The organism is Pseudomonas sp. GM33, assembly GCF_000282295.1.
In the GTDB taxonomy this organism is placed as follows: domain Bacteria; phylum Pseudomonadota; class Gammaproteobacteria; order Pseudomonadales; family Pseudomonadaceae; genus Aquipseudomonas; species Aquipseudomonas laurylsulfatiphila.
In genome coordinates this window covers 1-50,317 of the sequence record NZ_AKJO01000183.1, presented here as the reverse complement: position 1 = coordinate 50,317, position 50,317 = coordinate 1, and the positions used below count along the sequence as shown (strand labels likewise).

The window sequence follows — 50,317 nt, the reverse complement described above, 5'->3', positions numbered from 1 at the left end:
TAGCCGCTCAATGCAGCGAGCATCTGGCCCGTCTGGTTGTTGTCGCTGTCGATGGCTTGTTTGCCAAGGATCACCAGCTGAGGCTGTTCCTTGTCGACAACAGCCTTCAGCAGCTTGGCAACAGCCAGGGACGTCAGGTCTTCGGTGGATTCGACGAGGATGGCACGGTCGGCACCCAGAGCCAGCGCGGTGCGCAGTTGCTCCTGAGCGGTGGACGGGCCGACGGAGACGACGACGATTTCAGTCGCAACGCGCCCTTCTTTTATAGAGAGTTCTTTCAGGCGTACGGCTTCTTCCACTGCGATTTCGCAGAACGGGTTCATCGACATCTTGACGTTGGCAAGATCGACGCCGGAATTGTCCGCCTTGGCGCGGACTTTCACGTTGTAGTCGACCACGCGCTTTATGGCTACAAGGACTTTCATGACAGGCTCCAATGGTAAAATTGCCCCGGCAGCTCAGGTGGCGTGCGAGGTCATGCATATCAGCGTTCGCCCAGTTGTTCGATGACGCCGCGTGCCTTCAACTCGATCAGGCGTTCATCGTCCAGTCCCAACTGACGCTTGAGGACTTCATCGGTATGTTCACCCAACATCGGTGCCGGGCGCAGATACTCCACCGGCGTCCCCGATAGCTTGATGGGGCTGCCCACGGTCACGAAATCCGCCTTTAGCGGATGGGGGATGTTCACCAGCATGTTGCGCGCCTTCACCTGCGGCTCATCCAGCGCCTGGGCAATGCTGTTGATCACGCCTATTGGCACGCCTTGCGGGTGAATACGTCGCACCCACTCATCGGCGGTAGCCGCGAGAAAGTGTTGCGCAAGCATCTCGATGAGCGCCTCCCGATTCGTCACTCTGTCCGCATTGCGCGAAAAGCGAGGGTCTGAAGAAAGGTCCGCCAAACCGATAGATTCGCACAGTGCAACGAACTGGGAGTCGTTGCCGCAGGCGATCACGAAATCCTGGTCACTGGCGCGAAACACCTGGTACGGCACTATGTTGGCGTGGGCGTTGCCATACCGACCTGGAGATTTACCGGAAGCCAGGAAGTTCTGGCTCTGGTTGCACAGCGTAGCGACCTGAACGTCGAGCAGCGCCATATCGACGTGCTGTCCGACGCCGGTTTTTTCGCGACTGAGCAATGCAGCCTGAATAGCGACCGTCGAGTAAAGCCCTGTCATCAGGTCAGAGAACGCCACGCCAACTTTCTGCGGCCCGCCACCGGGTAGGTCATCACGCTCCCCGGTGATACTCATCAGCCCGCCGATCCCCTGGATGATGAAATCATAACCAGGCTCTGCAGCCCGAGGCCCGGTCTGTCCGAAGCCGGTCACCGAGCAGTACACCAGGCGCGGATTGAGCCGGGACAAAGAGGCATAATCCAGCCCGTATTTGGCCAGCGAGCCGGCTTTATAGTTTTCGATCAGCACATCGCAGGAAGTAGCCAGCGCACGCACCAGTTCCTGGCCTTCGGCGCTCGCCAGGTTCAGCGCCACCGACAACTTGCCACGGTTGGTCGATTGGTAATAGGAGGCTTCGTTTGTAGTCTTACCGTTCTGGCCCTTCATCCATGGTGGCCCCCAACCACGAGTGTCGTCACCCGCACCCGGTCGTTCAATCTTGATGACTTCGGCTCCCAGGTCGGCCAGGGTCTGGCCACACCAGGGACCGGCCAACACACGGCTCAAATCGAGCACGCGGTATCCAGTCAAAGCACCCATTTCACACCACCTTTATTTGTAGACATTCGCCATGGCACAGCGACAGGCCGAGGGTCGCGCGTCGGCGCAGCCAGGGGCCCGGCCGGTAACGCGGATCCCCGGTCAATTCGGTCATGCGCTGCAGGATGGTCAGCAAGCGCTTGCTGCCGATGCTGTCGCCCCATGCCAACGGTCCCTGCGGATAGCCCAGCCCCCGTCGAACACCTTCATCGAGGTCTTCCACGCTGGCGATTCGCTGTTGGACGATATCGCCAGCCAGATTGACGATCATTGCCAGCACGCGTTGGGCGACGAAGCCGACGCTGTCATTGATCACGCTGACGCCGACGCCATCGCGAGCGAGTAATGCATGTGCGGCATTTCGCATGTCGACTCGGGTCGCCGGGTTCAGCATCAACGTGCGGTAGCGAGCGCTGTCGAGCAACGGGTCGATGCAGACCGTACGCGTCGGGTCGGTGTCAAAGCGTTCCGCTGCACCGGTAGCATCCAAACCATAGGGCGCCAGCAGGCAGAGTGCTTTGCTGGACGGTGTGGCGCCCTGCTCTACCTCCGCGCCTAACTTCTCAAGCAAAGCAGTCAGATTGGCACGATCGACCTCGTTCTCGGTACCCAACCACACCGGCGGTAGAGTCTCCACGACTGGCACTGACTGCGCCGGGGGGGCATCAACCATTTGCCCGTTGGCGTATCGGTAAAAACCACGCCCAACCTTGCGACCGACATAACCAGCCTCAAGCATCTGACGCGTCAGCGCTGCCGGGCGATATCGAGGCTCCTGGTAAAACTGGTTGTAGATAGACTCGATCACCGGATGCGAGACATCCAGGGCCGTAAGGTCGAACAACTCCAACGGCCCCATGCGAAAACCCAGTCCTTCGCGTAGGATACGGTCGATTTCGGCGGGCTCAGTCACGCCCTCCTTGAGGATTTGCAACGCCTCGGTGCTGTAGGCTCGTCCCGCGTGGTTGATGATGAAACCAGGCGTGTCCTTGGCACGAATTCCACGATGGCCCATGCGCGATGCCAACGCCTGCAGGCGATCACCCACTTGCGGATCACTGGCCAGACCGTCGATGACCTCAACGACTTTCATCAGTGGCACCGGGTTAAAGAAATGAAACCCGGCGACACGCTCAGGGCGCCGACATTTCCGCGCAATGCTAGTCACGGACAGCGAAGAGGTATTGGTTGCCAGTATGCAATCGTCACCGACGACCGCTTCAAGTTGTGCAAGCAAACCCTGCTTGGCATCAAGGCGTTCGATAATCGCTTCGACGACCAGGTCGACATCCTTGAGCTCGGTCAGAGCGGTCGCTACCCGCAGGCGGTCGAGTGTGGCCTGTGCATCCGCGGCAAGGACCTTGCCCTTGGCCACCAGCTTTTTCAGCGTCTGTTCAAGGTTATCGCGAGCTGACTGGGCAGCGCCTTCGCGGTTATCAAACAGCAGGACCTCAATACCGGCCTGAGCTGCAATCTGGGCAATGCCGGTGCCCATGATGCCAGCCCCCACAACCGCCATATGGTTGATCTCGCGTGTCATGAATCACTCTCCCGAGAAGGTTGCTTTACGTTTTTCAAGGAAGGCACTGGCACCTTCTTTCTGATCCTTGGAATCGAACAGCAACTGAAACGCCTTGCGCTCCAATGCCAGCGCGCTGTCCAGGGGCAAGTCGGCACCCAGCAACATCACCTCCTTGATCTGTGCGACAGCCAGCGGCGGCAAGGCGGCAATTTCAGCAGCCAGCTCAAGTGCTCGCGGTACTGTGCGTTCGTCACTCACCACTTCGCTGACCATGCCTATGGCAAGCGCTTCGGGGGCTGGGACCAGACAGCCCGTCAGCGTGATACGCATCGCCTGGAATTTGCCGACTGCACGAATCAGGCGCTGGGTGCCACCCGCTCCCGGCATGAGGCCAAGCTTGACCTCCGGTTGACCGAAGCGCGCCGATTGTCCGGCAACGATGATGTCGCAGTGCATCGCCAATTCGCAGCCGCCTCCCAGGGCGAAACCATTCACCGCTGCGATCACAGGTTTAGGGCAACGAGCGATGGCCTCCCACAAGTACTCCGTGTGGCGGCGATACATCTCGATAGGGCTGGCCTCGGCGAACTCGCGGATGTCGGCCCCGGCGACAAAGCACTGTTCACCACCGGAGAGGACGATCGCGCGCACCTGCTCATTGCTGGTCAAAGAGCGAAAGATTGCTGCCAGCTGTTCGCGAACTGCGCTGTTGAGCGCGTTCCTGGCCTCGGGCCGCTGGATCTGTACGACAGCGACGGCATCATCGCGAATGTGCAGATCCACTACAGCGTTGAGTCGGGAGTCCATAGCTACCTCTTGTTTGTATTTCGCTATACGAAACTGAATACCGTAATTACGATCAATCATAGATACGCTTCTAAATCGCTGTAAACAGGAAAACCAATAAATCTGGTTTAGTCCTTTGTTTACAGGTATTTACGCCTGAATAATAAATAGATTGGTTTTTTTTAAGACAGCAAATATAATTTCGCCTAGCGAAACTATATTTTATTTTCTTGCATTTCTTGAAAGCGAGGTTCTACCATGGGTCGCAACAAGGCAGATCACCAGGTCATGGGCCATTCCAAAGGAGCAGATGAAATAGGCTTGTTGAAGATGGGCCTGCTCGATCCCGCCAGCGCGCTGAGCGAAGACGAAAGCGGTGGCCAGTTCGTAACGGCGTTAGCTCGCGGGCTTGAATTGATGAGGTGTTTCACCCCGCGCGAAAACGTACTCGGCAATCAGGATCTGGCGCTAATGACCGGGCTGCCGAAACCGACCGTGACGCGTCTGACCAATACGCTGATGCGGTTGGGCTGCCTCAAACGTGAAGTGCATTCAGGCAAGTATCAGTTGGACGTGGGTGTATTGGGTTTCGGTTACGCCATGTTGTCGAATCTGGCGATCCGCACGGTGGCTCATCCCTTAATGGAAGAGTTGGCCAACCACGCTCAGGCGGCCGTTGCCATGGCCGCCCGCGACCGACTGCAGATGGTGTACCTGGATGTAGTCCAGGGCCAGGGCAACATGACCATGCGTCGTCAGATCGGCAGTTATTTGCCGCTGGCACAGAGTTCGGTGGGTCGCGCCTGCCTTGCTGCAATGCCGGAAACCGAGCGGGAGTTTCTGCTCGATCACATTCGCCAACGCGAATCGGAGCAGTGGCCAGCCATTCGTAAGGGCCTGGACAAAGCTTTCAGGGATTTCGCCGATTACGGCTTCTGCCTGTCGATCGGTGAGTGGCACCGCGACGTCAACTCCGTTGCAGTGCCATTGCTGCACCCGCAGTACGGGTTACTGACCTTCAACTGCGGTGGACCGAGCTTTCAGCTTCCCCGTGAACAGCTCATGGACGATATCGGGCCTCGCCTGATCAATATGGTCAATAACATTGGCGCCGCTGCTCGCTGACGCAACGGAGTAACGGCGCTCTAACAAAACGGCTCGCTTGCGAGCCTCAGGAGCGCACATGATCCGTGATACCGAAACCCTGCAGATTCTGTTGGATTCTCTTCGTCAGTTCGTCAGCGAAGTGCTGATCCCCCGGGAAAATGAGGTAGCTGACACCGACGCAATCCCCCAGGACATCGTCGGGCAGATGCGGGAAATGGGCTTGTTTGGCCTGACGCTTCCGGAAGAGTTTGGTGGCTTGGGTGTCACGATGGAGGAAGAGGTCAATATTGCCTTCGAACTGGGCCGCACTTCGCCGGCGTTTCGCTCCTATATCGGGACCAATAACGGTATCGGCTCCATCGGTATCCTCCTGGACGGCACTGACGAGCAGAAGCATCACTACCTGCCAAAACTGGCCAGCGGCGAGTTGCTCAGTTCCTTCTGCCTGACTGAGCCAGATGCTGGCTCAGACGCCGCGTCACTCAAAACCACCGCCATGCGCGACGGCAAAAGCTACATTCTCAATGGCACCAAGCGCTTCATCACCAATGCCCCGCACGCCGGGATCTATACGGTGATGGCGCGAACCAACCCTGAGATCAAGGGCGCCGCCGGCATCAGCGCGTTTATTGTCGAGCGCGGCACACCCGGTGTTTCCCTGGGCAAGCCTGACCACAAAATGGGTCACAAGGGGGCACACACCTGCGACGTCATATTCGAGAATGCACGTGTCCCGGCCAGCCAACTGATTGGAGGTGTCGAAGGCGTAGGTTTCAAGACCGCCATGAAAGTGCTCGACAAGGGGCGCCTGCATATTGCAGCCCTGAGTATTGGTGCTGCTGAGCGAATGCTCGACGATGCCTTGCGCTACGCAATGGAGCGCAAACAGTTCGGCAAACCGATCGCCGAGTTTCAACTGATCCAGGCCATGCTCGCTGACAGCAAGGCTGAAATCTATGCAAGTCGTTGCATGGTGCTGGATGCTGCACGCAAGCGTGACGATGGACGTAACGTCAGCACTGAAGCCTCCTGCGCCAAGATGTTCTCCACTGAAATGTGCGGTCGGGTCGCCGACCGCTGCGTGCAGATTCATGGTGGCGCCGGCTATGTGAGTGAATACGCCATTGAGCGCTTCTATCGGGATGTTCGTCTATTCCGCATTTACGAAGGCACGACCCAGATCCAGCAAATCGTTATCGCGCGCAACATGATTCGCGACGCTCAAAGCTGAGGTCACGGGCTTTCAATTTCCGGTTCAAGTGCCCTCCTCCAATAAATACAAAAAGGTATCACCATGGACGCTGCAGCTCAGGCGAACGTGACTTCGCACGCCAAAACCAGTACCTGGGTGCTGGTATTCATCTTCTGTTTTCTTGGATTGCTGATCGACGGTGCCGATCTGATGCTGCTTTCCTACAGCCTCAGCAGTCTGAAGGCCGAGTTCGGCCTGAGCAACGTTGAGGCCGGCAGTCTGGGAAGTTTCACCTTAACCGGGATGGCCATTGGTGGAATCTACGGTGGCTGGGCCTGCGATCGTTTCGGTCGGGTGAAAACGGTGGTCTGGAGTATCACGCTGTTTTCCGTAGGCACGGCGGTACTGGGCCTGACGCATAGTTATTGGCAATTCGCGATCACCCGTTTCGTGGCCTCCCTGGGGATCGGGGCACTGTATGTGGCTTGCAATACGCTGATGTCGGAATACGTGCCCACCCGCTACCGCACAACTGTACTCGGCACGCTACAGGCAGGGTGGTCGGTGGGGTATATCGTTGCGACGCTGCTGGCGGGCTGGATACTGCCTAGCCACGGTTGGCGCTGGCTTTTCTACATCGCGATTATCCCGGTGATCCTGGCTGTGGTGATGCAGCATTTCGTGCCTGAACCACAGGCCTGGATCAACGCTCAGTCCGAACGCGCCAGGAACAAACTCACCGGTACCCAAAGCCTGCTCTCCAAAAAGCGCGAAAGCATGTACAAGCTGATTTTCAGTGATCCACAAGCTAGCAGGATGTTTATTTTCTGGGCTCTGACGGCCGGCTTTTTGCAGTTCGGCTACTACGGTGTGAACAACTGGATGCCGACGTACCTGGAAAGCGAATTGGGCCTGAATCTCAAATCCATGACCGGCTATATGGTCGGCACCTACACCGCCATGATCCTCGGCAAAGTTCTAGCTGGCCTGGCCGCTGATCGTATCGGACGTCGTACCGTATTTGCCTTTGGCGCCCTGGGGACTGCGGTATTCCTGCCGGTGATCGTGGTCTTGCAAAGCCCGGAAAACATCTTGTGGATGCTGGTGGTGTTCGGCTTTTTGTATGGCATTCCTTACGGTGTGAATGCCACGTACATGACCGAAAGCTTCGAGGCCAAGTTTCGCGGGTCCGCCGTCGGCGGTGCGTACAATATCGGGCGCCTGGGCGCAGCGATTGCGCCGGCTGCAATCGGGTTCCTCGCCTCCCACGGTTCAATCGGCGTGGGTTTCCTGGTCATGGGCGCGGCCTACTTTATCTGTGGCGTGATTCCGGCGCTGTTTATCAGGGACAAGCAGTTTGACCCGCAAAAGCAGTAACGCTTTGTAATCCCAGCAGGATTGCTATTGCTCGGCATCGGAGGGGTAAAAAATCCGGCGCATTACGCGCCGGTTTCAAACTTAGAAAGGGTACGGCTGGTTGGAAGGTTCAACCGTGACCCACTTGACCTCGGTAAACTCTTCAATGACTGCACTGCCGTCGAAGCGTCCGTAGCCGCTTTTCTTCATTCCGCCGTAAGGGGCCTGCGGCTCGTTTTGCACGGTGGCGCCATTGATGTGTACGCAGCCAGCATCCAGTCGGCCAGCCAACTCCAATGCCCGTGTCACATCGCGACTGAAGATTGAAGAGGAGAGTCCGTAGGCGGTGTCGTTGGCGACCTCCAGTGCTTGCTCAGCACCCTTCACCCGTACGATCGTTGTAACGGGCCCAAAGGTCTCTTCGTCGTAAATCGACATCTCACGGGTAACCCGATCGACCAGCGTCGGGCCCATCAAGGCATTTTCCGCCAGGCCGCCAGCCACGATGACAGCGCCCTTGCCGATGGCGTCGTCGAGTAAATGATTGATCCGTTGTACCGAGCCCTGGCCGATCATCGGGCCTATCACGCAACTTGGCGACGTCGATGGAACGCCCGTTTCCAGCGACTTTACGCGTTCTGCAAAACGAGAAACGAATTGCTCGGCAACCGCTTCATCGACCACGAAACGCTCGGTCGACATGCAGATTTGACCCTGATAAAGGAAGGCTCCGAAAACGGCCGCGTTGACTGCTCCGTCGATATCCGCATCGTCCAGAACAACAAAAGGTGCTTTACCACCCAGTTCCAGGAGGCAGCGCTTGAGATGACTGGCGCACGTCTGGGCGATCATGCGGCCGACCTTGGTCGAACCGGTGAAATTCACTCGACGCACAACGTCATGAGCGACCAGTGCTTCAGTCACCGCAGACGCGTCTTCTGGCGCGCTGATCAGAAAGTTCAATACACCCGCCGGCAAACCGGCATCGTAAAAGGCTTCGGCCAGCAACGCATGCGTACGTGGACTGCTTTCAGAACCCTTGAAGATCACCGTATTGCCACACGCCAGTGGGTAGGCAATAGCCCGTGCGCCAAGAATGACCGGCCCGTTCCAAGGCACGATACTCAGTACGGCGCCCACCGGTTGGCGCAACGTCATCGACAGTGCGCCGGGCTTGTCGGTAGGTATGGTTTCGCCTTTGATTTGTGTGGTCAGGGCTGCAGCTTCACGCAGCAGGTTGGCCGATGCTCCCACGTTGAATTGTGCCCAGAGTTGCGAAGCGCCAATCTCCTCGGCCATGACCGAGCAGAACTGCGCCATTTTCGATTCCAGGGCATCGGCTGCCGCTAGCAGTATACGGCGGCGTTCGGTTGGCCCGGTTTTTGACCATGTTTGAAAAGCGCTCTGGGAAGACTCGGCAGCACGGATGGCGTCCTCGACGCTGCAGGCTGCACCTACACTCACGGTCGCGGCACTGAGCGGATCGATGCGCTGGAATGTCTTGCCATTGGAGGCATCGAGCTTTTGATTGTCTATTACGATTTGAACGGTCATTGCTGGTTCCTTGGCAGATCGAAAAAGTTAGACCGAAGCAGGGACTGGCATACGCAGAATCGGTTTGATGGTGACACCGCGCTCGCTATCGGCCATCGCCTGGTTCACCTCATCGAATTCGTAAAATTTGCATAGCTTGTCGAAGGGGAATCGGCCCTGGAGGAACAGATCAACCAGCTTCGGAATAAAAGCATTGGCAACGACATCGCCTTGCACGATGCCCATGATGCGTTTGCCGGGAATCATCACGTCGTTGATATTGAAGGCGACCTCGGTACCCATTTTGGTAGCACCGACGATGCCACAGGTACCCAGCGTGGTGACTGAATCGATCGCCTGGCGCAACACCTCGGAGCGACCGGAGCATTCAAGGCTGTAATTGACACCGCCCTGAGTGATGGCCTGGATGCGTTGAACCGGATCCTCTTCGCGACTATTGATGACATGGGTCGCTCCCAGTTCTAGCGCCAGTTCCAGCCGACTCGCAGTGACGTCCACAGCAATGATGGTCGTAGCGCCAGCGACCTTCGCCGCCATGACCGCCGCCAGCCCGACCGCCCCTGCACCAAAGGCGGCGAAGCTCGATCCGGCCTCGACCTTGAGTGCATTGAGCACTGATCCTGCGCCCGTCTGAATGCCACAACCCAGCGGTCCCAAGAGTTCCAATGGTGCCTGCTTGGGGACTTTGACGACGTTGCGCTCATTGGCGATCGTGTATGTGGAAAACGAGGATTGACCAAAGAAATGGTCGTGGATGGCGTGGTCGCTGCCACATGCGCAAGCGGAGGTGCTGCCATCAAGCCGGCCACCACCAAAGTTCAACGGGTGCATGTGTGTGCAGTGTGCCGGGTGGCCCGTTTCGCAAGGCAGGCAAAGACCGCACGACATGTACGTCATGACCACGTGATCGCCCGGTTGTACGGTCGTCACGGCAGAACCGACTGCATCGACGACACCGGCACCTTCATGACCGAGGATGATGGGCAGAGGAGTGGGAAACAGCTGATCACGCACCACCATGTCAGTGTGGCAAACACCTGTAGCGACCACACGAACGCGCACTTCGGTTGGCCGAGGAGCCTCGAGCAAGACATCCTCAATTTGCAAAGGGGCTCCCGAGGTGCGCAATACTGCGGCACGGATGTTCATCGATTGTGCATCAGTCCGGGACATCGTTGTCTCCTTGAAGTGGTTCGTCGACGTCGAGTGAACGTCAGTTGGTCAGGCAGACTGCAACGCACGCGGGCGTTGGCTGCGATGGGTTGCTTGTTCGCTGGCGGCCGGACGCAGGCTGAAATTGAATGTCATCTCGGCGAAGCGCCCTGCCACACCCATGGCGGCGGCTCGTTCCTCGTCTTCCACAAAGCGAACTTCACCGATCAATCCGTCACGCGTCGCATAGGCGAAGTCGTCCCACAGGTACTTGTCATTCGACAGATTGATCTGGGTGGTCAGATGTTCATGCCCAGGGGCAGAAATGAAAAAGTGGATATGCGCGGGTCGCTGACCGTGGCGGCCCAAGTGATCGAGGCATTCCTGAGTCGGGCCGGCTGGATCGCAACCGTAGCCCGAAGGCACGATGCTGCGAGCCCGGTAGCAACCATTGGCGTCGGTGAGAATCCGGCGACGCAAGTTGAATTCAGACTGGCTCTTGTCGAAGTAGGAGTAGTTGCCCTGGGTGTTGGCTTGCCACAAATCCACGGTGGCCCCAGCGATCGGCTGGCCGTTCAGGTCGGTTACACGCCCTTCCAGAAACATCACCGTTGCTGTGCCATCCTCGGTTCCATCATCCATTCGAGTTTGGTACTCGCACAGCGGAGCGCCGGCGACGTACAACGGGCCTTCAATTGTCCGTGGGGTGCCACCGGTACGACCCACTTCGGCGTCCCTGGCATCGGCCAGCAGATCAAGGAAGTGTTCGATGCCAAGCCCGGCGACCAGCAAACCTGCTTCGTTTTTGGCGCCCAGGCGGTTGACGTAGTCCACGGCGCCCCAGAATTCATCGTCGCTGATCTGCAGATCTTCGATCACTCGGGCGACTTCCTGCAGCAACCGAAAGACGATCTGCTTGTGGCGCGGATCGCCTGCATTGTTGTCCAGCCCAGAGGCTTCTCGGAAGAATTGCTGCAATTGCGGCAGTTGAGAAATTTTCACTGTCATTTCGATTCACCTGATCTTATTGGTATGCACTCACGAAGAGAGTCGCTAGGTGCTCCCTTCGCGCGTGTCGGTTCAAATCATTAGGCGACTGCTCGCCAGCCCAACTGGGCACGGGCTTCTTGAAGGTCGGACTGCATGTCGTGATTCCACAGCCAGTCGAAACGCTCGGCGAGGGTTTTGCTCAGCAGTTGTTCGTCATTGGCCACAGCTGGATCACGCATTTCATAAAGCTCACCGGCTTCCCAGGAGGTACGCTGCACACGGCAGGCACGGGGGCGACGGATGGCGTCGTAGGCTGCGAGCACCGCCTGTGGCTGGCTGTCCAGGACCTGCGGATCCGCCAGCAAGCGCGCCAGAAGCCAGGCGTCTTCCAGGCCTTGACCTGCGCCGGCGCCCTGGTGTGGCAACATCGCATGCGCAGCATCGCCGATCAGACCCACGCGGCCGTGCACGTAACCTGGCAACTCATCGAGTTCATGCAGCGCCCAAAGGGTGGGGGATGGAATGCATTCGAGCAGAACCCGAGCAGCGTCTCCCCAATGGTTGAAGGCAGAGAGCATTTCTTCCTGGCTGGCATTGCGTACCCACGGAGCATCACTTGGCCAGGTTGGATCAGGACGACTGCGATCGGAAATGAAGGCAACAACGTTGATAAGCCGGCCTTGTTTGACAGGGAACGTGAGGATATGAGCATCAAGCCCCAGGTACATCTGCGGGACGTCGATCAAGTGTTCATCGACACCCCGGGCCCGGTAGGCCGCGCGCAGTTGTTGGCTGTCGATCATCCCGCGATAGGCGCAGGTACCACTGAAACGCGGCGCCACCAGGGGTTGGCCAAGACCGTTGAGCACATGATCACGAATCGATGACTTGATACCGTCCGCGGCGATCAACAGGTCGCAGCGATGCTCAGTGCCATCGGTGAACACGACGCGAGCCTGTTGGGCATCCTGCTCCACGCTGACGGCGCGCTTGCCGAATTGAGCGATACCGTCCGGCAACTGGCTGGCCAGCGCATCGAGGAAGTCAGCACGGTGTACCGATGACTGCCCTACCCCTTCGGCCAGGCTTGCGCCCAGATAACCGGCATCTTCACCACGACGCCATTCGAACCAGATGTCCTGCCAAGGATCCTGCGTCTGGTCGGCAATCTTGCGGTAGGGTTCGGCAATACCCAGGCCCGCAATGGCACGAACGGCGTTGGCGCCGAACGAGACACCCGCTCCGACCTCGCCAAAGGCAGGCGCCGATTCGAATAATTGCACGTCGAGGTGGGAATGACGGCAAAGGTCCAGGGCCAGAGCCACGCCGGCGATACCGCCGCCAACAATGCCGATTTGCAGTTTGGATTGAGAAGTACGCATAGCAAGTTACCCATGAGGCTGATTGTTATTGGAGTAAGCAAATCATCGCCATCCGAGCGCTATTGATAAATACCGCAACTCCCATACACTCCATCATGGGTGTGAATATTACTCGTCAGGTCGAACAGTCATCGGCCGACGAGCCCTCCCGGGGCTCGTCTTTTGCTGCAAGGGTTACTGCGCCGGTTGCCGGGATAAAGCAGCCTGACGGCCTGGAGCGTTCTGAATCAGAAACACCAGAATGGCGATGGCCCCTACCAATCCTGGTATGGCGAAGATAAGAAAGCTGGCCTGCAGCGGCAGAGATGAAGCGTGCAGTGCCCCACCCAGCAGCGGACCGATGATGGCTCCGGTTCGCCCGACACCCATTGCCCAGCCAAGCCCGGTAGACCTTATTTGCGCGGGGTAATACTGCACGGTGCAAGCGTTGGCCAGGATTTGCGTACCAATGGTGCAGGCCCCGGCGATGGCGATAAGAACATAAAGAACGGGTAACGGCGCCTTGAGCGCCAACAGGCTCAGGGCTAACGCTCCACAACTGAAAAACGCGAACAAGACCTTGGCGATTCCAATGCGGTCCCCCAGCCACCCACCGGCCACTGCGCCAATAATCGCGCCGACGTTTAGTGCCAGCAGAAACGCCAGGCTGGAGTTCAATCCATAGCCTGCGGCCGTCATCAGTTTCGGCAGCCAGGAACTCAGTGCGTAAACCATCAGCAAACAACAGAAAAACGCGAGCCACAGCATGAAAGTGTTCACCTTGCGCCCGCCCTGGAACAGCTGCGCAATCGACACTTTCGTGCCTTTGGCGACCATCTGGTTCAACTGGTCATTGGGAGTGGGTACGTAAGACGGCTCGGCTTGTGCCAATAGATTTTGAGCCTTCACGGACTGCCCGGTGCGCAGTAGAAAATCCATCGACTCAGGCAATTGGCGTATTAAAAAAGGCAAGGCCATCAGAGGGATCAGCGCTACATAGAACACGGCTTGCCATCCCCATTGCGGGATGAGCACCATGCCCAGGCCTGCCGATAGCATTCCGCCCAACGAGTAGCCGCTGAACATGATCGCCACCAGGGTGCTACGGGATTTCTTTGGCGCGTACTCGTTCATCAACGCCACAACGTTGGGCATCACCCCGCCGATCCCAAGACCGGCGATAAACCGGCACAACGCAAACGCCTCCGGGCTCTGCGCCAAGCCGTTGATCGCTGTGACGCCACTGAAGATGGCGACACACATCATGATGGTTTTGCGTCGACCTATACGATCGGACAGTGAACCGAAAAACAGTGCCCCCAGCATCATGCCCACCAACGCGCAACTGCCCAGCGCACCAGCCTGCAACGAACTGAGGCCCCACTCGGACATCAATGAGGGCAGCACGACCCCATAGATGACCAGATCGTAACCGTCGAAAATGATGATCAGCGCGCACCAGAACAGTACGCGCGCATGGAAGGCATTGAACCGTGCCCCGTCAATCAGGGCTGACACATCTATCGTACGCATGGCTTCGCTCTTCTTGTCATTGTTATAGAGCCGGAGGATCTGGCGCCTCCGGTTACTGCACGTGCCTAAGGGTGAAATGCAGATGCACTCATACCCGGGCATTGGCTCGATCATGGGCAAACCCACAACCGGGATAAATGCAGCCAGGCGAATACTGATTATTTCGACCGTGAATAAAGCTCATCGGCGTACGCATCTGAAACCAATATGCGAACTGGTGGTATCCGGGGCTTGGGGTGAACGGGCGGGCGCGCGGTAGCGCCGGCAGTAATCCGGGGCGCAAAGATGGGAACCACCTTTGAGCACCCTCATGTTTTTCTCGCCACCGCCTTTGGCACAGCAGGAAGGCTTACCGCTACCCTGCCCGGGATTGTTGAATGGCGTGATTGTCCATTCCCAGACATTACCGATCATGTCCTGCAGCCCGTAACCATTGGCAGGAAATGCGCCCACTGGCGAGGTCCGGTCGTACCCATCCAGAGCAAGGTTGCGCCAGGGAAAATCCCCCTGCCAGATGTTGGCCATGTGGCGTCCATCCGGCACAAGTTGATCGCCCCAGACAAACTCGCTGCCTGTTCGCCCTCCCCAAGCGGCAAATTCCCATTGCGCTTCGGTGGGCAGTTCGCAACCCACCCACTGGGCATAAGCATGCGCATCTTCGAGGCCAACATGGACCACCGGATGCTGGTCGAGACCTTGCAGGTTCGAGTCGGGCCCCAGCGGGTGACGCCAGTCGGCGCCCGGAACCAATGACCACCAACGGCTCACATCGTCCAGTTGAACCGGGCCGTCGGGCGGCATGAATACCAGCGATGCCGGCTGCAACAGGTCCGGTGCGACGCCGGGATAGTCTTCTGTCGCCAGACACCGTTCTGCTTGAGTCACATAACCTGTGCTGGCGATAAACGCAGCGAACATGGCGTTGGTGACGGGAGTGGCATGCATGAAAAATCCAGTGATCTCCTCCCAGCGCACGGGGCTTTCTTCAGGGTAGTGATCTTGAGATCCCATCAGAAATCGGCCCTCAGGAATTCTGATCAGGGCCGCCCCGTTGCGATCAACCAGACCGGCGTCAACGTGATTGTTCATCTGCCGTCTCGTAATGCTTGATTTCATTGCCGAATCGAATTTTTGTGGCGAGTTCGGTATCCCATTCGATCCCGTTGCGGGCCTGGCATTGTTGCCATTGGTTCAACAGCGAGCGAGTGACCTGTGGTTGTTGAGCCGCAAGATTGTGTAACTCGGTGGGATCTTTCCGGATGTCGAACAGCTCCCATTGACCTGTGCCCCAAGGCGCATTGCTGAAGGTCATTTTCCAGTTCTCCTGAATCAGCGAGACCCGGCCAAATAACTCAGTGCACTGGACTTCATCTGCAGGATGTACGCTGGCCTGGTTCTTTTTTAGAAAGCCCAGTGCCGAGCTTCCCTGCATTTTCGTAACCCTCGCATCTTCAGTGGAGGGATGGTTGATCTGTGCAAGCTCCAGAAACGTAGGGGCGATGTCTTTGACGCTCATGTAGGTATCGGAAATTTCTCCGTGACGCATGCCTGGCCCCTTGATGAACGCAGCAGTACGAATGCCTCCCTCATAGGTGAATGCCTTGTACATTCTGAAAGGTGTTGAACTCACTCGCGCCCAGTTGGGACCGTAGCCGCTGAATGACCCGGGCTTGCCAATATTGTTGAGTGAGTTGTCGAAGTGTTCGGCAATCCATTTGCCATTGTTTGGCGTTACGTCTTCGGGGTTGCTTCCTTCCGCGCCGTTATCGGAAAAAAACACGAACACAGTGTTGTCATACTGCCCGGTGTCTTTCAGGTGTTTGACCAGGCGTCCGATGTTGTCGTCAAGATTAGTGATCATGCCGGCATAAATTTCCATCCGGCGCGCTTCCAGTTGTTGTTCTTTGGTCGAGAGCTTCTCCCAGCCAGGCCAGACATCGGGTCCCGGGTTGATCTGCACATCACCGGCAACCAGGCCCTTGGCCTTCATCCGCTCAAGTCGGGCCTGCGCGATGGAGGCATACCCTTTATCGTAAAACCCACGATATCGCTCTTGATAGGCAGCCGGGACTTGTAATGGCCAGTGGGGAGCGGTGTAAGCCAAATAAGCAAAAAACGGTTTATCGCTGTTACCTGAACCTATTTGTTTGATTGCAGTAGAAGTGAAGTAATCAGACGAGTAACCGAAATCCTTCGGCAGTTCTATTTCTTGGCCGTTGAGTCGATAGGTGGCCTTGGGATTCTTATCCGTTGTTCCGCCCTGGGTGAAGTGATCGGCCGATCCTTCGATGAGGGCAAAGGACTGGTCGAATCCCCGCGCAACGGGACTCAGCTCAGGGGTTCTGCCCATATGCCATTTGCCGACCATCATTGTCCGGTAGCCATTGGCCTGCAGCAGTTTGGGAAAAGCGACCACCCGATCGGTCAGGTAGCCCTCATAACCGCGCTTTCCCTTTTGTTCAGGCAGTACCAGTTCAGCCATGGTGCCGACACCTGCGATGTGGTTGTCGGTTCCGCTCATCAACATGGAGCGCGTTGGGGAGCAAGTAGGCGCCGTGTGGTAATTACTCAGGATTACGCCCTGATTGGCTATAGCGTCCAGGTTAGGCGTTTTGATCTCACTACCGAAGGCACTCAGGTCGGAATACCCCATGTCATCGGCGACAATCAAAACGATGTTGGGCCGCAGGCCTTTGTCGATGGGAGCGGCGTTACTTGCAGGAGCAGCGAGAAGGCTTATGCCACCCGCCAGAGCCAGTGAGCAGATTAAATTTGGTATGAATACTTCACGCATTGCATCTCTCCATTATTTTTTTTGACCGCACAGTCTGCGCACCCGTCAAAATACAAACTGGGTGTAGACCCCGAAATAATCAGAGTTTTTTCCGCCAATATCCTCCAGCGCTTGCCCCGCCTGCACATGGGTATACATGGCATGCACAGTAGTGAATCGATTAAGTCGCCAATCGAAAATGAAGTTGGTATTGGTTGCCACATGCCGCGCATCACCTTGAGCTGGCGCATAAGGAGCGCTGGTGGGCAAATAATAAATGCCGTCGCTGGTGCTCTCGCGCATCAGGTAGTCAACATTGATTTCAGCTTTGACATCCGGGGAAAACTTTAAAGAAAGTACAACAGGTGCAATATTGATCATGTTGGTGGCGGTGAACCAATTTGCATCAGTGAACACCAGGCCGGAGGCAAGTGCAGGAGCCACGAAGTCGCCCAATGTGTTGTCCTTAGGATCATCATCGCCACTGAACGCGTTTGCCCGAACCCCAAGTCGAGGCGAATACTTCATGTCATTGAAGGTGTACCCGGCCTGAGACATCACTCCCCAGGCGCGAATGCTTTGCCCGGCGCTGCTACCGCCTTGCAAAACGGCTTCGACGTCATAATCCCATTCCGACTGCTGGCCGTAGAAACGTGCGCCGTAGCTGTTGCGTCGTTCGCTGCCGGAGCTACTGGTATAGGTCGCCCTGTCGCGCCCGAAGGTATAGGTGTAGAGGTCGACCTGGCCGCCTGCCGGGCTCCATACATTGGTGCCATACAGTCCGGAAAAGTCTTGGGTCTTGTCACGCTGATCATCGAATTCCAACGGATCAATCTGCGTAGGGCTGACGGAAATTAACTCCCAACGCGACTTGCTCGGCGTGGACCAGGTTAACTTGGCGCCGTCATAGGTATAGCGAACATTGGCCCCTTCGCGCAGGCCGACCAGGCGGACGCTGCCAAGTGGCATCACGAATCGGCCGGCACGCAGTTGAACGGTACCGTGAGCAGGGTCACCGGAGGTCAGTTCGACAAACCCTTGCTGAATATCCGTCTTATCTCGATTGAATCGACTGACGCGCTCTGCCTGAAACTCGCGGTTATCGCCAAGTTCAGCAAACACCCGCAAGCCATTACTCAAGTTGAGGTCACCACTGATTCTCAAACGCTGCTGAAGCATGCTGTTGGGGTTACTCGCTCCTCCAACCCCTAATAATGCATGTTCATAGTCCTGGAATTGGTAGCGAATCTCACCACCAATAGACAGGTAATCCTTGGCATTATCCGAAAGCGGGATATAACGAATGCGGCCGAGGAAATCCGATTCACGTATTTCAGGATCGGCGAGATAAATGGGGTTATCTCCCCATGGAATACTGGCGGCGGGTGGAAGAACCAAGTTATCAGCTTGCGCAACTGACGCAGAGGCTGCTACCAGCAAGCAAGGGAATGAGCAGTTAGCAAACGCTCTTGTATTTTTGTGCATGCCAAGCCTTTATTATTTTTGTTATTGCATTTTTTGATGTCCGCGTCCTTTCATTCAGCCAATGTGAATTTCACTCTGCGCTCCTGCAGAATCGATAATGGCCAAGCCATCTGCCGTGATAAATGCAGCTAGTCGAATACCAGCTATTTCGAACGTGAATAAAGATCGAGGGCGAGCGGAAGCCCTGTATATCTCGCGATGGACGCGGCCGTGTGGCACTTGTTAGGCTTTGGAGTCTTGCAGCGGCGATTTCAGAGCGGTGCAGACCCAATAATAGGCAAAGATCTATTGCCCTCATGAGCGCGCAATCTGCACGAGGCGTTATGGAATTACGTGAGCTTGACCTCAATCTTCTGCTGGTATTCAACCAACTGCTGGTTGACCGGCGGGTATCGACCGCGGCGGATAATCTCGATCTGACCCAGCCCGCTGTCAGCAATGCCTTGAAACGCCTGCGTGTCGCCTTGAACGACGAGCTTTTCGTGCGTACTTATCAGGGAATGGAGCCCACACCTTATGCCCGGCAGTTGGCCGAACCCGTCGCACTGGCCATTCAGACCTTACGCGATGCACTGAGCCGACAGGATACGTTCGACCCGCTCAACAGCAATCGCCGATTTACCATGGCAATGACCGACATTGGTGAAATCTACTTCATGCCACGGCTGATGGACGCGCTGGCTGAACGCGCGCCGGGCTGCTCGATCAGCACGCTGCGCAACACATCCGATACCCTGGCTGAAGGGTTGCAAAACGGTGCGATCGACCTCGCCGTTGGATTACTGCCACACCTGCAAGCCGGATTTTTTCAGCAGCGCCTGTTTCACCATCGCTACGTCTGCATGTGCCGTAAGGATCACCCCGCTACCCGGGAACCGTTAACGCTTGAGCGTTTTTGCAGTTATGAGCACGTTCGCGTGGTAGCGGCGAACACAGGACACGGCGAAGTCGATACGTTTCTGGCGCGGGCCGGCATCGAGCGCAACATTCGCCTGGAAGTCCCCCATTTTGTTGCAGTTGGCCACATCCTTCAACGCACCAACTTAGTGGCAACAGTGCCTGAACGATTCGCCAGCAGTTGCGAACAACCGTTTGGCCTCGCGGTTCTACCGACGCCTGTGGAACTGCCGAACATCGAAATCAACCTGTTCTGGCACGCACGCTATAACAAAGACCCCGCCAATCGTTGGCTTCGCCAACTGATGTTCGAGTTGTTTTCGGACTAAGCCACCTGAACAAGTACCGCTACGACGCCAAGGCAGGATTCTTCAACGCCTCGACATGAATGTTCAATACTCATGCCGGCACTCATTCCATGCTTGAACCTCAAACAAAAAAAATAATGAGGAGATGGCAATGGCACACCCAGACATCCGAAACCTTGTGATTTCAGACGGCCCTGCCGCGGCGCTTTACCAACCCGGACGTATTGGCACCTTGCAGTTGCGCAATCGCTTCGTGCAAGCACCGATCTTCACTCAGTTCGCCAGCACCTTCGGTGAGGTTGACGATAAGCTCATCGAATACCATAGAGCCCGCGCCCGAGGCGGCGTTGGTCTGATCATCACCGAGAATACCTCTATCGATTGGGAGGTCGGGCGCACCGCGGGTCACCCGATGCGAATCGACCATGACAGGTTCATTGGCGCACTCAGCAACCTGGTCGACGCGGTCCACGGTGAAGGCGCGAAGATTGCCGTGCAGCTGCACCACACCGGGCGCCAGAACTCCCAAAGCAACACAGAGCGTAACGAGCCACCACTGGCACCGACAGCCGGTATCACCAGCGCATTCGGTACCCCACCGCGTGCAATCGAAGAACATGAAATTCCAGGACTGATCGATAAGTATGTCCAGGGCGCCCGACGTGCGGTGGCCGCTGGCTTCGATGCCGTTGAGCTGCACGGTGCACATGGCTATCTGCTCGGCCAGTTTCTCTCCCCTTTCACAAACAAACGCACCGACCGCTGGGGCGGCTCCCTGGAAAACCGTGCCCGTTTCGCCCTCGAAGTCGTGCGTGGGATCCGCGAACAGGTCGGTGCGGATTATCCGATCCTGTATCGGCTCAGCGTGATGGAGCCTTACGAGGGCGGTCTCTCACTGGAAGATGGCCTGGCCTTTTGCGAAATGCTCGAGCCTTACGTTGACGCCCTGGATGTCAGTGCCGGGAACTACGACACCGCGATGACGTTGCTGCCGATGGTCCCGCCAGGATCATTAGTCAACTACGCCAAGCTGGTGAAACAGCGTGTCTCCATCCCGGTGATCGGTGTCGGTCGACTTACCTGGCTGTTCGACGAGATGGCACAAGCGGTGTCTGACGGCGAACTCGACTTTGTGGCCCTGGGTCGATCGGGCTTGGCGGACCCCGAAACAGTCAACAAGACACGGCGCGGGCAACCGCAAAGTGTCCGCCGCTGCCTGGCGGTCAATGAATGCATCTCGCGGTGGATGTTCAACGGCAAAGGCACCCAGTGCGTGATCAATCCGACCCTCGGACAGGAACGTCGCGCAAGTGATGCTCGCCGCCCTGCTTCCAGACAGGAGCGAGTATTGATTGTCGGTGGCGGTCCGGCCGGTTGTGAGGCCGCGATACTGGCTGCCGAGCGTGGCCATAGTGTGAGGTTGGTCGAGAGAGCGGACCGCATCGGCGGCCAGCTCCATGCGTGGGCAGCCGCGAGCCCGTTTCGCATGGAGGTCAAGAACATGATTGCGTTTTACGAGAGCGAACTCGAACGCGTAGGCGTCGACGTTCATCTCAATACCGATGCAGCTGACTTGGACCTGAGCCCATGGGACACCGTACTGCTTGCGACCGGTACAGTTGCGAAGGATCGCGGCCCGGATGTGGCCGATATGCTGGCAAGCGCCAATTTGCCTGTGACGGACGAGGTCACAGTGTTTGGTGAAACCGAGGCGGCAATGTTCGCTGCCCTATGGCTGGCGGAGCAAGGCAAAAAGGTCAGCCTTGTTTCACCCGCGGATAGCGTGGGTATCGATACCAATGATATGCAGCGCGAGCATCTCGCCGGCCTTCTCAAGCATCTGGACGTTTCGATCAACACAGCAGCAAAGGTGCCTGATAATGGTTACGTAGTAATGGCGACCGCCCGTGTGCCTTCAACGGTTCTGGAGGAGTCGGTCGATGACATTCGCGTCCACAGCATCGGTACAAGGTCCCGCGGTGGGCGGATGTATGAGGCGACCCAATCCGGTTTCTGGGCGGCGGCGAAAATAGGAGAGTTGGCATGAATGTTCGTGCAATTGAACACGTAGGCATCACCGTTCCCGATATGGAAGCGGCAACCCGATTCTTCATCGAGGCCTTTGGTGCCGAGAAGCTTTACGACATGCTCGACGCGCCCCTGGGAGGGCCTGAGGTAGAAGCGGGACTCGGCATTCCGCCTGGTGCAGTCATTGCTTCAATCCGGATGCTGCGTCTGGGCAACGGCCCCAACCTGGAGCTGTTTTCCTACACTGGCGTCCAGCAGTTGCAGCCGATCGTTCCGAGCGACTTTGGTATTCAGCACATCTGCATCTACGTTGACGATATCGATGCAGCTGCCAATCGCCTCGAGAAGGCCGGCGGCATTCTGCTCAGCCGACCCGGCGACCTCCCGGGTGGTGACGCCGGACCAGGTAATCGCTACGTGTACACCCGCACCCCTTGGGGAAGCACGATTGAATTAGTGACTTACCCCTCATCGCAAGCCTATGAGCATCACACTCACCTGCGCCGCTGGCGACCGGACTTGACCGGGCCGGGTGACCACGAAATCCAAGCGCAGTAAGAAACGGCTTGCCAGACGAGCGGTGGAAATTCCCCCGATCGATGGCAAGCCTGTATTGCGTACAAATTAGAAGGATGTGTTAATTTTTATATCTGTGTTCTCGACGCCTTCAACGCTCAAAAGCCGCTAAGTACTGATAAAAACTCCACAGCCAATACAAATAAAAAGGGAGTTGTGATGAGTGCCATCCTGCTAACGCCAGAAAAAATGCTGGACGTTATCCCTGGTGAAGTAACGATCAAGGGAACCGTTGAGACCGCACCTGATAATGGCGTGTCGATTCGGGGCTACCGCTTTGACAAAACCGAAGTCAGCATCCCGTGCATGCGCGATTACGAGCTGGTGAGATGGAAATCGGGCACGTCAAATTTGGGCTTCCACGATGGCAAGCAATGGCAAAAATGGTCCGTTGGCGATAACGACGTCACCATTTTGACCCGAGGTGAATCATCCAGGTGGTACTGGATGAACGATATCGAAGTCAGTCATATCTACATTTCGCAAGCTATGATGGCCAAAGTCGCCAATGAAGTCTTTCAACAGGATGTTGACGGCGTTTTTGTCGACCACTGCCCGCTCGTCAACGACGCGAAGCTCTCCAGACTCATGGCTACCTATGAAATGGAGTGCCTGAGTGGCGAACCGGGGAGCAGCATCTTCGCCCAGACGCTGGAAATACAGATGTGCATTCATCTGCTGCGTCAGTACGTGCGGTGTGACCTCAGAGACAGCGATCAAGCGTCTCGCCTGACAAACCTCAAGCGCGACCAGCTTCAGCAATACATCGATTCACATCTGTCCTGCCCCATCTCGGTCAAGGAAATGGCCGCCATCGTCGACCTGAGCCCGTCGTACTTTGTACGAGTATTTGGGGCTGTATACGGGGTCTCTCCCCATCAGTACGTTCAGTCGCGCCGCTTGAAAAAGGCCGAGCGGATCCTGTCGACTGTGCGCGACATTCCGTTGAAGGCGGTGGCCATGGATTGTGGATTCTCGGACCAAAGCCATATGACCCGACTGTTTCAGGAAAAACTGTTCATGACGCCCAAACAGTATCGCGAGAAAAACGCCTCCAGGCTTTTTTGCTCATCGGCCTTGCAGTAACGAAACAGCGCGGCGGCCAATCACCCAGACTCCATCCCGGAATGTTGGCCTTTTCAGCTAGCCTGCTGCCCAATACCGAATATCATTCGCTGTGATCTCATGTCCGGAAAAAAGCCCAGGCAACTCCGCCTTGAGAAAGTCCACCCAGGTCCTCACCTTGGCATCCAGAAAGCGCTTGGAAGGATAGAGTGCATAGACGTTTCGCTCCCTGAGCCGATGGTCGCCCAGCAGGCGCAGCAACGTGCCCTCGCGCAGCGACCGGGTTGCGGTGTAGAACGGCAGCAGGCTGATGCCCATCCCGGCCTCCGACGCATTGACCATCGCCTCGGGAACGTTGCTCTGGAAGGTCTTGCCGGGCACCACTGAATGCTCGCCCTGCTCGTCACGGAAAACCCACTCATCGCCGTACAACGGGTCGATCATGCGCAGGCAGCAGTGTTCATTCAGTTGTTCGGGATGGGTGGGCAGGCCCCGACGCGCGATGTACGCAGGCGATGCGCAAGGGATGCTGAAGATGCGCCCTACCGCTTGGGCAACGAATTGTGAGTCCGCCAGTTCCTGGGCAATGGAGATGACCACGTCGTGCCCGTCTTCAAGGGGGTCGGGGTTGCGTTGCGACAAGGTCAACTCAACCACCACGTCCGGATAGAGCTCGCAGTAGCGGGCAATGAGTGGCGTCATCAGCACGCCCAGCCCGGTCAAACAGTGCAGACGCAACCGGCCATTGGGCTCCAGGTGAGCGCCACGCGCTTCTGCGGTGGCCTCGGCCATGTCGTCGAGTATTTGCCGCGCCCGCAACAGGAAGCGTTCGCCGGCTTCGGTCAGGCTCAACCGGCGGGTGGTGCGCTGCAGCAGGCGTGCCTGCACGTGCTGCTCAAGATCAGCCACCAGCCGAGACACTTGCGCCGTGGAAAAGTCCAGCGCCTGTGCGGCGGTGGTAAAGCTGCCTGCGTCGGCTACACGCACAAATACCCGCAGGCTGTTAAGCAAATCCATGAACCCTCCGACGGCAATAACTGTTGCATCTGATGTAACGCAGCATCAAGTACAGCCCTCTTTATCCCAACCTGTAAAAGAATAAAATTCACTCATCAAAACGCCACGGAGAAACCACATGAAGACCTTGTTGAGTGTACTGTTGGCCCTGACCACAACCGCCGTGATGGCCGCCGAAAGCAACCCGGTCACACCATCTCCAGCTCTGGATATCGCCAAGGTCATCTCGGTAACCGATACCTCGACTGCATGCGACGTCGTGCCGGCGACCATGGTCTACATCGACCACCAGGGTGAAACGCACACGTTGACCTACAAGGTGATGGGCATTTGCTCGGGCGTTTGAGAGACCGGCAAGCCACGTTGTTCAGACCGCTATCCGGGTTGCCTGCAGTGCCAACTCGTGCAAACTGGCCAAACGCTGCATGATGCGCTCGACCACCTCCAGCCTGGCGACCGCACCACTGCGTAACTCCCCCATCGACTGCAACGCGACCTCGGCCTTGTCCAGGCCCAAACGCGTCGAATCGGTAAGCTGTTCAAGGCCCTGACGCGCATCCTGTGCCGACTTTTCCAGACCTGTGGCGATCTGCCGGATCTGCGCACTGGAGTCCGCTGCCTGGCGCGACAGATTGCGCACCTCGTCCGCCACCACAGCAAAACCCCGGCCATGGTCACCAGCCCGTGCGGCCTCGATCGCGGCATTGAGCGCCAGCAGGTTGGTCTGCCGAGCGATGTCCTGGATGCTGCCGACAATCGCACCGATGCGTACCGACTGGCTGCCCAGTTCATCGAACACCTGATCCAGGCGCTGCAGATACTGATCAAGATCCCCCAGCACGGCAGCCGAAGACTGCATGCTCACGGCACTGGCCTGTACCCGTTCGCCCGCGCCACGCGCCAACTGGTCGGCAAAGCGCATGTCTTCTTCGGTTTGCAGCACCACTTGAGTCAAGTGTTCGAGTGCCACCTTTACCTGGGTGCCCGGCCAAGCGGACTCAACCACTTGCAGCGACGGTAGCGGGACCGGCGCACTGGACTCCACGAGATCTGGTTCCCGTTGCACGGGCACTTCGACTACCCGCACTGGCTGACGGTGATAAAGCACTGCCGCTGCCAGCAGCAACACGTCGATAATGCCGGCATACATCAGGTGCATGCCGTTGCCGACAGCAAGCAGCACAACTGCGCCACCCGCTGCAAACAGGGCCAATTGCGCCCAGACTTTATTGCTCATACTCGCCTCACTCACAGCAACGTCCAGGTGTAGCTCAGGATCAGCCGGTTCTCATCGATATCGCTGCGGTAATTGGAGCGCGCCATGGCATTGCGCACTCTGACACCCAGCCCTGCGAAGGTCCCGCTCTGCACGACGTAACCGAGGTCCAGGTCGCGTTCGCGGTCCTTGCCTTCGAAGCCCTTGCCGGTGTCGACGTTGTTGCCGGTGATGTAGCGCACGGTGCTGGTCAGTCCCGGCACGCCGAGGGCAGCGAAGTCGTAGTCGTAGCGCGCCTGCCAGGAACGCTCGTCGGTGGAGGCGAATTCATAGGTCGGCACTTCGTTGCCCAGCGGCGAGATGTTGGCAAATACCCGAGGGAACGCGCTTTCACCGTAGATGCCCTGGTAGCCGACGTAGAAGGTATGGCCGCCGTACTTGGCCGACAGCAGGGAGAAGAACGCCTGGTTGTCGATATTGCCCAACAGCTTCTTGCCATCCTCCTTCGCGTCGAAATAGCCGAGGTTGGCGCCCAGGGTCCAACTGCCAAGGGGCTGGCTGTGTTTCAGGCCCAGGAAGCCTTGATGGTAGATGTCTTCCAGCTGCCCGTACCAGGCACTGACGCTGGTGCGTTTGTCGTTGAAGACGTAATCGCCACCACCATAGTTGAAGGCGTCACTGCTGACCTGGCGCTGGGGCACGTAGCCGAGCATGGCCTGCATCTTCTCGTCGCCGGCCTCGTTACGCAGGTGGGTGGAGCTCAGATGGCCGCCTTGCAGCGTCAAGCCATTGATCTCAGCGGAGCTGATGCTCGCGCCCTGGTAACTGGGCGGCAGCAGGCGGATGTCACTGAAAACCAGCACCGGCAAGTTGGGTTGCAGCTCGCCAACGCGCAGTTCGGTCTTCGAGTAACGCAGCTTCAGCGTGCCTTCCAGGCGGCTGTAGTCATCGGCCGCGCGGCCATCGCTGTGCACCGGCAACAGGCCGGTGTTGACCCGGTCCGGGCTGCTGTCGAGCTTGAGTCCGAGCAGACCGATGACATCGACGCCGACACCGATCGGCCCTGCGGTGTAACCGGACTTGGCGTTGAGGATAAAGCCCTGGGCCCACTCCTCGGCCTTCGACTGCCGGTTAGCGCCGACAATGTCCGAATAGTCACGGCTGAAGTAGTAATTGCGTGCCTGCAAGGTGGCGCTGGCATCCTCGATAAAACCGCCCTGTGCGGCCATCAATTGGCTGGAACAACCCAAGGCGACAGCCGTGGACAATAGCGTACGAGTTGCATGAATGGTTGACTTCATCGGTGTGCTCTTATTGTTGTTATGAATAGGTAAGGCGTGGCGAAAACGGGTCAGCGCGTCATCTCCCGGGAGCGGCTGGTTGCGGTTGCAAGGGGTGGCCGCCGCGTACTCGACAGCAAGTGCGCGACCATGCCGAAAATCAGCCCCCAGAACGCGGCGGACAATCCGAACAGCGACATGCCTGAGGCGGTGGTGAGGAACGTCACCAGCGCCGCTTCACGGTCATTCGGCACGGCCATGGCATTGGCCAGGGCACCGGCAATTGCAGCGAACAGGGCCAGCCCCGCGAGAGCGGCGATCAGTTCTTTGGGAAAGGCCGCGAACAACGACACCAGGGTCGCACCGAAAATGCCCAGGACCAGGTAACAGAGGCCGCCGACCACCCCGGCGACATAGCGTTTGCCCGGGTCTTCGTGGGCTTCGCGGCCCGTGCAGATGGCGGCAGTGATCGCCGCCAGGTTGAGGCCGTGGCAGCCAAACGGCGCCAACAGCGCCGTGCCCAGCGCGCTGCAGGCGATGATCGGACTGGCCGGTGTGGTGTAACCCGAGGCGCGCAACACGGCCATGCCCGGAACGAACTGACCGGTCAGCGCCACCATCACCAGTGGCAAGGCAACGTTCAAGCTTGCACCCAGGCTGAACTGGGGGGTGATCCACACCGGCGTCGCCAGGCCGATCACCAGGGCTTCGCGGTGCAATTGGCCGGTGAGCATGGCGATGGCACAGCCCACCACCAGTACCGCCATCACCGCGTATCGCGGCAGCAGCCGTTTGCACACCAGGTAGGTGGTGAACATTGCCAGCACCAACCCGGGCTTGCCTTGCAATGACACGAACAGGCCAGTGCCAAAACGCAACAGAATTCCCGCCAGCATTGCCGCTGCGATGGCGCCGGGCAGCTTGCCGATAACGCGGTCGAAGGCACCCGAGAGGCCGACCAGAAAGATAATCAGACTGCTCAGCAGATAAGCGCCGACGGCCTCGTTCATCGAAATGCCCGGCAGCAACGCCACCAACAGGGCCGAGCCGGGTGCCGACCAGGCAATGATGATCGGCACGCGGTAACGCAGGCTCAGGCCGATCCCCAGCAGCGCACTGCCAATGGAGATCGCCCAGACCCAGGACGACAGCAGTTCGCGAGACAGATGCGCAGTGTCCGCCGCCTGGAAAATGATCACCAGGGGCCCCGCATACGAGATCACCGTGGCAATAAAGCCTGCAACTGCAGCGGACAGTGAAAAGTCACGCATCAAGACGTTCATCAAACAGCTCCTTGCGGACTCAGGCCTTGGCCGCCGACAGCGGTTCGCCAACGCTGGAGGCGTTTCGCTCGCTGCTGATGGCATACAGAGTCATGGCGAGGGCTGCCACCGCACCCGGCAGGGCGAACGCCATGAAGTTGAGTTGCAGCGGCAAACTGATTCCCAGCAACGCACCGCCTAACAGAGGGCCAACAATGGCTCCGTTGCGGCCAATCCCCGACGCCCAGCCAAGCCCCGTGGACCGAATGGCCATGGAATAGAACTGCGCAGCACAGGCATACAGCAGGATTTGCGAACCGATGGTGGTGGCGCCAGCGATGGCGATCAGCAGGTACAACACAGGGGTCGGACTTTTGAACCCGAGCAAGGTGATCGACACCGCGGCAATGGCAAAGAACACCGCCAGTACCCTTGGAAGGTTGAGCTTATCGCCCAAAACGCCCCCACCCACCGCACCGAAAATCGCGCCGAAGTTCAACACCAGCAGGAAGGACAAGCTTGAGCCGAGGCTATAACCGGCGTTGGCCATGAGTTTCGGCAGCCAGGAGCTCAAGGCGTAGACCATCAATAAGCAGCAGAAAAACGCCAACCAAAGCATCAGGGTGCGCAAGGCGCGGCCTTCGCGAAACAGCTGCAGCACAGGAGTGCCAATACCCTTCACCTCAGTCATGTGCAGGATGTCGCCGGGCTGTGCGATGTAGCGTGCGTCGACCCGCTGCAGTACGTTGCGCGCCTCCTCGTTGCGGCCCTGACGCAGCATGAAACCCACCGATTCCGGCAGGAAATACATGATCAACGGCAGCAGCAATAACGGCAGCCCTGCCACGTAGAACACAGCCTGCCAACCGAAGCCGGGAATAAGCACAATCCCCAGGCCCGCCGAGAGCATGCCGCCCACCGAATAGCCGCTGAACATGATGGCGACCAGGGTGCTGCGAATTTTCTTTGGCGCGTACTCGTTCATCAGCGCCACCACGTTGGGCATCACGCCGCCGATGCCAAGGCCGGCAATGAACCGGCAGATGCCAAACGTAGTGGGACTGGTGGCAAAGCCATTGAGCACGGTGAAGCCGCTGAAGAGCATCACGCAAAGAGTGATGGTCTTCTTGCGCCCGATCTTGTCCGACAGCGGGCCGAAAAACAGCGCACCGAACATCATGCCAAACAGCGCATAGCTGCCCAACGCCCCAGCCTCCAGCGGGCTCAATCCCCACTCTTTCATCAGCGTCGGCAAGACCACCCCGTAGATCACCAGGTCGTAGCCGTCGAAGATGATGATCAGGGCGCACCAGAACAAAACCATCCAGTGAAAGCGGTTGAAGCGCGCGTTGTCTATAACCTCGTGTACATCGATTTTTCGCATGACATCGGTCTCTTGTTGTTATTTTTTATTGTTCGTTTGAGCGTTTTAGCGTGCGGCTGTGAGCGGCGCGGGCAACGGTTCACCGATGGCGGCCGCATTGTTGCCTGCCATGCAAAGCACTGTTACGCAGGATGCAAATCAAGGGTATTGAGAGCGCGAGGGGGGCAATATCCGCTTTGCGCAGATCGCTATCCGTTTTGTGCAGAGGGTGATATCGCATTGATCTGCTGATCAGTGCACTGGCGCCACTCTTCGGAGCCTGGATCCGGCAGCGACCCTGGTTCCGGGCCTCTTGGGAACACCACCGCATTGTTGCGGCAGTGACAGGCATGACACTATGCAAGCGATTGAATCTTCATCGCACCGCAAGGACCTGTCAGTACGTGAAACTCCATCAAATCAGGGCACTGGTCGCCATCCACCAAACCGGGAGCATCAGCGAGGCCTCGCAGATCCTGCACGTCACTCAGCCCGCCATCAGCCGATCGATCAAGGATCTGGAGAGCGAGCTGGGCCTGGCTCTACTGCAGCGCTCCCACAGGGGGATGTCGCTCACTGACGAAGGCCGTCGCATCATTCGCCATGCACAGTTGACCGTCGAGAGCATGCGACGGCTGCAACTGGAGGCTGAAAACATCAAGGATATGCAGGTCGGTGAAGTCACCATCGGCGTCACGTCCCTGACTTCAGTGCTCAAAGGACTGGGGGAATGCATCGCCGGGTTCCAGGCCAAGAATCCGCGTGTACGCATCCGCCTGGTCAATCTGCGCCCCAACCAGATGCTGCAGCGACTTAGGGACGGCACCCTGGATTTCGCCATTACTTCGCAGCAGCATACACAGAGACTAAACCTGGATTGGGAAGCGCTGAGCCGCATGCGGGGTCTGGTGGTCTGTCGAAAAAACAATCCGCTTCGCCACTCCCATTCGCTGCGTCAGTTGCAGTTTGCAAACTGGATCAGCCTCGATGCCATCGACGATCACTCGTCGCAGTTCTATCAAATGTTTGAAGACAACGAGATACCTCCGCCGCAGCGGATAACCGAGTGTTCATCAGTCTTGTTGGCCCTTGATCTGTTACATCACGCCGATGCGTTCATGACGCTCAGTGAAGCCGGAATGGAAAACACGTTACCCAAAGGACTCAATGAAGACCTGATGCAGGTCATGATCGAAGAAAGCATCCCTGAGTACCCCATCTATCTGGTCTGCATTGATCGCCACGCGCTGACCACAACGGCACGAGACCTTTACTACGCGATCAGAAGCGTGCTCTCGAAGAACCAGCCTATGGATGCGTCACGCTAGAGCGTAGCGGCAAGCGAGAAACTTAAGAAAAACGCAACGATATGTCCAACGGTTAAGTCAGTCCCTGTTCCTTGGGACCGACCACCCTATCTTCAAGAGCATCGAGCCAAACCCTGTGTTTGTCGCCTGAGTTGATTGCCAGGACGGCTGTGTCGCTGTCGTCAAACAGTGCGTGTGATCGATTATCGGGCGAAACCGCACCGATCTGGCGCCGAGTTTCACTGGGGCGGCTGGAGGTCATAACCAACGGTTAATCATCGAAGAAAAGCGCAAGTGTGCAGTGACAGTGTTTGCCGGATATTCGGCCCACAACAAAACTGTCACAGGAAATATCGATGACTACTCTGCAAGCGCCCCCTCTCCCCCGCACCACCGCGCCATCCGAAATAGGGTCCAGGAAAGCCACCGTCGCTTGCGCTCTAGGCAATGCGCTGGAAATGTATGACTTCACGATCTACAGCTTCTTCGCCGTGGTCATTGCAAAGAACTTTTTCCCCGCACAGTCGGCAATGGCATCGCTGCTGATGTCGCTTGCCACATTTGGCGTCGGCTTCCTCATGCGGCCGGTGGGTGCTCTTGTGATTGGTCGCTTTGCCGACCGCCGTGGCCGCAAGGCCGCTTTGAGCCTCACGATCAGTTTGATGACTTTCGGCACAGCGATGATTGCCTTCGCGCCTTCCTACCAGGACATCGGCTTGTTCGGCACCTTGATGCTGGTGGCTGGCCGGCTCCTGCAGGGCTTTTCGGCAGGTGGGGAAATAGGGACTGCGTCGGTGTATCTGATGGAGTCCAGCGCTACGGCAAATCGCTGTCGCAATGTGAGTTGGCAGGCCGCCAGCCAAGGCTACGCCGCCCTGGTTGGGGCCGGCCTGGGTTTACTGCTCAACAGCACGTTGAGCGTAGATGACCTTGAGAGCTGGGGTTGGCGTATCCCCTTTATGCTGGGGCTGCTCATCGGACCGCTTGGCTGGTACATCCGTCGCTGTCTGCCAGAAACCCACGAAGCTGAACCGACCAAACGCGATGGTCGACTACGCGATCACATTGACGTGCGTCACACCCTATTGGCAATCGGCCTTATGGCCAGCGCCACCATCGCCATATACCTGTTCATTTTCTATTTGCCCGCCTACCTGACTGTCACCCTGGGTTACCCGCAACGCAGCGCCTTGGCTATCGCCTGTGTGGCAAGTGCCTGTCTGGCTGTCATCACGCCTCTGGCAGGACGCTTTGCCGATCGCCACGGCCTGCGCAAAAAACTGCTGGCCTGGACGATCACACTGCCGGTGCTACTGGCGTGGCCAGCTTTCTACCTGCTCAGTTTGAGCACCGATTTGTTCGTAGCGATGCTGATTATCGCGATTCTGGTACTGCCTGGCTGTATCGGTTCGGGAGCCTTCTTCGCTCTGATCATGGAAGCCTTTCCGAAAAATCGCCGCGCCCTGGGTACCGCCGTCAGCTACAGCTTCGGCGTCACCCTGTTCGGCGGTTTCTCCCCGTTGATCGCCACATGGCTGACGGCGGTCCTGGATAACCCCCAGGCGCCAGCACTGTACCTGCTCGCCGGCGGCGCCATCAGTCTGGCTTGCCTGGCTGTATTCCCCGAAAACCCTGGTCGGGAGTGACCTGATGAATTCATTGACCCAAACCCAAACCCGGCCCCTTGCCGAACTGGACCTGGACGCTTTTATCCACTTGCGCCGGGAAATCCACCAGAACCCTGAACTGGGCGCGCACACCCCGCTGACCGCCGAATTGGTGGCCGGCAAGCTCGAAGAATGGGGCTACGAAGTTCACCGCAATATCGGCGGACATGGCGTGGTCGGCGTACTGCGTCGAGGCAGCGGCACTCGCCGATTGGGCTTGCGTGCCGACATGGATGCGCTGCCTATGCAGGAGAAAAACTGCTTCGCCCATGCCAGTCGGATCGAGGGCCGCATGCACGCCTGCGGCCACGACGGCCACACGGCCATCCTGCTGGCAGCCGCATGGCGAATCGCTCAGTTGCCCGACTTCAATGGCACGCTCAACCTGATTTTCCAACCGGACGAAGAAGGACTGAGCGGCGCCAAGGCCATGATGGACGACGGTCTTTTCAGTCGGTTTCCTTGTGACGCGATTTTTGCCTTGCACAACTTGCCGGGTATTGCGCTGGGCACTGCTGTGGTCCAGGCCGGCCCAACCATGGCCTCTTCGGAATGTGTGCGTGTGTTGATCAAAGGTCGTGGCGGTCATGGCGCAATGCCCGAACGCGCTGTCGATCCGATACCGGTGCTAGCCAGCATGATCAACACAATCCAGACAGTGAAGTCGCGCAATCTCTGCGTTGATGAACACGCCGTGATCAGCATCGGCATGGTCGAAGCTGGCAGTGTTTACAACATCATTCCCGACACGGCATCGATGCTGATCAGCGTACGTACCGACACAGCGCAGACCGAAGGCAAAATCAATCAGCGCCTGGGGGAAATCGCCCAGGGCCATGAACACACGTTCGGCGTCAAAATCGAACTTGAAACTACGCAACTGGCGCCAGCACTGGTCAATACGGGGACGGAAACAGAAATGCTTCGCCAGAGCCTGGCGCCGCTGTTCAAGCCAGGCCACTTGTTGCCGCAGGCGGCGAAGATCATGGCGACAGAAGATTTCGCCTGGATGCTGACCAAAGTGCCCGGCTGCTACTTCTTCCTGGGTAACGGCGATGGCGAATTTCATGGCTGCTCGGTGCATAACCCCCACTACGACTTCAATGACGAGCTGATTCGCATCGGCTCCGACTGCTGGCTGAAACTTGTGAAGGATTATCTCAACTGAAGTCGCAGGCTTGGGTCCACATCTTCATCGGTGGTTGATGACTGCAAAGTGCTCGAGCCGCTGAACCGGTACCCCAATAACTGAACGACCACCATCAGGCCACTACGGCCTGATGGGCAAGTCGGGCTAAGTCCTGCCCGCGCAAAAACTCAATAACGATGACTCAGCGACTTACTTCTTATCTGCCCTAAAAACAACAACAGGCAAGGTCTATGTATCGCACAGATAATTTGGCGTTATTCACCGTCGGCACGCTGGCGGCCGCAATTTCTACTACCCAGGTCCATGCCCAGGAACAAGGTTTTCTGGATGACAGCTCCCTGACGCTCAATACCCGTCAGTGGTACTCACACGAGGTCGGCCACAAGGCCACTTATTTCAAACTGCAAACTCCAGACGGAGTACGCAAGTTGCGTGACCGTACCGCCTGGCTGGAAGGCTTCAGGCTCGACTTCGTCTCCGGCTTTACTCAAGGGCCGGTAAAGTTCGGGCTGGATCTTTCGACCTTCTCGGCAGTGGCGCTGGAGCGCAGCCGGACGGCGGCGGCAGGCGGCAGTAATCGATTGTTGGTCGACAAGGACGGCGATGTGGTCGATGACTGGAGCAAACTCGGTATCGCAGCGCTTAAGTTCAAGGTCGCCGAGACGCTGCTCAAGGTTGGCAGGCAGCAAGTCAGGACACCGATGATGTCCTACACCGATACCCGTACCTTGCCTTCATCGTTCAATGGGGTCTCCCTGGAAAGTCATGACATCGAAGGGTTGACGCTCAAATCTGGCTACTTCGACAAGGGGTCGCCGCGTACGGGAGCCGGAAGCCAGGATTTGAGTCCCACTTACGGTTCGCCCGTTGTCACCAGTGACTTCAACGCTTACGCCGGGGCTGACTATTTGTCGAGCGCTGGCTGGCGCAGCAGCGCCTATGTCTCTCGCTTCAACGATATATGGGATCGCGAGTATCTGGGCCTGGGCAAGAAAACTAACTGGGGATCGGTCAACGTCGATGCGCAATTGGATGCCTATAACACCCAGTCCAGTGGTCGCCAAATCGGTGGCAATATCGACCAGCAGGCCTACGGCCTTAGTATTACGCCCCAGTGGCGCAACCACTCGCTGAAGATCGGTCTGCAGAAAATCAAGGGTGACGAATATTTCGATTATCCCTTCGAATCCAATGCCATCAACCTGCCCAATACCATGATGTCCTTCTTCAACGGCCCCAATGAGCACTCGATCGGGGTGTTCTACAACAACGATTGGGTCGCTTATGGTCTACCTGGTCTCAAGACTACGCTCTGGTACATCAAGGGCATGGGCATCGACGGCAGCCATTACGACGGTGGCCCGAACGGCATCTACAACTCGGTACTCAAGCAGCAGGGTGAAAGCCATTATGAAGTGGGTGTCAGTGCCAGCTACACAGTGCAATCGGGCACCTTCAAGAATATCAGCCTGATGACCAGTTATTCCTCGCACCGTGCAAGTGAATATCAACTAGAGGGCAATCTTGATGAGTTCAGGCTTATCGTCAACGTACCGATCAAGGTGTTCTAAGCCAGCCCGCGACATGTTAGCTCGATGAAATGGTGAAACGACCGCAAGGTGCAACAACCGGCCTTGCGGTCCATCCACCTGACGGTTTATTCGACGTGTTCGAACTCAGCCTTTTCGCCTTTGTCGGGAATTGAGAGAGGGATGCCCTCGACACCCGAGTAGGTAACTATCACGACAGCCGCCTGATCGCCGGTTACGCCGCGATGGCTGGCCTCCACCGACTCAGCGAATGCTTGCCCGGCGGTCACCTTATGCCGTATCCCCGATAGCCTGTCCTCGATCGTCAATTCCCCCGACACCACGTATGCCGCGTTCGGAACGGGGTGATGATGCCAAGGCAATGCTGTGTGGGGAGGTATGTTTATTTCCAGTATCGTGAATTGCGGCTGACCTTTAGGATAGGGTTCATAGGGCGTCCCATCCCACGAGACGCTCTCCTGCAATGCAACTTTCGCCTTGATTTCAGGTTTGTCCGCGGCGTGTGCGACGCTGGCGACAGTGGTCGTAATGACAAGCAGGCTGGCGCAAATATTGAGTACCTTCATGACGCTCCTCGTAGCTGTTATCTTTTTTGTGAGATTCCAGTTTCAGAGGGTTCACCGAACAGAGTATTGAATAATTCTGCGCACTTTTTGAATCAATCGTCTGAGTCGATTCGCCCCCCTCCCCCCGGCGACTCAGTTTTGACATCGTCTCGATAGCGATTTTCTTCCGCTATGAATACTCATTACTCCTGAGGACATGCCTAATATGATCGGGTCCAAAACAATTGCCTGGGCATGGCGGCAGCCTGCGCCTATTCCACGGTCTACGCAGGGTTTGTGGACGACAGCAGCGTTACCCTGACTGCACGCAACTACTATCTTGATCGGGATTACAAAAACGACACTTCTTATTCGGCTGCTCGCGAATGGGCCCAGGGCTTTATCCTCAGGGCCAATTCCGGCTTCACCGATGGAACCGTTGGCTTCGGCCTGGATATCACGGGCATGCTAGGATTCAAGCTGGACTCAGCGCCCGATCGCACCGGCACCCAACTCCTGCCCTTCAACCCACAGACCCGTGAAACTGACGACGATTATTCAGAGTTGGGTGTGGCGCTCAAGACGAAGATCTCGAAGACTCGGCTATCCATTGGGACGCAGTTCCCTACTCTGCCGGTGATCACAGCGAGCCATGCACGTCTACTTCCGCAATCCTTTCGCGGCGCCTATGCAATTTCCGATGACATCGACAACCTGACGCTGCACACCGGACGCATGGATCGAGTGAACCTGCGGAACTCCACTGGCTATCAGGCAATATCAGCGGCGTCGCCCAATGGTCGGTTCAAGAAGGGCGCCATCTCTGAACGTTTTGACTTCATGGGTGGCGACTATCATTGGTCCGACAATTTGACGCTTCGCTATTTGCACGCAGAACTGATGGATTTATACACTCAGAACTTTGCGGGAGGCATCTACCTGCTCCCCCTCGGCCCCGGAAGACTGAAAACAGATGTGCGCGTCTTCAACAGTCGGGATAACGGCCGGGCAGAAGCCGGAAAAGTAGACAACCTGAACGCAGGCACCATGTTCAGCTACCAGATCGCAGCCCACACCTTAGGCTTGGGTTACATGTACCAGACAGGCGAAACGGCATTGCCTTACATTGCTGGCGGGGAGCCAGCAGTGCTCAGCGATGGCACTTTAAGTGCAGACTTCGTAAATCCGAAAGAGCGGACCTGGGTGGCGCGCTACGACTACAACTTCGCTGCTGTTGGTCTACCGGGGCTAACCGGCATGGTCCGCTACTTGCTAGGAACCAACATCGACCTGCCGCAACTGGGGGGTAGCGATCTGACGGAGTCGTCAAAAGATCTGGAATTGGCCTACGTCATTCAGTCAGGTCCGGCAAAAGTCCTCGGTCTCCGCTTGCGCAATGCGTTCTATCGAAATGAACAGAGCTCAGCCTCGACCTTCCAAAGTGACAACGAAACCCGGATCAACATCGACTACACGCTAAAGATCTGCTAACTGACCTTCCTAGAGTTTTCCCGGTGGTTTGCTACACAAGTTGCAATTTATCACTGCACTGAACATTCAGCTATAAAAAAACTCCCGGAGACACATGGCTCGATTACTTTGGTCCGCATAATCCCAATCTTCTAACAAGTAACGAGAAGGCTAAATTAACTATCGATTTTCTTCCCCAGGATAGACGCACTATTAATCCAAAGGGCTTGCGCTTCAAAAATAATTACTATTACTGCCCAGATTTGGCGCCTTACGTCGGGAAGGACGTTTTGATAAACCGCATCCACACGTCCGGCCTCATCACGTAGGCCCAGAAGCGCGGTTGCCGTTGTAAACCTGTTTTTTGATCTGTTAACCACCGTAGTTAACAGATCAAAAAACAGGTTTACAGAATGCTAGAGGTCTACGTTTTTTAAGCCAGCAAGAAAGCTCTTAGCTGTGAGCTCCATGCTGGTGATACGTGTGCTTTCGCGACACCATCGATTGCAAACCGGTACTTTAGGCCTCTTCAAGGCGCAAATTGGTAGCTCGAAAACTACAATTCAACTAAACATCTATTTAGTTGAGTTAAGTTTGGATTGGCTTTAATCGCATTAAAGCATTGTGCAACACCCAAAACCGCCCTCACCCTCGATATCCATCACTGAAATACCAAACGCCCGATGCGGTGCATCGGGCGTTTGGTTTAAACCGATGTAACACTAAATAATCAGCGCAGCGGCAGTCCCTTGGTTTCTGGCATACGCAGATAGACAATAGCACTGATGGCGCTGATCACCGCTAGGTAAATCCAGAACAGGTGCCCATAGCCCCAACCGGCCATCGCGGCCATGAGATATGGCGCGGTTCCACCAAACAACGTCACAGACAACGCGTACGGCAAAGCGATACCGGTCACGCGAACTTCAGCCGGAAATTGTTCCGCCATGGTTACTGCAGAGGCTGCGCCAAAGCCTGTCATGATGACCATGGAGATGGTTTGCAGGATGGTCACTTCCGTCAGGCTGATGCCGACATGCAACAGACCGAAACTTGGCCACGCCCAGATTACCGAAGCGACGGCGAATGCGATCAGAACCGGTCGGCGACCGACTCGGTCAGCAAGTTTCCCGGCAAACGGCAACAGCACCAGTGACACCCCTACCGAGATCACGCCTGCAAGCAATGTGTCACGGATCGACATACCGGTGATCAGGTGGACTTGCGAGGGATAGCTCACCATCCATACATAGTTCAGCAAATTGCCAGCCATGGCGATGCCGATCACCCGCATCGCATCTTTTCTGTGGCTGAAAAACAGATCACGCAGAGGCCGTTTCTTGACGTTGCTCGCGGCGCGCGCTTTGAAGATTTCAGTCTCGCGCACCGACAGACGGATCCACAGCGCGATCACTCCCATCAGGGCGGCAATGATAAAGGCAACGCGCCAACCCCAGTCGTTCAACGCAGCGTCACTGCCCAGTGATGCCAGACCAAAGCCCAGCAGGAACGAGACCATGGTCCCGGCATTGATCGCGAACCATTGCCAAGAGCCGGCAAATGCGCGGCGGTGTGCAGGTGCCGACTCGATCAGGAACGCCGAAGCGGAACCGAATTCACCACCAGCGGAAAACCCTTGGACCAGACGCGCGAAGACCAGAATGATCGGTGCGGCAATTCCGATGCTGTCGTAGTTGGGGCAAAGGCCGATGACCAGCGAGGCCAGCGACATCAGCAGGATAGAAAGCGTCAAGCCTTTCTTGCGACCGTAGCGGTCGGCTACCTGGCCGAGAACCGCACCACCGATTGGCCGCATGATGAAACCGACGGCGAAAATCGCCAACACCGACAGCAAGCTGGTAAGACTATCTCCAGCTGGAAAGAACTGCCGGGCAAGGATGGAAGAAAACGTGGCGTAAATCACCCAGTCGGTATACTCGACTATGGTGCCGAGCGTTGCGGCGACAATGGCCTTTTTCTCGCCATAGGTCAGTTGTCGCCCTTGAACATTTGCACTGGAGCCTGATGCCGACTCTGGCGGCAGTGCACTCATCAAACTATTGTCGTTACTCATTTCTACGGCTCCCGTGGGCGCTATTATTATTGACCTCTAGTCGCGGCCTCGTCTTGTCACGGGTTCATACTGCTATTTACCCGCGCCCCGGTGAATCGAGATTTTCGCCCTGCATCGTTGATTAAATCTCAATGCATAGGCGTCTATTGAATATTTCAGGCTATATGAATTTGTTTGATATTTGCTCAATCGCCAACGCCATAAAACTCAGTTGAGCAATATGAATCTGCTGGTTGTAATAGGTATTCGTAATGGAGTTATTAAACAATAAAGACGAGCCTCACTGCAGTTTCAGAGGAGACACACAATGTTTGTAAAAGTTAACAGCTTCGTCGACGGCCGTTCCCTGGCGCCGACTGACGGGCAGTATGTCGACAAGATCGATCCGCGCACAGGTGCCAAGATCAGTGAAGTCGCCAGCAGCGGGCCGAAGGATGTGGCGCTGGCAATCGAGTCGGCAGCCTCTGCGCTGCAAAGCTGGCGTGACATGCGCCCCGCCGAACGTGGGCGCATCCTCAATGAATTCGGGCGCATCATCCGTCAAAGCGAAAAAACGCTGGGCGCGCTGGAAAAGGCCGATACGGGTAAACCCGGCAGCGAGATGGCGGCGCTGATGGACCTGACCGCTCAGTACTTCGAGTTTTATGGTGGCATCGTCAACGTCATGGACGGGGATGTGATCAACCAAGGCCCCGACTATCACATCTATACACGCCGTGATCCCTTTGGCGTGATTGGCGTCATCCTGCCTTGGAATGCCCCGCTCCACCAGGCAGCGCGCGCTATCGCGCCCGCCCTCGCTACCGGCAATACCGTGGTGGCCAAACCCTCCGAACACACCTCTGCCTCGCTGGTGGAACTGGCGCGCATTGCCGTGCAAGCCGGAGTGCCTGCAGGTGTCTTCAACGTCATCGTGGGTAAAGGCAGTGTGATCGGCCCAGCCATGGCGCATAACCCACACATCCGCAAGATCTCCTTTACTGGCGGCCTGCGCGCTGGCCAGGAATTGGGACACATCGCCGCCGAACGCATCCTGCCGCTGACCCTCGAACTGGGCGGCAAATCTGCCAACATCGTGTTCGACGACGCCGACCTCGATGCGGCCGCCAAAGGCTCGACCAAGGCATTTACCTGGAACAGCGGCCAATGGTGCGCGGCAGGCACGCGGTTGCTGGTTCAGGAGAATATCCATGACCGCTTCGTCGACAAGCTGGTTGCCGAGGTGGGTGCCCTGCGCGTCGGCCCGGAGGATGACTCGACGTCCGGGCCGATTACCACTCACGCGCAGTTCGAGAAGATCCAGAGCTACTTCGCCATCGCCGAGCGCGAGGGGCTGAAGCCGGCAATCGGCGGCAAGGTGGCCACGCGAGCGGGCTATGAAAACGGCTGGTATATCGAACCGACGGTCTACACCGGTGTAACCAACAATATGACCCTGGCGCGCGAGGAGATTTTTGGGCCTATCGTCTGTGTCATTCCCTTCAAGGATGAAGCCGATGCGCTACGGATCGCCAACGACAGCGAATTCGGCCTCGGTGCCGGCATCTGGAGCCGTGACATCGGCCGGGTGCATCGGGTTTCGGCGCAGCTGGAGGCAGGCCGAATTGTCGTCAACGAGTACAGCGGAGGTTTCGTCCAGACGCCTTGTGGTGGATTCAAGCAAAGTGGCTACGGTCGCGAGCAAGGCATCGACGCCCTCTCCCACTATACCCAGCTCAAATCTGTGATCATTCGCCTTTAAATCCCTTCCAAACAAAAAACAAAAGGGCGCAACCATTGGCTGTGCCCTTTTCGTTAACTGTTTACCAGATCGGCAGGGAGTAGCTGAGAATCAACCTGTTCTCGTCGATATCGCTGGCAAAGTTGCTGCGTGTGCTGGCGTTCTTCCATTTCACGGCAAGGTTTTTCAACGCACCACTCTGAATGACGTACGCCAGTTCTGTGTCCCGTTCCCACTCCTTTCCAGCCTGAGCCCGGTTGCGCACACTCACCTCGTCGCCCGACAGATAGCGGGTCATGAAGGTCAGGCCAGGAATACCAAGCGCTGTGAAGTTGTAGTCGTAGCGTAGCTGCCAGGAACGCTCATCCTGATTGCCAAAATCATTGATTTGCACCAGGTTGATCAGATAAGCATCGGTTCCATTGAGGTTGGCGAAGCCGGTAGCGCCGCTCATACGTTGATACCCCAGTCCCACTGAATGTCCGATCGCGCTGTAGGTGAACATCGCGCCAAGTGCGGAGTTTTCAACGTTACTGCCGCCCTCCTCGAGGCTACGCGCCCAGCGGATATCGGACGTGAGCGATTGTCGCTCGGTAAGCGTCAGCTTGTGGTTTAACGTCAGGTAATGCTGCTGGTAGATGCCATCCAGAACGCCGTAGTGGTAGGCAGTACTCAATGCCGGCGTCCAGCGATAGGTCACCCCTGCGAAATCGAAGCGCTCACTACTTGTCTTCCGGCCTGGCCGGATATTGCGTGCAGCGCCGTTGAACACCGTCATGGGTTCATTGTCGCTTGAGTTGCGCAGGTTGATACGGTCGAATCGCCCGAGATCGACGGTCGTATTGCTCAGGTCGGCACTGTTGAGCCAGGCACCACGAAAAGTCTGCGGCAACAAACGCGTGTCGTTGTACATCGCCACAGGCAGTTTGGGCATCAGGGTGCCGGCTTTCAGCGTGCTTTGCGCCATGCGTACCTTGGCAGTCAGCCCCAGCTTGCTGTATTCATCCTGAGCGCGACCATCGCGGTCGGTAACGAGCAGACCCGTGCCGGTCCGTGATGGGCTCGAGTCCAACTTGATGCCGAGCATGCCCAATGCATCCAAGCCAACGCCGATCGCTCCGGGCGTAAAGCCGGATTCATAACGCAGGACAAAACCCTGGGCCCACTCTTCTGCCTTGCTTTGCGCCGCACCTGATTGGCGAAAGTCGCGATTGAAGTAGTAGTTGCGTAAATCCATGCTGGCTTTGCTGTCGGTGATGAAGTCCGCATAAGCCGGCGAATGCACAGTGCTTACTGCGCAGCACAATGCCAGTCCTGAGGCTCGGTGAAAATGCTTGCGATGGCGCGTTTTAGCGATCTTCATAAATGGATCTCTTATTGTTGTCGGATGCCGCAACACGACCAGATGGCGCGTGCGCGCCGATCGTAGAAATCGCAGCCCCCGGACGACAATCGATTAAAACGGGCGCCTGCCTTGAGCTTTTATCAAACGTTCACTTTATTGTTGGGATGCGCCGGGCAATTAAATACACTCCGCGTCCTCGTTTTTTCCAATACAGTAACTTCCAACAACAAGAGATGACTTCCATGGACCGACTGCCGCCACTGAATGCCATCCGCGCGTTTGAGTCCGTAGCGCGTCATTTGAGCATCACCCATGCCGCCGATGAGTTGAATGTCACGCCGGGTGCGGTCAGTCGGCAGATCCGCGCGCTCGAGGAGTTTCTCGGACTCGACCTGTTTGTCCGGGGGCACCGGCAAATCACCTTGACCCCCTCCGGCGAACAATATTTCCGTGCGGTGGCCAGGATGATCGAAGACTTGCGCGGTGCCACGAAGAAACTCATGTCTCCGCCCTTGCGTCGGCAAATCAAGGTGCGTGCCTACACCACGTTTGCCATGCAATGGTTGATACCGAAGCTGGCCAGCTTTCACGCCGAACATCCCAAGATCCAGGTGTTGTTGACGGCATCGCTCGAGCCGGTCGACTTTTACAAGGAAGACATCGATGCCGCGATCCGTCTTGGTTCCGGCGAATGGCCCAATTGCAATTGTTACGTGTTGAGCGACAACCGCCTTGCACCAGTCTGCAGCCCTTCGCTTTTGCAACACGGCCCGGGCCTGAACACACCCGCCGACATCGCGCAGTACACCATGCTGCATTCGATCGCCAGACCCGAGGACTGGCGCTACTGGCTGGAGGCATGCGGTGTCAGCCGAGACGTTGATGCGCTTGCCGGCATGTCATATCAGAGCTCTTCGATGGTCTATGCCGCTGCCGCTGGCGGCCAGGGCATTGCCATGGCGCAGTTATTCCTGGTCGAGAAAGAACTGCGGGACGGCACCCTGATCAGGCCTTTCGAGCAAATTGTCGACATGGGCGTGTACACCTATTATCTGCTCACGCCCAAGCACCGCGAAGAAAGCGATGACACGCGGGTTTTTCGCGAGTGGATCCTCGAACAGGCACGCTTGACCCGCGAAGGCGCTTGACTTTTTTTCAACCAAAACAGGCCAATAACTCCTTTGTCGCAGGGAAATCGGCGCGCCTAGTATGGTGTCTTCCCAATAATAAGGTCGACACGCCATGAGCAATCTTCCTAAGCATTGCGACTCTGCATCGAACGAAACCATCGGTTTTATCGGGTTGGGCGCAATGGGTCAGAAAATGGCCCACCACCTGCTAGACAATGGCTATGGCCTAAGCCTCTTCGATCCCAACCCGCAAGTATTGGCGCCCTTGCTCGCACGCGGAGCGCGCAACCACGCCAGCCCCCGCGAAGTAGCCGATCACGCCCAGATCGTACTGATTTGCGTGCCGACCCCGGATATCGTCGAGCACGTGGTGCTGGGCGACAACGGGGTCATCCACGGTGAACAGGTGAAAATCCTGGTGGACCACTCCACCACCGGTCCGAGTATGGCCAGGCGCGTGGAGCAGGCGCTGCGTGAACGCGGTATCCAGGCATTGGACGCGCCCTTGGCCGGTGGCGTGACAGGCGCAGTCAATGGGACCCTGTCGGTGATGGTCGGGGGTGACAAGACCGCTTACCAACAGTGCGAGCCGGTGTTCGCCTGTTTCGGCAAAAAAGTCGAACATATCGGCACAACGCCAGGCCTGGGCCAGACCTTGAAACTGGTCAACAACATGATCGTTGGTGCCACTCTGGTGGCCACCTGCGAAGCACTGCTGTTCGGTATCAAGTCCGGGCTCGAACCTGGGCAGATGCTGGAGATGCTCAACGCAAGCACCGCCCGCAGCTTCAGCAGCGAACAGATACTGGCCGGTACCGTGATGCAGCGAGAATTCGATTTCGGCTTTCGCCTGGACCTGATGCGCAAGGATATACGGCTGTTCCTCGCCGAGTCGGAAAACGTCGGCACACCGGCCTTCACCTGCGCAGTGGTCAAGCAGTTCTTCGATCAGGCCATGAGCGAAGGTGACCCGGCCCGCGACATGACCCACGTAGTCAAAGTGCTCGAAAAAATGGCCGGCGCCACCATCGAAGGGCATACCTCATCATAGCCTTACCCTCCTCCTTTTCTGGATGAAGGAAAGCTGTCCTCGCTGACTGGTTTCAAGGCGTAAAATAAACCAGGCGGGCCGGTAAGGCCGCCTGCGTGGGCGTCTCTCAATGCGTCCCTCTGCCGCTCCTGGTTTGATTTTTTCTCAATTCAACCGCGTTTTTATATCGTTTGTCGCCCATTGAGGCGTGCCCGAACATACCTCCAGACGTTCGCTATCGAGCGTCAATAAAAACAGGAGGTCACATGAACAGTCCGTCACCTATCTGGGCATCCACCACACCGCCCGGTCTTGCTGCCTCGCGACATCTTGGCACTGACGAAATCTTCTTTCCCGCGGTACCTGCCGATTCGCCCCTGGCCGATCAGTTCCAGGACACCACCCTGAGCGTGGAAGGCCGCGTGTACAGCTTCACCATCATGCACCCCAGCCCCAAGAGCGGGCTCAACCCCTTCGTTCTGGCCTACGTCGACCTGCCCGGTCCGGTCCGCCTGTTCGGCCGCCTCAATGGCAGCAGCGGCCGTCCGTTCATTGGCGAAAAATGCCGTGTGATTGCCGACGAGACTTTTGGCTACGTATTCGAATCCCTGGAGGTACGTCCATGACCCAGATGCATGTAATGGGCGCCGCGATGACGCCATTTGGCCGCCACGTGGGTGTGATGGCTCCGGAGCTTGCCCAGCGAGCGATTCTTGACGCGGTGGCCGACGCCGGCATTGCCCTGGCCGACATCCAGGCGGTTTATTGCGCCAATGTGTTGGGCGGGATGATTCTCGGCCAGGTGATCCTGCGTGACCTGGGCCTCAAGGGCGTTCCGGTCTACAACATCGAAAACGCCTGCGCCAGCGGCGCCACGGCGGTCCACCTGGCTCGGCATGCACTGCTGGCCGGGCAATACGAGCGGGTTCTGGTGTTTGGCATCGAGCAATTGACCGCGCTGGGCGGCGGCACCATCCCCATGCAGCGCAACGATCGCATGACCGACCTGTACGCCACCGCCGGTATGGTGCTGCCTGCGGTGTACGCCATGCGTGCCACCCGTTTTATCCATGAGCGCGATGCCAAACCAGCCGACCTCGCGGCTATCGCCGTGAAAAACCGCCACCATGGTTCGCTCAATGAATATGCGCAGCAGCGTACCGAAGTCACCCTGGAACAGGTGCTGAGTTCGCGGATGATCGCCGACCCGCTGACCCTGTTGCAGTGCTGCCCGTCGCAAGTCGATGGCGCTGCCGCAATGGTGCTCGGAACGCAGCCTGGACCACAGGCCAAAGCCGTCAAGGTGCTGGGGTCGATCGTTGTCTCGGGCATGCGTGAAACCGGCGATGACGACATTCTCGATGCCGAAATCACCGCACGGGCGGCACGCATGGCCTATGAGCAAGCCGGTGTGACGCCCGCTGACATCGGCGTGGTCGAACTGCATGACGCCTTCACTATCGCCGAATTGCTCTATTACGAAGCCCTCGGCCTAGCGGCGCCGGGCGAAGCCGTGTCGCTGTTGCACTCGGGGGCTACGGCGCTTGGCGGCCGCGTACCGGTTAATCCAAGTGGCGGTCTGCTTGCCAAGGGGCATCCGCTGGGCGCTACCGGCGTCGCGCAAATGGTCGAGCTGACCTGGCAATTGCAAGGGCGCGCCGGCAGTCGTCAGGCTGGCACACCGAAGTTGGGCCTGGCGCAATGCACCGGTGGCGGTATTGCTGGCGTCGATCACGCCGCTTCTGCCGTCCACATTCTGGGAGTTTGAGATGAGCACTCGAAATTTCACTGCCACACAGGTCGCCGCGATCACCGGCGCCGCTCGCGGCATCGGCCTGGCTATCGCCGAACGACTGGCGCGCCAAGGCGTATTTGTCTATCTGTTGGACCGCGACGAAGCAGCACTCGCCGCAAGCGTTGAGGCCTTGACGGGGCATGGTTTGAAGGTCGCTGGCATTGCGCTGGACTTGACCGAAGGTGAGGCGGTCACTGCGGCGTTTGCACGGATCCACGAAGCCCACGGGTCGCTCGACTTTCTGGTCAATAACGCCGGTGTGGTCAGGGACAAGCGTTTCCTGAGCATGACCGAGCAGGACTGGGACCTGGTCGTCGATACCAACCTGCGTGCCCAATTTCTGTGCTGCAAGGCCGCCCTGCCGTTGATGCTGGAAAAAGGCTTCGGCCGTATCGTCAACATGTCCTCCAGGGCCTGGCTCGGCGGTTTCGGCCAGGCCAACTACTCGGCGGCCAAGGGCGGCGTGGTGAGCCTGACCCGCAGCCTTGCCATCGAGTTCGCCGCCAAGGGCATTACTGTCAACGCCATCGCGCCCGGCATTGTCGATACCCCGCTGTTCCAGAGCTTCGCCCCTGAGGTTCAGGCAAAACTTAAGGAAACCGTGCCGGTAAAACGCATTGGCACCCCCGATGACATCGCCAACGCCGTGGAGTTTTTCCTCGACCCAGCCAGTTCCTATGTGACCGGACAAACCTTGTATGTCTGCGGCGGACGCAGTCTGTCGTCGGCCAGTGTCTGAGGTGAGCGCCATGTCAGTTTCAATGCAAATACAGGGAGCGATTGCGCTGATCACCCTTGATCGCCCGCAGGCCTTGAATGCCCTGGACCTGGACTCGCTCCAGGCCCTTCGCGAGCATCTGGAGCATGTGCGCGACAACCCTGCGCTGCGTGTCGCCGTCATCACCGGCGCCGGCGAACGGGCGTTCTGCGTCGGTGCAGACCTTAAAAGTACCCGTTCTTCGTCCGCCTCATATGCCCAGGCGCTGTTCCTGGCCAATGAGCCTGCTGCCGATGCCGGTCTTTACATCCGCTTGATGGACCTCACCGACCTTGATCTGCACAAGCCACTGATTGCCGCTGTCAACGGTCACTGCCTGGGCGGTGGACTGGAGCTGGCATTGCAATGCGACCTGCGCATCTCCAGCAGCAGCGCCTCCTTCGGGCTGCCCGAGGCTGCCGTGGGCTCTATCCCTGCAGTAAGTGGTTTGCACCGGCTGATGCGGGCGATACCGGCGGCCCCTGCCATGCAGATGGCCTTGACCGGGCAACGTATCGATGCCCATCAGGCACTGACTATCGGCCTGATCTCCGAGCGGCTGGACAGCCACCAGGCATTGCTGGCGCGCGCCATGGAGCTTGCCGAACGTATTGCACAGCAGGCGCCCTTGGCCATACAGGCACTGCAAACCCTGTCACGCAGCACAGCGCACCTCAGCGACCGCGATGCCCAGCGTTTGACGGAGTTGTATTGGGGGGTACTGCGCGATACCGAAGATCGTATCGAGGGGCGTCAAGCCTTTGCCGAGAAACGTGTACCTCACTACAAGGGCCGCTAGATGGCCCAAGGAGCGATCATGCAATTGCACAATCCCTTTCTTCAGGGTCTGGGCGTCACGTTGGTCCGCTGGGTGCCGGGAGAGGCTGAATTCCAGCTGCACATCTCCGAGCAACATCTCAACCGCCAGGGCGCGTTACACGGCGGGATGATCGCCACGTTGATGGACGCGGCTTGCGGCTATGCCGGCCTGCACACTGGCGAAGGCGAAGCAGAGATTCATGGACTCACCGCGATGTTGAACATTGCCTACCTGCAACCGGCATTCGAGGGGAGCGTTAGCGCATTGGGCCGGGTTCGCCGCGCCGGCAGGAGCCTCTACTTCGCCGAAGCCGAGCTGCTGTCCGACACCGGCGTACTTCTGGCCACCGCCCAAGGGACCTTCAAGAAACCCCGGGCGTCGATCCGCGGAGGTAATCATGTTACGTAACGCACTGGACGGCCTCACCGTCCTCGATTTCACCCAGATCGCCGCAGGCCCTACAGCGACTATGCTGCTGGCCGACATGGGGGCACGGGTCATCAAGGTCGAACCCCGCGAGGGAGAGTTGGGGCGCACCCTAGGGCCGGCCTGGGTGGGCGAAGACAGCGCGCTTTACCACGCTTTCAACCGGGGCAAGCAATGCATCGGCCTGGACCTAAAGCATCCCGACAGCATCGAGGTCATCAAACGGCTGGTACTGCAAGCCGACGTGCTGATCGAAAGCATGCGCCCGGGCGTGATGACCCGGCTGGGCCTGGGTTATGAAACCCTGGCCGCGCTCAAGCCTGACCTGATCTATTGCTCAATCTCGGCCTACGGCCAGGAAGGTCCCTATTCGGACCGGGCGGGTGTCGATGGGATTCTACAAGCGGATTCCGGACTGATGAGCCTGATTGGCACACCAGGCTCGGCCCCCTGCAAAGTGCAGGCTCCAGTGGTGGACGTAGTCACCGGCTACATGGCCTGCATGGCCGTATTGGCCAAGCTACACGCCCGTCAGCACGATGGGCTGGGCGGCCATCTGGATGTCAGCCTGATGAACTCGGCGCTGGCACTGCAACAGTCGTCCATCACCAGTTATCTGAGCGATGGTAAGTTGCCGACTCGCATCGGCAGCGGCGCACCCTACTCGGCTCCCAACGAAGCCTTCCAGACCGAGGATGGCTGGCTGATGGTTGCGGCCTACAACGGCAACCGCTGGCCGACATTGTGCAAGGTGCTGAACCACGAAGAATGGATTACCGACCCACGCTTCGTCAGCTCCGCGCAACGGGTCATCCACCGCGCCGAAATGTGCGCAGCGCTGACCGACGTGTTCATGCGCAAGCCAACGGCCCATTGGCTGCAGGTGTTGCATGAAGCGGACATTCTCTGCTCGAAGGTGGCCGACTACAGCGATCTGATGAAGCATCCGCAGCTCGCCAGCAATGGCATGCTGGTTGAGCTCAACCATCCTGTACATGGCGCCGTGCGCGTCCCGGGGTTTCCCATCAACAGCGTGCAGGCTGCGCAAACGCCCTATGCGCCAGCCCCGCAAAACGGTGAACATTCTCGCTCGGTGCTGCGCGACTTTGCGTTTTCCGAAGCGCAGATCGCCGCGCTGGAGGCATCGCAGGCGTTGCACTGTAGCGAACCCCTCTGATCGCCAGTGGCTAAACCCCGGGCCCTTTCTTCGCGATGCGCTGAAAGGCCCCGGGGTTTTTCTTTTCTGCAAAACACTCCGTTATTGAAACTCGCTGCACATGTCGCGGCCTTCTTCACGGTTTACGATGCATCATGGCCGACCGCCACAAGTACTGTTCGGAAAGCTTGGGCCTGGATGGCCATGATCGCGGGATCCGCTTGATCAACTCAGTACTCGTCGAAGCAGGATTTCGGGTCACGATGCTGCCACTGTTTCAGAGCCCCACTGAATTGCTGGCGTCCAAGGACGGCGCCGGGCCGATCGACCTGATCGGGTTTTCCAGCCTGGCGGGCGTGCACAACGAAATACTCTACGACCTGCTCGAACATCGACGTCCGCGCGAACCGAATACAGCAAGGTTCAGCGACGCCGAAACAACGGCCGCGGCTCAATCACCGAACGCCCATACAGCACGCTCATACCAGCCAGCCCCTTAAGGGCATCCTCAGGGGATTTGTCTTCACGCACGGCAAAGCTGGTGAAACCGCACTGGCGCATGTGGCTGAGCTGATCGCGCAGCACATCGCCGATTGCGCGCAACTCGCCCTCCCAGCCCAGCCTCGTACGCAGCAGATAGGCCTGGCTGTAGCCACGTCCGTCGCGGAAGCTGGGGAAATCCAGGGCGATAAGTGGCAATACGTCCAGCCACATTTCAAGACTTTCCAAATCGTCATCGGGGCCGAGCCACACGCCATCCACGCTGACTTTCTGCAGATCGCCCCTCCCCTGTCGCTGGCGCCAGCGAGCCAGTGGCAGGGTCAGCGGG

44 protein-coding genes and 1 pseudogene are annotated in these 50,317 nt (G+C 57.7%); 24 read left to right on the top strand and 21 right to left on the bottom strand.

Features of this window, described 5'->3' with window-relative positions:
* The 4 genes from PMI26_RS01170 to PMI26_RS01185 all read right to left on the bottom strand — a co-directional run.
* On the bottom strand, positions 1-425 hold a 425-nt coding region (locus PMI26_RS01170), incomplete at its 3' end, for an electron transfer flavoprotein subunit beta/FixA family protein (protein WP_007980504.1).
* Between the two features lie 59 nt (positions 426-484).
* Positions 485-1,723, bottom strand: coding sequence for a CaiB/BaiF CoA transferase family protein (locus PMI26_RS01175; protein ID WP_007980503.1), 1,239 nt, complete (start codon positions 1,721-1,723; stop codon positions 485-487).
* Between the two features lies 1 nt (position 1,724).
* A complete protein-coding gene (locus PMI26_RS01180) occupies positions 1,725-3,263 on the bottom strand; it encodes a 3-hydroxyacyl-CoA dehydrogenase (RefSeq protein ID WP_007980502.1) in 1,539 nt (512 codons plus the stop codon).
* Positions 3,264-3,266: 3 nt separating this feature from the next.
* Positions 3,267-4,052 (bottom strand): enoyl-CoA hydratase, encoded by a 786-nt coding sequence (locus PMI26_RS01185; RefSeq protein WP_007980501.1) that lies wholly within the window; start codon positions 4,050-4,052, stop codon positions 3,267-3,269.
* Between the two features lie 237 nt (positions 4,053-4,289).
* Between PMI26_RS01185 and PMI26_RS01190 the strand changes: the two genes are divergently transcribed.
* The 3 genes from PMI26_RS01190 to PMI26_RS01200 all read left to right on the top strand — a co-directional run bounded on the left by PMI26_RS01190 (position 4,290) and on the right by PMI26_RS01200 (position 7,707).
* A complete protein-coding gene (locus PMI26_RS01190) occupies positions 4,290-5,156 on the top strand; it encodes an IclR family transcriptional regulator (protein WP_007980500.1) in 867 nt (288 codons plus the stop codon).
* A 58-nt stretch (positions 5,157-5,214) separates the two neighbouring features.
* Positions 5,215-6,369: an acyl-CoA dehydrogenase family protein gene (locus PMI26_RS01195; protein ID WP_007980499.1), complete on the top strand. Its 1,155-nt coding sequence runs from the start codon at positions 5,215-5,217 to the stop codon at positions 6,367-6,369.
* Positions 6,370-6,432: 63 nt separating this feature from the next.
* Complete coding sequence (locus tag PMI26_RS01200) at positions 6,433-7,707, top strand: MFS transporter (protein ID WP_007980498.1); 1,275 nt, start codon at positions 6,433-6,435, stop codon at positions 7,705-7,707.
* Between the two features lie 81 nt (positions 7,708-7,788).
* On the opposite strand, the gene PMI26_RS01205 is transcribed toward PMI26_RS01200, so the two are convergent.
* The 8 genes from PMI26_RS01205 to PMI26_RS01240 all read right to left on the bottom strand — a co-directional run bounded on the left by PMI26_RS01205 (position 7,789) and on the right by PMI26_RS01240 (position 18,534).
* Positions 7,789-9,240 carry an aldehyde dehydrogenase gene (locus tag PMI26_RS01205; RefSeq protein ID WP_007980497.1) on the bottom strand — a complete coding sequence of 484 codons (1,452 nt, stop codon included), beginning with the start codon at positions 9,238-9,240 and terminating at the stop codon, positions 7,789-7,791.
* 27 nt (positions 9,241-9,267) lie between these two features.
* The gene (locus PMI26_RS01210) at positions 9,268-10,413 is read right to left on the bottom strand and encodes an NAD(P)-dependent alcohol dehydrogenase (RefSeq protein ID WP_007980496.1); all 1,146 of its coding nucleotides are present in this window, start codon (positions 10,411-10,413) and stop codon (positions 9,268-9,270) included.
* Positions 10,414-10,461: 48 nt separating this feature from the next.
* The gene (gene catA / locus PMI26_RS01215) at positions 10,462-11,400 is read right to left on the bottom strand and encodes a catechol 1,2-dioxygenase (protein ID WP_007980495.1); all 939 of its coding nucleotides are present in this window, start codon (positions 11,398-11,400) and stop codon (positions 10,462-10,464) included.
* Between the two features lie 80 nt (positions 11,401-11,480).
* Entirely contained in the window at positions 11,481-12,764 is a 1,284-nt protein-coding gene (gene salA, locus PMI26_RS01220) for a salicylate 1-monooxygenase (protein ID WP_007980493.1), read from the bottom strand.
* Between the two features lie 174 nt (positions 12,765-12,938).
* Positions 12,939-14,276, bottom strand: a complete 1,338-nt coding sequence (locus PMI26_RS01225) for an MFS transporter (RefSeq protein WP_007980490.1) — start codon at positions 14,274-14,276, stop codon at positions 12,939-12,941.
* 180 nt (positions 14,277-14,456) lie between these two features.
* Complete coding sequence (locus PMI26_RS01230) at positions 14,457-15,365, bottom strand: formylglycine-generating enzyme family protein (RefSeq protein WP_007980486.1); 909 nt, start codon at positions 15,363-15,365, stop codon at positions 14,457-14,459.
* Positions 15,349-17,070, bottom strand: coding sequence for an arylsulfatase (locus PMI26_RS01235; RefSeq protein ID WP_007980485.1), 1,722 nt, complete (start codon positions 17,068-17,070; stop codon positions 15,349-15,351). The genes PMI26_RS01230 and PMI26_RS01235 overlap by 17 nt, the downstream gene beginning before the upstream one ends.
* A gap of 45 nt (positions 17,071-17,115) precedes the next feature.
* Positions 17,116-18,534, bottom strand: a complete 1,419-nt coding sequence (locus tag PMI26_RS01240) for an alginate export family protein (protein ID WP_007980483.1) — start codon at positions 18,532-18,534, stop codon at positions 17,116-17,118.
* Between the two features lie 323 nt (positions 18,535-18,857).
* On the opposite strand from PMI26_RS01240, the gene PMI26_RS01245 reads away from it, so the two are divergent.
* The 4 genes from PMI26_RS01245 (at position 18,858) to PMI26_RS01260 (ending at position 23,429) form a co-directional block, all read left to right on the top strand.
* Positions 18,858-19,760, top strand: a complete 903-nt coding sequence (locus PMI26_RS01245; protein ID WP_007980482.1) for a LysR family transcriptional regulator — start codon at positions 18,858-18,860, stop codon at positions 19,758-19,760.
* A gap of 130 nt (positions 19,761-19,890) precedes the next feature.
* Complete coding sequence (locus PMI26_RS01250; RefSeq protein ID WP_007980481.1) at positions 19,891-21,786, top strand: oxidoreductase; 1,896 nt, start codon at positions 19,891-19,893, stop codon at positions 21,784-21,786.
* Positions 21,783-22,325: a VOC family protein gene (locus PMI26_RS01255; protein ID WP_007980480.1), complete on the top strand. Its 543-nt coding sequence runs from the start codon at positions 21,783-21,785 to the stop codon at positions 22,323-22,325. The genes PMI26_RS01250 and PMI26_RS01255 overlap by 4 nt, the downstream gene beginning before the upstream one ends.
* A 177-nt stretch (positions 22,326-22,502) precedes the next feature.
* A complete protein-coding gene (locus tag PMI26_RS01260; protein ID WP_007980479.1) occupies positions 22,503-23,429 on the top strand; it encodes a helix-turn-helix domain-containing protein in 927 nt (308 codons plus the stop codon).
* 57 nt (positions 23,430-23,486) lie between these two features.
* Here the strand turns inward: PMI26_RS01260 and PMI26_RS01265 are convergent, their stop codons facing one another.
* Positions 23,487-24,425 carry a LysR family transcriptional regulator gene (locus PMI26_RS01265; protein WP_007980478.1) on the bottom strand — a complete coding sequence of 313 codons (939 nt, stop codon included), beginning with the start codon at positions 24,423-24,425 and terminating at the stop codon, positions 23,487-23,489.
* Between the two features lie 118 nt (positions 24,426-24,543).
* Here PMI26_RS01265 and PMI26_RS01270 point away from each other — a divergent pair, with 118 nt between their 5' ends.
* Complete coding sequence (locus PMI26_RS01270) at positions 24,544-24,771, top strand: DUF2790 domain-containing protein (RefSeq protein WP_007980477.1); 228 nt, start codon at positions 24,544-24,546, stop codon at positions 24,769-24,771.
* A gap of 21 nt (positions 24,772-24,792) precedes the next feature.
* Here the strand turns inward: PMI26_RS01270 and PMI26_RS32455 are convergent.
* The 4 genes and pseudogenes from PMI26_RS32455 to PMI26_RS01285 all read right to left on the bottom strand — a co-directional run.
* Positions 24,793-25,194, bottom strand: a pseudogene (locus PMI26_RS32455) (methyl-accepting chemotaxis protein); the annotation flags it as partial.
* A 479-nt stretch (positions 25,195-25,673) separates the two neighbouring features.
* On the bottom strand, positions 25,674-26,942 hold the full coding sequence (locus PMI26_RS01275; RefSeq protein ID WP_007980471.1) for an OprD family porin: 1,269 nt from the start codon (positions 26,940-26,942) through the stop codon (positions 25,674-25,676).
* A gap of 50 nt (positions 26,943-26,992) precedes the next feature.
* The gene (locus PMI26_RS01280) at positions 26,993-28,204 is read right to left on the bottom strand and encodes a benzoate/H(+) symporter BenE family transporter (protein ID WP_007980469.1); all 1,212 of its coding nucleotides are present in this window, start codon (positions 28,202-28,204) and stop codon (positions 26,993-26,995) included.
* A 19-nt stretch (positions 28,205-28,223) separates the two neighbouring features.
* Positions 28,224-29,567, bottom strand: a complete 1,344-nt coding sequence (locus PMI26_RS01285) for an MFS transporter (RefSeq protein WP_007980467.1) — start codon at positions 29,565-29,567, stop codon at positions 28,224-28,226.
* Positions 29,568-29,950: 383 nt separating this feature from the next.
* Here PMI26_RS01285 and PMI26_RS01290 point away from each other — a divergent pair, with 383 nt between their 5' ends.
* The 4 genes from PMI26_RS01290 to PMI26_RS01305 all read left to right on the top strand — a co-directional run bounded on the left by PMI26_RS01290 (position 29,951) and on the right by PMI26_RS01305 (position 35,241).
* Entirely contained in the window at positions 29,951-30,874 is a 924-nt protein-coding gene (locus tag PMI26_RS01290) for a LysR family transcriptional regulator (protein ID WP_007980464.1), read from the top strand.
* Between the two features lie 335 nt (positions 30,875-31,209).
* Complete coding sequence (locus tag PMI26_RS01295) at positions 31,210-32,499, top strand: MFS transporter (RefSeq protein ID WP_007980462.1); 1,290 nt, start codon at positions 31,210-31,212, stop codon at positions 32,497-32,499.
* Positions 32,500-32,503: 4 nt separating this feature from the next.
* Positions 32,504-33,688 (top strand): M20 aminoacylase family protein, encoded by a 1,185-nt coding sequence (locus PMI26_RS01300; protein ID WP_007980460.1) that lies wholly within the window; start codon positions 32,504-32,506, stop codon positions 33,686-33,688.
* A gap of 212 nt (positions 33,689-33,900) precedes the next feature.
* Entirely contained in the window at positions 33,901-35,241 is a 1,341-nt protein-coding gene (locus tag PMI26_RS01305; protein ID WP_007980459.1) for an OprD family outer membrane porin, read from the top strand.
* An 86-nt stretch (positions 35,242-35,327) separates the two neighbouring features.
* On the opposite strand, the gene PMI26_RS01310 is transcribed toward PMI26_RS01305, so the two are convergent.
* Complete coding sequence (locus PMI26_RS01310) at positions 35,328-35,786, bottom strand: cupin domain-containing protein (RefSeq protein ID WP_007980458.1); 459 nt, start codon at positions 35,784-35,786, stop codon at positions 35,328-35,330.
* Positions 35,787-36,020: 234 nt separating this feature from the next.
* On the opposite strand from PMI26_RS01310, the gene PMI26_RS01315 reads away from it, so the two are divergent.
* Both PMI26_RS01315 and PMI26_RS32450 read left to right on the top strand, forming a co-directional pair.
* Positions 36,021-37,256, top strand: a complete 1,236-nt coding sequence (locus tag PMI26_RS01315) for an OprD family porin (protein ID WP_007980457.1) — start codon at positions 36,021-36,023, stop codon at positions 37,254-37,256.
* A 161-nt stretch (positions 37,257-37,417) separates the two neighbouring features.
* On the top strand, positions 37,418-37,564 hold the full coding sequence (locus tag PMI26_RS32450) for a Mu transposase C-terminal domain-containing protein (protein ID WP_081501036.1): 147 nt from the start codon (positions 37,418-37,420) through the stop codon (positions 37,562-37,564).
* Between the two features lie 401 nt (positions 37,565-37,965).
* Here PMI26_RS32450 and PMI26_RS01320 read toward each other — a convergent pair whose 3' ends face one another.
* Positions 37,966-39,309, bottom strand: a complete 1,344-nt coding sequence (locus PMI26_RS01320) for an MFS transporter (protein ID WP_007980456.1) — start codon at positions 39,307-39,309, stop codon at positions 37,966-37,968.
* Positions 39,310-39,616: 307 nt separating this feature from the next.
* On the opposite strand from PMI26_RS01320, the gene PMI26_RS01325 reads away from it, so the two are divergent.
* Positions 39,617-41,050 carry an aldehyde dehydrogenase family protein gene (locus PMI26_RS01325; protein WP_007980454.1) on the top strand — a complete coding sequence of 478 codons (1,434 nt, stop codon included), beginning with the start codon at positions 39,617-39,619 and terminating at the stop codon, positions 41,048-41,050.
* 61 nt (positions 41,051-41,111) lie between these two features.
* On the opposite strand, the gene PMI26_RS01330 is transcribed toward PMI26_RS01325, so the two are convergent.
* Positions 41,112-42,392 (bottom strand): OprD family porin, encoded by a 1,281-nt coding sequence (locus tag PMI26_RS01330; protein ID WP_157222292.1) that lies wholly within the window; start codon positions 42,390-42,392, stop codon positions 41,112-41,114.
* A 224-nt stretch (positions 42,393-42,616) separates the two neighbouring features.
* Here PMI26_RS01330 and gcvA point away from each other — a divergent pair, with 224 nt between their 5' ends.
* The 9 genes from gcvA to PMI26_RS31115 all read left to right on the top strand — a co-directional run bounded on the left by gcvA (position 42,617) and on the right by PMI26_RS31115 (position 49,988).
* Entirely contained in the window at positions 42,617-43,522 is a 906-nt protein-coding gene (gene gcvA / locus PMI26_RS01335; protein ID WP_007980452.1) for a transcriptional regulator GcvA, read from the top strand.
* Between the two features lie 94 nt (positions 43,523-43,616).
* Complete coding sequence (locus PMI26_RS01340; RefSeq protein WP_007980449.1) at positions 43,617-44,555, top strand: NAD(P)-dependent oxidoreductase; 939 nt, start codon at positions 43,617-43,619, stop codon at positions 44,553-44,555.
* A gap of 245 nt (positions 44,556-44,800) precedes the next feature.
* Positions 44,801-45,160, top strand: coding sequence for an OB-fold domain-containing protein (locus PMI26_RS01345; RefSeq protein WP_007980448.1), 360 nt, complete (start codon positions 44,801-44,803; stop codon positions 45,158-45,160).
* Positions 45,157-46,302 (top strand): thiolase family protein, encoded by a 1,146-nt coding sequence (locus PMI26_RS01350; protein WP_007980447.1) that lies wholly within the window; start codon positions 45,157-45,159, stop codon positions 46,300-46,302. Before PMI26_RS01345 ends, PMI26_RS01350 begins: the two co-directional genes overlap by 4 nt.
* A gap of 1 nt (position 46,303) precedes the next feature.
* The gene (locus PMI26_RS01355; RefSeq protein WP_007980446.1) at positions 46,304-47,068 is read left to right on the top strand and encodes an SDR family NAD(P)-dependent oxidoreductase; all 765 of its coding nucleotides are present in this window, start codon (positions 46,304-46,306) and stop codon (positions 47,066-47,068) included.
* 10 nt (positions 47,069-47,078) lie between these two features.
* Positions 47,079-47,885: an enoyl-CoA hydratase/isomerase family protein gene (locus PMI26_RS01360; RefSeq protein WP_007980445.1), complete on the top strand. Its 807-nt coding sequence runs from the start codon at positions 47,079-47,081 to the stop codon at positions 47,883-47,885.
* Between the two features lie 18 nt (positions 47,886-47,903).
* Positions 47,904-48,314, top strand: coding sequence for a PaaI family thioesterase (locus tag PMI26_RS01365; protein WP_007980444.1), 411 nt, complete (start codon positions 47,904-47,906; stop codon positions 48,312-48,314).
* Positions 48,304-49,509, top strand: a complete 1,206-nt coding sequence (locus PMI26_RS01370; protein WP_007980437.1) for a CaiB/BaiF CoA transferase family protein — start codon at positions 48,304-48,306, stop codon at positions 49,507-49,509. The genes PMI26_RS01365 and PMI26_RS01370 overlap by 11 nt, the downstream gene beginning before the upstream one ends.
* Before the next feature lie 134 nt (positions 49,510-49,643).
* Positions 49,644-49,988, top strand: coding sequence for a cobalamin-dependent protein (locus PMI26_RS31115; protein WP_007980430.1), 345 nt, complete (start codon positions 49,644-49,646; stop codon positions 49,986-49,988).
* Here the strand turns inward: PMI26_RS31115 and PMI26_RS01375 are convergent.
* A partial coding sequence (locus PMI26_RS01375) for a DUF934 domain-containing protein (RefSeq protein ID WP_007980428.1) occupies positions 49,912-50,317 on the bottom strand: 406 nt, incomplete at its 5' end. The two genes, PMI26_RS31115 and PMI26_RS01375, sit on opposite strands and share 77 nt — an antisense overlap.

Excerpts from the sequence above, each read along its gene's own strand:
- PMI26_RS01175 (WP_007980503.1), bottom strand. The coding sequence starts at position 1,723 with ATGGGTGCTTTGACTGGATACCGCGTGCTCGATTTGAGCCGTGTGTTG.
- PMI26_RS01180 (WP_007980502.1), bottom strand. The coding sequence starts at position 3,263 with ATGACACGCGAGATCAACCATATGGCGGTTGTGGGGGCTGGCATCATG.
- PMI26_RS01185 (WP_007980501.1), bottom strand. The coding sequence starts at position 4,052 with ATGGACTCCCGACTCAACGCTGTAGTGGATCTGCACATTCGCGATGAT.
- PMI26_RS01190 (WP_007980500.1), top strand. The coding sequence starts at position 4,290 with ATGGGTCGCAACAAGGCAGATCACCAGGTCATGGGCCATTCCAAAGGA.
- PMI26_RS01195 (WP_007980499.1), top strand. The coding sequence starts at position 5,215 with ATGATCCGTGATACCGAAACCCTGCAGATTCTGTTGGATTCTCTTCGT.
- PMI26_RS01200 (WP_007980498.1), top strand. The coding sequence starts at position 6,433 with ATGGACGCTGCAGCTCAGGCGAACGTGACTTCGCACGCCAAAACCAGT.
- PMI26_RS01205 (WP_007980497.1), bottom strand. The coding sequence starts at position 9,240 with ATGACCGTTCAAATCGTAATAGACAATCAAAAGCTCGATGCCTCCAAT.
- PMI26_RS01210 (WP_007980496.1), bottom strand. The coding sequence starts at position 10,413 with ATGTCCCGGACTGATGCACAATCGATGAACATCCGTGCCGCAGTATTG.
- catA (WP_007980495.1), bottom strand. The coding sequence starts at position 11,400 with ATGACAGTGAAAATTTCTCAACTGCCGCAATTGCAGCAATTCTTCCGA.
- salA (WP_007980493.1), bottom strand. The coding sequence starts at position 12,764 with ATGCGTACTTCTCAATCCAAACTGCAAATCGGCATTGTTGGCGGCGGT.
- PMI26_RS01225 (WP_007980490.1), bottom strand. The coding sequence starts at position 14,276 with ATGCGTACGATAGATGTGTCAGCCCTGATTGACGGGGCACGGTTCAAT.
- PMI26_RS01230 (WP_007980486.1), bottom strand. The coding sequence starts at position 15,365 with ATGAACAATCACGTTGACGCCGGTCTGGTTGATCGCAACGGGGCGGCC.
- PMI26_RS01235 (WP_007980485.1), bottom strand. The coding sequence starts at position 17,070 with ATGCGTGAAGTATTCATACCAAATTTAATCTGCTCACTGGCTCTGGCG.
- PMI26_RS01240 (WP_007980483.1), bottom strand. The coding sequence starts at position 18,534 with ATGCACAAAAATACAAGAGCGTTTGCTAACTGCTCATTCCCTTGCTTG.
- PMI26_RS01245 (WP_007980482.1), top strand. The coding sequence starts at position 18,858 with ATGGAATTACGTGAGCTTGACCTCAATCTTCTGCTGGTATTCAACCAA.
- PMI26_RS01250 (WP_007980481.1), top strand. The coding sequence starts at position 19,891 with ATGGCACACCCAGACATCCGAAACCTTGTGATTTCAGACGGCCCTGCC.
- PMI26_RS01255 (WP_007980480.1), top strand. The coding sequence starts at position 21,783 with ATGAATGTTCGTGCAATTGAACACGTAGGCATCACCGTTCCCGATATG.
- PMI26_RS01260 (WP_007980479.1), top strand. The coding sequence starts at position 22,503 with ATGAGTGCCATCCTGCTAACGCCAGAAAAAATGCTGGACGTTATCCCT.
- PMI26_RS01265 (WP_007980478.1), bottom strand. The coding sequence starts at position 24,425 with ATGGATTTGCTTAACAGCCTGCGGGTATTTGTGCGTGTAGCCGACGCA.
- PMI26_RS01270 (WP_007980477.1), top strand. The coding sequence starts at position 24,544 with ATGAAGACCTTGTTGAGTGTACTGTTGGCCCTGACCACAACCGCCGTG.
- PMI26_RS01275 (WP_007980471.1), bottom strand. The coding sequence starts at position 26,942 with ATGAAGTCAACCATTCATGCAACTCGTACGCTATTGTCCACGGCTGTC.
- PMI26_RS01280 (WP_007980469.1), bottom strand. The coding sequence starts at position 28,204 with ATGAACGTCTTGATGCGTGACTTTTCACTGTCCGCTGCAGTTGCAGGC.
- PMI26_RS01285 (WP_007980467.1), bottom strand. The coding sequence starts at position 29,567 with ATGCGAAAAATCGATGTACACGAGGTTATAGACAACGCGCGCTTCAAC.
- PMI26_RS01295 (WP_007980462.1), top strand. The coding sequence starts at position 31,210 with ATGACTACTCTGCAAGCGCCCCCTCTCCCCCGCACCACCGCGCCATCC.
- PMI26_RS01300 (WP_007980460.1), top strand. The coding sequence starts at position 32,504 with ATGAATTCATTGACCCAAACCCAAACCCGGCCCCTTGCCGAACTGGAC.
- PMI26_RS01305 (WP_007980459.1), top strand. The coding sequence starts at position 33,901 with ATGTATCGCACAGATAATTTGGCGTTATTCACCGTCGGCACGCTGGCG.
- PMI26_RS01310 (WP_007980458.1), bottom strand. The coding sequence starts at position 35,786 with ATGAAGGTACTCAATATTTGCGCCAGCCTGCTTGTCATTACGACCACT.
- PMI26_RS01315 (WP_007980457.1), top strand. The coding sequence starts at position 36,021 with ATGGCGGCAGCCTGCGCCTATTCCACGGTCTACGCAGGGTTTGTGGAC.
- PMI26_RS01320 (WP_007980456.1), bottom strand. The coding sequence starts at position 39,309 with ATGAGTAACGACAATAGTTTGATGAGTGCACTGCCGCCAGAGTCGGCA.
- PMI26_RS01325 (WP_007980454.1), top strand. The coding sequence starts at position 39,617 with ATGTTTGTAAAAGTTAACAGCTTCGTCGACGGCCGTTCCCTGGCGCCG.
- PMI26_RS01330 (WP_157222292.1), bottom strand. The coding sequence starts at position 42,392 with ATGAAGATCGCTAAAACGCGCCATCGCAAGCATTTTCACCGAGCCTCA.
- gcvA (WP_007980452.1), top strand. The coding sequence starts at position 42,617 with ATGGACCGACTGCCGCCACTGAATGCCATCCGCGCGTTTGAGTCCGTA.
- PMI26_RS01340 (WP_007980449.1), top strand. The coding sequence starts at position 43,617 with ATGAGCAATCTTCCTAAGCATTGCGACTCTGCATCGAACGAAACCATC.
- PMI26_RS01345 (WP_007980448.1), top strand. The coding sequence starts at position 44,801 with ATGAACAGTCCGTCACCTATCTGGGCATCCACCACACCGCCCGGTCTT.
- PMI26_RS01350 (WP_007980447.1), top strand. The coding sequence starts at position 45,157 with ATGACCCAGATGCATGTAATGGGCGCCGCGATGACGCCATTTGGCCGC.
- PMI26_RS01355 (WP_007980446.1), top strand. The coding sequence starts at position 46,304 with ATGAGCACTCGAAATTTCACTGCCACACAGGTCGCCGCGATCACCGGC.
- PMI26_RS01360 (WP_007980445.1), top strand. The coding sequence starts at position 47,079 with ATGTCAGTTTCAATGCAAATACAGGGAGCGATTGCGCTGATCACCCTT.
- PMI26_RS01365 (WP_007980444.1), top strand. The coding sequence starts at position 47,904 with ATGCAATTGCACAATCCCTTTCTTCAGGGTCTGGGCGTCACGTTGGTC.
- PMI26_RS01370 (WP_007980437.1), top strand. The coding sequence starts at position 48,304 with ATGTTACGTAACGCACTGGACGGCCTCACCGTCCTCGATTTCACCCAG.
- PMI26_RS31115 (WP_007980430.1), top strand. The coding sequence starts at position 49,644 with ATGGCCGACCGCCACAAGTACTGTTCGGAAAGCTTGGGCCTGGATGGC.